A 54,968-nucleotide genomic window follows, 5' to 3' on the forward strand; every position below is an offset into this window, starting at 1 on the left:
GCGATGGCGGGATTGGTCCAACCGGCCGCGGCCAGGATGGCGACCGTCCGTTCGGTGCGGGTCAGCTCATGCCAACGGGAGATGGGTCCGTGGTTGTCCGGGCGAGAGTTCAATGGAGAGTCGACGGACATGGTTCCCAGCGCGAGTCGTTGTGTCTCGTGGTATTCGGGACGCAGGCGCCTGCCACACGCCTCCGCCGCAGCGTAGGCATGGGAGCCCAGCACTCGACGGGCTACCACAACGGCCTCGACCGATCTCGCGCTCAAAGGGCCGATTTCATTGATGGCCAAGCCGAACCGCTCGGCCATGATTGCCGTCCCGCCGGTAAGTCGGGCGATTTCGGTGGCAAGCGCCACGAGTCGAGCGCGGTCGGAGTGGTTGCTTGCCAGGAGTTCGGCGACAAGGCGTGCCAGTGTCCAGGTATGCACCTGGACGGCCCACATCCCGATCAGCCAGTCATCGACGGTGAGCTGATAGGCCAGCGATGACCGTTCGAGCTCCACGGCCTCGCCAGGATCACCATGCCGAGCCACAGCGACCGCCCAGGCGAGCTCGGCCCAGGATCTCTCCCATGGTGTTCCAGGAGAATTGACGCGATCGTAGTAGCGCTTCGTAATCGCCCGGGATTGCTCGGCCGTCCCCAGCAGACTCGCCGTGAAGGCAGCGTTCATTTCACATATCGATGCCTGACCATGATCGTGCTGGGTGAGGAACTTGTCTCGAGCCCGCAGGAATACGTCGATGGCACGAGGGTCGCTGTGGGCGATCAGCAGTTCCTGTGCCCATGCTCGTTCGACGTGGGGAGGTAGCCCGATGTCCGTTTCGGCGCTATTACGCCAGCCGGCCCTTGTCTCCGGATCGTCGATACAGCTGGCGACGCAGTCCTCGAGTATCCGCTCGGTGCCTTCCATGTCGCCTTGATGCAGGGCGAGCCCCGCTATGGCAGCCATGCCCGCGATGTGAAGTTCGGTCGTTCGGGCATTGCCGTCCCGAGCGGCGTCCAGGCAGCGTTGGGTCCAGCCGCGCATCTCTCGTATCGAACCGTTGACGTAGTTCTGCATGGTGAGCAGCCCGACGCAGATTTCCACACCGAGTGCGGCGCGGGCGGGAGTGGTGAGGCTGGTCTCGAGTGCGATGGCTGTGTTGGCCCAGGCCGTGCGAGACCATCCCAGGAGATGCTGTCCCTCCGAGGTGGGCCAGTGAGTAGCGGCGTGACAGATCGTGTCCCGGTAATAGCGGAGATGCCGCTCGGCGAGGCGGTCAGGCTCCTCGACCCCGTTGCGGCTCCGTAGGCGGAGCCGGTCTTGGGCGTATACCCGCAAGGTCTCCACCAGGGCGTAACGCACCGTGTTCGATGTTCGCAGGGTCGACACCAACGCGTGGTCGACGAGTCGTTCGAGCACGGTCTCGATCTCGTCCGGGGCCAGCGCCACCCCCACGTCACCGCTCTCGATGAGGTCGCCGTCGCCGCAGATCGCCTGGATGGCCTCCAGTTCGGTCCCCACGTCCGCCGCGGTGCCGTCGCGGTCGTCGGGGTGGGTGTCATAGCCCGCTGCGAAGACCGACAGGCGGTCGAACAACAGGCGTTCTTTGTCGGTGCACAACTCGTACGACCAGGTGATCGCGTCGCTGACCCCCCGATGACGGGGATCAGCACCGGACCTGGGGCTGCGTGACCAACGCAGACGAGCGTCGTCGGCCTGACCGGTGAGTCCCCGCAGGATCACCGCCGGTGGCTGATGGGTCAGGCGTGCGGCAGCCAACTGGATGTACAGGGGGTAATTGTGTACGCGACGACAGATGGCGGCGGCGCTGGTCTCGTCCGCGGCCGTGAGGGGATAACCGGTGAGCTCGGCCCGTTGCCGAAACAGACTCAGCGCGTGCCGACGCGGTAGCGGCGGAACCCGCACGACGCATTCGTCGACCCAGCCGATGGGTTCGCGACTGGTGGCGAGAACGGTCAACTCCGGGATGGCCTCGAGCAGGTCGACGAGCACGTCGGCCACGCCGGCGAGCACGTGTTCGCAGTTGTCGAGCACCAATACGGCGCGTGGAGGGTGACCGCTAGTGCCGGTGCGGGACAAGACGCCGACGAGAGCTTCCCAGGTCGAACGCCCGGAGAAGTCGCTGTCGATCACCGCATGAGCAATCTCCTCCGTCACCGCCGTAGCGCCGCATCGCCCGGGTAAACGAGCCAACCGTACCCAGAAAACAGCTGCTCGCCCGGCGCGCGCACGACGGTATTCGCGGACCGTCTCGGCGGCTAATCGCGTCTTGCCGATCCCTCCCGGACCGGTCAAAGTTATCAGCCGGGCCGTACCCAGCAGTGCCCGGATTTCTCGTAACTCTCGGTCCCGACCCATGAAAGCGAGGTCGGGTACAGGCGGGCCACCCATACGGCCTCGCGCTGGCGCTTCCACGAGAGTGAATGGTACGTGCACAAGCCTTCCCCGATCGACCAGCTTCGCGATCCCTCAGCAGCGCCGCTGACTCTCGAGGGCATTCGCTACACGCTGTTCGATGTGACCGGCCCGACCACGACACCGCTGACGTCCGCGAGGGCCGGAACGAATGCCCTTGCTCCGGCACCTTTCCTAGGTCACACGGTGGCCTCCTCGGGCAGCAGGGCCAGCAATTGCCGGGTGTGGGTGGGGATTTCGATGTCGGCCAGCCCCTCGAACAACCCGCGCAGCGGCACGACCGTGTCGGTGAGCAGAGCACCTGCGGAGAGCGCGAAGAGCGGGACGGGGCTGTCGAGTTCGGGATCGGACAGGGCGGGTCCGCCGAAGCCGCAGAGGATCTCGGCCTGGCGGTGCAGGCGCTCGCGCAGACCGGAGAATCCGCCCGCCTGTTCGGCCACGCGGTCGATGGTCCAGCCGTCGAGGGCATGGCGATTGTCGTAGGTGGTGTGTTCGCCCGCCGCGACCGCCGCCACCGCGGCGATGGTGCCCGCGGTGACGAGGCAGACGTGGGCCAGGATCCGATCGGCATTCCACTCACCCGGCGGGGGCGTCCGAAGGTGGGCCGAATCGGCCACGGCGGCAGCGGCTTCCAAGAGCGCGTCGTAGGCATCGCGCAATGCGGTGGTGTCCAACATCAGGCGTGCACCGCCGAGTCCATCTCCCACGGGGCCTGCGGGAGGACCTTGCCGGTTTCCAGCAGGGATTTGAGGTTGGCGATCACCGACGGCCAGCCGCGCGAGATACCTCGGCGCATTTGTTCGTTCGGCAGGTTCTCGTGGGTGACGGTGAGTCGGACGATATCCCGGTAGGACTCGATCAGGAAGGTGACCACGGACGGCGAGCGGTCCTCCTCGGGAGAATCCTCGAAGGTGACGGCCAGCTTGGTGGGCGGTTCGGCCTCGAGCACCTTGCCGACGACGTCGATAGTGCCGGAGCCGTCGGCGCGGCGGTGCTCCCAGGGCGAGCCGGGCTGCCAGTCGGACACATTCTCGTGGAACCAGTACTGGGCGGTCAGGTCGGAGTCGGTCAGCGCCTTCCACACCTGCTCGGCGCTGGCGTGAATATAGGTGACGTAGACGTAGCTTGGCACGGTGGTGGTCATGGCGTATTCCTCTGCCTGGTTCTTGATGGCGCGCAGGGCATCCAGTCGGGGACGATCGAAGCCGGAGATCCAGCGCTGTTCGATGTCGTGAATCGGTGTGGGATTGATGTAGTGCACTCGCTCACGACCGCGCCGCAGCACGGTCACCAGCCCGGCCCGCTCGAGAATGTCGAGATGCTGGGTCAATGACTGCCGGGCCATATCGACCCGCTCGCACAGCTCGCGCAGCGTCTGGCCGTTGCGCTCCCGCAGCCGGTCCAGCAGCAGTCGACGGGTGCCGTCGGCCAGCGCCTTGAACACCGTGTCCATGTCGGGGTCGGATCGCACGCCGAAATTATGCAGGTATTTGCCTGCATATGTCAACACGTCGCAGTGCCGACCCGTGGATCGGCTCCAGTCATTGGCTCTGCGGTGGCGAGGACAGCTTCAGTACTGCTTCCCAGCACTCGAGTCGCCGCGCGGCCTCGGGCGGTGAGGCAGGCCAACTTGGCGCGGCCGTCGCCGGGGTCGTCGATGCGGGTGACATAACCGGCACGCTCGAGCGTTCCGATGACCTGCGCTGAGGGGATGTCAGCGGTGTGCTTGCCCCTATTCGTGGGCTTCACCCATACGCCACGTTCACACCAGCGTCTGCGACCGGGTAGATCCCGTCATCATCGGCAATGTCGTCACTCACCTACGATGCGAAATCTGCCCGCGGACTTTCGCCGCTTCTGTGTAATCTTTGTCCGATCTATCGCCCTTGAACTACCCCGGAGTGTCGGGAAGCTTCAACCTCTATGAAGGAGATCCTGGCTGCGGAGCCACGCCGAGATCAAGACCGCAGCCTCGCCTGGCTCCGGATCGGCTTTGATCATCGAGCTCCAACGCTGAGCTTCGGCGGTAGTCGGCAGAAATCCGACCAGCAACGCAGGAAGGAGCAGGCGCCGGGCAAGCAGTTCCTGAGCAGACGTTGTCTGTGGTCGGCGCACCACCGAGACATTGACTCGAACGGCATGCTCGTTCCCGGGCGGAGCACCTGGGCGATCAGTCTCAACCGCGGCGTAGCGAAACCCATGAGCGATATTGCACGACGATGATGCCATCGACGAGGGCGCGACATCGGTTACAGTCAGGCGCTCCGCCATATTCGAAGCCGTTACATTCCTCGCACTCAACCAATGTGGCACCGACAGCGGGGCGCATGCCAATGGGTCACATCACTACCGGTGCCAGCGAATCGATCTTCTTCGGGGACCAACAGGGTATTCCCGAATCACCTGGGCAGTTCAGGCGATAATTTCCGGACAGCGGTCCGCAGCTCCGCCAAGCCTGCGCGATAGAAGCGGGGGCCATAGGAGACTCGTGCTACGCCCAGGTCGCGAAGGCCGTCCAGGCTCAGGAGCTCACCAGTATTGGCGTTGACCGGAGCAGCGGATTCCGCGACGACGGCGGCAATCTCCTGCGGGTGGCGGGCTCCGATCGGGTAGACACAGTCCGCGCCAGCTTCCAGGTACAGGCGAGCCCGGCGGATGGCTTCGGGCAGGCGGTCCGGCTCCGGAATTCCCGAGGTGGGCAGGAAAGTGTCGATGCGGGCATTGATAACAATCGGCACACCCGCGTCATCGGCGGCGGCTCGGATGGCGGCGAGCCGCCTAGCCTGAATGGGCGCCTCGGCCAGACCGCCTGCCCGGTGGTCGGTGTCCTCCAGGTTGCAGCCGACGATGCCGATCGCGAGTAGGCGGTCCACGAATTCGCGTGGCGGCATTCCGTATCCGGCTTCGGCGTCCATGGAGACCGGGATCGATACCGCGCGGGCGATCCTTCCGGCGGCCGCGAACATCTCCGGCCAGGGTGCGCCCTCGCCGTCGCGATAGCCCAGCATCGCCGCGATAGCGGCGCTGGTGGTGGCGATCGCGGGAAATCCCGCCTCGGCCACAGTAATCGCGCTGGCCGCGTCCCACACATTGGGCAGCACGAGCATGTCACCGTGATGGAGGTCGCGGAGCGTGTCGGCGCGGGTCTTCAGTACGTTCGGCTGGATGGACATCGGTCTCCTCTGATCAACAGGCTCGAGTTCGGTGGCCGAGCGCGACCGGGCTGTCGCCGAGGTCAGAGCCGTCCCGTTATCCGGCCCGGGGGCATACCGGGGCCGATCACCGCTTTGACCTGGCTCGGGTCATCTACTCGGCCACAGTGGACGCACACTGTCTGCGCGGTGATTCCGGCTCCGCACACGGAATGGGTATAGAGAATCGGCGGCTCGCCATCGGCCGCCCACCGATCCCCCCACTCGGTCAGCGCGATCAGCGCAGGAGCGAGGGCGCGCCCCTTGTCGGTCAGCAGGTACTCGTACAGATCGGGATGCTCGGAGTACTTGTGGCGGCGCATGATTCCGGTCTCGACGAAGCTGTCGAGCCGGACCTTGAGCACGTTGGTTGCGATACCGAGCCTGCGTTGAAAATCGCTGTACCGCGTCGCTCCCACGAAGAGAGCGTCGCGAACGATCAGCAGGCTCCAGCGTTCGCCGATCACTTCGAGCGCTCGCGCGATCGAGCACACCTGCGATTCGTACGCCTTTCCCAGCATGTCAGCCAATTTACCAGATGACTTGCATCATGCAAGCTGCGACGGCTACATTTCTTGCATGATGCAAGCTGCACGGACACCCGCCCGGCAACCGCATCACTCGGAAAGACGATCACCTGGAGGACCGATATGAGCGGATCACTGCTGGACGGTAAGAGCGCGGTCATCTATGGCGGCGGCGGCGCGATCGGCGGCGCGATCGCTCGAACATTCGCCAGGGAAGGCGCGCGGATCTTCCTCGCCGGACGGACACGGGCGAAGCTCGAGGCCGTGGCATACGAGATCACCGACGCAGGCGGAAGCGTCGAGATCGCGCAGCTCGACGTTCTCGATCAACACGCCGTTGAGAAGCATGCCGAAGAGGTCGCAGCGACAGCTGGCGGTATCGACGTCGCCATCAACGCGGTCAGCGTCATGCACGACCAAGGAACCCCGCTGGCGCACCTGTCACTGGAGGACTTCATGCGACCGATCGACGGCTTCTTGCGGACGCTTTTCATAACGAGCAAAGCCGTAGCACCGCACATGGGCCACCGCCGCCCCGGTGTCATCCTGACCTTGTCGGAACCCGGTTCCAAACTAGCGGTCGGCGGCATCCTGGGACACAGCGTGAGCGCCGCCGGCAAAGAGGCTTTCACTCGCGTCCTGGCGGCAGAGTTGGCGCCCAACAACATTCGAGTCATCGGCATCCGCCCACACGCGATCGTCGACGCACCAGCGGCGGGGTCCTACACCAAGGACCTCTTCCGACCCGGCGCGGAAGCCGCCGGGCAGTCGATTCGGAAATTCCTTGAGGACGGCGGCATGGTGCAGGGCACACTGCTGAAACGCCTGCCGACGCTGTCGGAAGTCGCCGAGACGGCCGCGTTCCTGGCGTCGGACCGCACCCGAACCATGACCGGAACAATCGCCAACCTGTCGGCTGGCGCACTCGTCGACTGAACTGCCGGGCGTATCGCACCGCCCGGCCTGCGGTCGCGGTATGAGCGAAGGAGCTGGCGCACGACCGAGTTGCCAGCGGTCGCCCTCATTGTGGACTCCTCAGCCCCGCGTCGCCCAATGTCCAACACGGAAACCAGAAACTGGGTCGCGCCCCGAACGAAAATCCAGGGCAGACCACGGTCGGAAACCAACCGGTGGGGCACCGGTTGACATGGCACGCGATCGTTCAGCAGTCCCCTGTGGACGTGACAAGATCCCGAGGACCGGTTCGAACAGAGGTGAACAACCCACTCGCTCGGCTGCTCACCACGATCGCCCACGGCCTGGCCGAGAGTATCCAGGAGCTGTCCAAGGGCTACCACAGCTTGGGATTCGCTCGAACAACCGAGCACGCCGCCCGGAGGCTTGCCGACGTCGACAGGATCGGACTTCCGCATTTCGAGCCGAGCCCGACGGAAGTCGCGGCACGAAGGCTCGATGGTGACGTGAAACCACTCGGGGGAGGAGTCAGCGCAACCTTCCTCGGGCGTTCGGCGGGTGGAGCCCGCAGTGTCTACAAATCGGGTCACCTCGAGACGCTACCGGGCGTGTTCCCCGATCTTCCGCTGCGCTTCGGCATTCCGCGCGGGGCCGGACACCTCGCCTCCCAGATCTGGGCGTATTCCACCCCGAGCCACCCCAAGGCCGCTCAGCTGCGGCTGCCACGCGAGGACTGGTGGAAGAAGAAGACCATGGACGAGTTGCGGCGTCTGAACGACCGCTACCCGAAGATCCAACGCGAGCAGATGGCGGTCCTGGACTACGTCATCGGCAACACCGATCGTCACTGGGGCAACTACCGCACCGGCCGCGACGGCGCCATCGTGGCCATCGACCACGGCCTGTCGTTTCCGGAAGCACCCGATTCGCGTTCCGGCATTCGCTCCGACTTCGTCAAGGAGTTCCGCAACATCGCCCTGAGCGAGGAAATGATGACGAAGGTCGAAGCGGTCGACCTAGCTAGTGGGGTCTGCCAGCTCCAGCCGTAGGCAGCAGCGATACCTCTTTGAGCCTGTCGAAGATGCGGGAACGGCGGCCGAACACGGTCTTGATCCTGGCCTGAGTCCAGCGCTGGACGGGACAGCCGTGCACGAGCGCACCCTTGGCCAACTCCTCTTCGAGCAACCGCGAACTGCTCGATGGACAGCCACGGAAGCGGGGCGGCCCCACGGACCGCAACGCCGTGGGACCACCGGCGTCGAAGTCACGCTGCCAACCCGATCGCCCTCGCGTACTGCACTCTCCTGGCGTACCGCACCACACCCCGACCAGTTCCGAGCCTCGCGATACAGCGACTTCGATCTCGAGTATGCCGAATGATTCCATTCACTGAGGACGGGGCTCTGCGGCACACCGGACTTTGCAGCCAACTAGGTAGGTGGCCCGTATAGGTAGGCGCGTAGGTAGAGGTTGCACAGGCACGGATGCGAGCCGTTTCTGATTACCCAATGATTACTGCTCGTCAGCTAACGGAGAGCGATCGACCATCTCGTTGATCTGCCCAACGCTGATCAATAGGGTCTCCACGAAACCCGGGTAGAACAATAGCTATACCAGTGCACCAGCATCGATTCTTCACAGCATTGACAGGCGACCATGAATGATTACTCGCAACCTATTTTGAATGGCTTCGGCGACACGGATTATGCGCGATATATGCGGACTGGTGAGCTGCTGGCATTGCAGCGTGGCCCCGACGATGTCGTGCACCACGACGAGATCATGTTTCAGACGGTTCATCAGGTCACCGAGCTGTGGCTGAAGCTCGCCGACATCGAGCTTCGCCGTGCGATGACCGCGATCGATGACCGTGATCTGCGCTACGCGCACGCGTTGTTGCGGCGTGCGGTCACGGCGGTCGGCTTCGTGACCGCCGAACTGAGCATGCTACAGCACCTCGATCCCTGGACATTTCAGCAGATTCGGGTGGCGTTGGGCCATGGGTCGGGCTTCGAATCCCCCGGCTGGGCCGCGGTGCGGCGAACATCGCAGGAACTCGCACGATGCGTCGATGCGCTGATCCGTGACGACGGTATCGACCTCGTCACCGTGTACAAAGAAGACGCGCGCTCCGATGTCTACGAGCTGATGGAGGCATTGATCGACTGGGACGAGGCGCTGGGGCTCTGGCGGGCGCGGCATTTCAAACTCACCGTTCGAATTATCGGCCATACCGCGGTGGGCACCAAGGGAACCCCTGTCGAGTCGCTGGCCGCTTTGCTGAATCGTCAATATTTTCCGGAGCTGTGGCGAATACGAAGCCTGCTGACCGAACAGGGCCCGTTGGCATCGGACCGTTCGCGTAGCGGAACCCAGCGGCAAGACTGATAGTCGCCGTGGAAACCAGTCGCGAGTTTCGGGAGCACTTTCCGTCGATCCACGAGTCCGCGTACTTCGCTACCTGCAGCCTGGGCGCGTACTCCATCGGTCTCGAAGAAGCCATCGGCCAGATGCTGGCCGAGATGAGGGAGCCAGCTCTGGCATGGGGTGCGTTCGAGCGCGGTGTTTCGGCTCTTCGCCGGTCCGTCGGCTCCTTTCTTGGCACGGATGCCGATCGGGTGGCGATCGTTCCCAATGCCACGATCGGTGCCTACCAGGTCGCGACATCGATCGACTGGCGGAAGCGGCCGAAAATCGTCACCTGCGCGGCGGAGTTCCCTTCCATCACCAGGATCTGGCGTGCCCAGGCCGTACGCGGGGCCATTACCTCGGTTATCCCCGACGACACGTCGATAGAGATGCTGACCGCCAACTACCTGGCGTCGATCGACCAGTACACGGGTCTTGTCTCCATCCCGGCCTGCGGCTATCTGTACGGGCAGCGCTTTCCGGTGCGTGAGATAGCCGAGGCTGCGCATCGCGCCGGTTCGCAGGTATTCGTCGATGCATTCCAATTGGTCGGCGCGGAGCCCATGGCACCGATTACCGCCGTCGCTGACCACATGGTCTTCGGGTTCTCGAAGTACCTGCTCGGCCTGCCGGGGGCGGCGGTGCTGTACTCCGCTGATCCGGAACCTGAAGGGCCCGCCCCGGTGCTCACCGGCTGGATGGGCGCGCCCGACCCGTTCGGGCGCGATGCCGCATTGTTGACCTATAGCGACACCGCCCGCCGATACGAGACGGGGACACCCGCGATACCCGCTGTCTACGCCGCCATTTCCGGCCTGCGACTGCTGGAGCGGATACCAGCGACAGCGATCCGCGACCATATCCGAACACTGACCGAGGCCGCCGCCTCATCCCTGTATGGCGCTGGGTACCAGGTGTGTTCGCCTCGGTCGCCACATCAGCGTGGACCGATGATCGCGGTGCGGCACCCGAATGCGCACGCGCTGGCCGAAGCTCTGCAGCAGCAGCGAATCGTGACCAGCCCGCGGGCCGACACGGTGCGGTTCGCCTTCCACTATTACAACACCAGCGATGACATCGATCGACTCGCTGCCGCACTTCAGGACTGAAACAATGGATCTCCGCGCTGCGTATCAAGACCCGAATGCGTTCCCCTACGACGACGTCGTCGCCCAATATCGGACGGTAGGAAAACACTTCGTCCCCGAATCGCTACTGCACGAGCTACACCAGCTGCGCATGCTGCTACGCGCCGTACGCGGACCGTCGACGGCCGAATTGCGACGTTTCCTGGATGTCGTCTTGGACAAATGGGATTCCCGCTACGACTACACGACCTATCTGGCACTGCCCATACTGCCCTTGCCGGACCCCGAGGCCGTCGATCCGAGCCCAGGCGACCTGGCTCGAGTACACGCCGGCCAAAACCGGCTGCTGCTCCTCCTTCTCGCGGACCTCATTGCGTTCGAACTGGATGCCGCCGCAGGACGCACGATGCTGCTTCCAGGACTTCGACCGCCGACAGCGCTGGTTGCCAAGCGATGTCGGCTGGCCCTGCGCGCCGCGCTACCCGCGCTGCGACGGCGCGGGATCATCGGCGACACACACGCCGTCGAACCCGCCGACCTGCCGAGGTTGACCTCGCTGATCACCGACGAGGCCGACCGCCGCATGCTCGCCACGACCATGCTCCCGGTCTACACACTCCACGACGAATACCTGTTCATCCGGGTACTGCAATCATATGAATCCGCGTTCGCCGTCATCGCCGCGTACCTGCGCGCGGCGATCTTCGCCACGGCGACCAATCGTCTGCTCGACGCCGCCACCTGTGTCACTATGGCCGGACAGGTTCTGATCGACTCACGCGCTCTCTTTTCATTGTTGGGCACGATGCAGCCACAGGCATTCCTCGAGTTTCGGAAGTTCACCGAGGGGGCCAGTGCGATCCAGTCCCAGAACTACAAAATCGTCGAGTCACTGTGCCGCGCACCCGATCCCGACCGTCTGCGATCGACCGCGTACGAGTCGGTGCCCGAGGTCAAACGGCTCGTCCATGATGGACAGCTCAGCCTCGAACAAGCGTTGCGTACCGCGCGCGAGCAGTTTTCCGTCGCTTCCGGTTCGGAGCAGGAATTGGTCGACAGCATGGCCGCCCTGTCCAGGCAGGTACGGAGTTGGCGCAGAACCCATCACAGCCTTGCCGTGCGAATGCTGGGAACGAAAACGGGAACCGGTTACACCGAGGGAACCCCCTATCTCGCCCATGCCCAAACCATTCCACTGTTCAAACTTGCAGGTGACGAACACACACAAACGAATTGACGACATGCCGCCGCAGAAGGGAAGACAACATGCAGAAGACATTTCCGGGCGGAACCGGACCGGTAGATTATGACGTCGTTGTCGTCGGGGGTGGACCTGCGGGCTCTACGACGGCGACTCTCGTCGCCCAGGACGGGCACCGCGTCCTGCTGCTGGAAAAGGAACAGTTTCCGCGGTACCAGATCGGGGAATCATTGCTCCCCGCGACGATTCACGGCATCTGTCGCCTCCTCGGCGTATCCGAGGAGCTGGCCGAAGCCGGGTTCACCACCAAGCGGGGCGGAAGCTTCCGCTGGGGTCGAAATCCCAACGTCTGGACATTCGCGTTCTCTGTGTCACCGCAACTCGCGGGTCCCGCCGACTACGCATTTCAAGTCGAGCGGATGAAATTCGACAAGATCCTACTCGACAACGCGTCCCGCTGTGGCGTGACCGTACGATATCGATGCCAGGCGGTGGAGGTCCTACGCGAAGGCGACCGTGTCACCGGTGTTCTGTACACCGACGATACCGGCGTGGAACGCGTAACCACCAGCAAGTGGCTCATCGACGCATCCGGCAACACCAGCCGTCTGCGCGACAGCGTGGGAGGCCACCGGTCGATGTCGCCGGATTTCCGCAGTGTCGCACTGTTCGGATACTTCGCCGGCGGCAAGCGCCTACCGGCACCCAACTCGGGCAACATCCTGTCCGCGTCCTTCCCCAGCGGCTGGATCTGGTACATCCCCCTGGCACGCGATCTCACCAGTGTGGGAGTCGTCGTCCGCAGTGACCACGTCCATCGCCTCCATGGTGACAAACGAGCCGCCTACCACCAAATGATCGCTGAGTGTCCGATCGTGCACGACTACCTGAAGGGAGTTCCGCCCGCCACGACACCTCCCTACGACCGCCTGCGCACGCGCAGAGACTACTCGTATCACCATACGACGTTGTGGTCACCGGGGATGGCCTTGGTCGGCGACGCCGCAATGTTCGTCGACCCGGTCATATCAACCGGCGTACACCTCGCGACCTACGGCGGCCTGCTCGCCGCGCGGGCCGTCAATACGGCGCTGGCCGGCGACATCGAAGAAGCGGCATGCTTCGCCGAATACGAGGCGCGTATGCGCCGCGAGTACCGCAAAATCTACGATTTCCTCGTCGCGTTCTATGAAACACACGACGAGCAAGCCTATTTCCGTGCAGCGCAGCACGTCACAGGCAGGACAGGCGACCCGCTCGAGGCATTCGTCGACCTCGTCGGCGGCATCGCCTCCCATGACAAGGCGCTACCCGACGGCTCGCCGCTGTCGGCCGACGCGAAGGACATCGACGCCATAATCGGCCGCACCCACGACGACGGCGACGTCATCGGTTTACACCATGTGCCCGTGATAGCCGAGGCGCTCGGCGAGACCATCGCCATGCGGCAACTACGTCCCGGAAAGCCGGAGCACGACGGCAACCCACTGCTCGACCGTGGACTCGGTGTCTCCGCCGACGGACGCCGATGGACGATCCCGGCACGGGCTGTCGACACGCCCCCTACCTGAGCACCGGGGTTCTTCTCCCACGGTCGATCAGTACAGCACTCGCCGTCTAATCGAATATCCTCCGACCTCTCGGCGGTGCGAGTGTTCCAATTGAGGCTCGTTGAAGAAAGCACAGTTGATGCTGCTCGAGCTGCTCGAGCGAACGGCAAATGCAGTCACCCACATCGCTCAGATCAGTAACAGAACCCTATCGGATGCCGCTCATAGCACGGGCCATGCAGCCAGAGCATTGATACGCGGTGACCGCGATGCGTCGCAATCTTTTCCGGAGAAGGCGACCGATACGTCAGGTGACCATGCCGAACCGTTCGTTACGGACTCGCCTCGAGGTGACCTTGACCACGACCCACCCGATTCGGATCCTGAACTGACCGCCCGATTTCGCCACGACTTCGGAATCAGCGCCGGTGCGGGTCATCCCAGCGAACTACCTGTGATGCTGCGCGGATTCGCGGCATTGCAGCAATTGAGGGATCGCTACGGCGATGCTATTACATTCCATGGCTCTCACTTGAGTTTGACCAGGTTAGAGCCGCGGCAAGCGACCTGGGGACTGGATCCACCGGTTCCCGACGGCGCTCCTGCAATCTGTGTGGACAAGGGATATGAGATTCCCGTGTTCATGAGTCTGTTCAAACGCTTGGGCGACCAGAACGTGAGGCTCGCGTATTTTACCGACGACGTCGGCGAAGTCCACTACTACGTTGAAGGTATCCGTAGCGGCGCTATCGATACGGATTCCTTGATCGGTTTCGTTCATGTCTTGCCCAGAAAGGCCTTCACCGAAATAACGCTCCCCATCCCCGAGGGGTTCGACGGTCCTGGGAAGGACCACCAGCGGAACCCCGAGCTGCGCGCATTCGAACCCCTGAAGCCACTGGCCATCGTTGAAGTCAGATTCTCAGATTTCCCCAGGCCTATCGAGTCTGATCCTCCGTGAGCTGTGGCGCGTGGTGAGGGCAAGTCGCCATACCCTGGTCGACGAAGGCATCGGCCAGGTTCGCACTATTCGGCTGAGCGATGCCGAATCAGTGGAGCCGCTGCTGCGGAGCTACATTTCCGACTCCTCGAAAGGGTCCTTAATGATGTATTCGAAGAAGTCCCACCGTGCCGTACCGGCGATCGCGACCTACAGCCTCCAGCTGACGAAACTGGATTCGGTGCCATCAGTGAACTACATGCCCCGGAGGCAAGCGAGCACAAGGACAAGTGCCCTTCGCTGCATCTACACGGCCCGATCACCTGGACGTGGCTCGGACAGGATTTCGCGTGAACACCGGTAGGGCACTCAGCGATGCATGGCGTAAATTTCGCGATCGTCTGTCGGCAGAGATCAGCAGAGGAGGTAAGGCTGCATCAGACATATCCCGAGCAGCCAGCAGCACCCCGACACGCGCCGCCGCTAATACACTCGAATCCAAAGACGATAAAATCGGAAAGTTGATCGCTGCGTCCGGGGAAGAGGGGAATAATCAGCTTGCCGCAGCGCCTGCCAGAAAGTCTCACTATCGACTCGGCGATGACGGACCGGCCCCCAACCTATCGGGTTCGTCACACTCAGACCGTAAGGCGAATAAGAAAATTCAGAAACAACTTATGGCTATAAAATCAACCACTGTATACGGTTTCGACGGCAGGGGCATTGACACGCGCACAGTTAAAGAAATAGCAAAAGCCTTCGAGGCATTTCATGAAAAGTATCCATACGCAACAATTCATAGCCTTGGCATAGACAATCCGCAGGGCCGCCGCGGCTTTGCGAGTTCACGTGAGTTATTTATACCCAAAGGTCTCGTGGTCAAAAAGGATATACACGGTACCGCGATAAGAGTCAACAGGAACTACGCTGTCGACCGGGAATCCCTATTCGATAGGTACAGAAGGGATGTACAGGAGGGGCAAACATCTCCGGGAGCCGAACGTGACCCGGTTTCACACGCTCTGTGGCATGAATTCGGTCACGCGATGAACAATGAAGGCTTCCGAGCGGCAGAAGATAAAGCACAAACCGCGTTGGTTGAGTACTACCAGGATATATATGGTAAAGGTGACGCCCCGACCGAAACGATGAAGGGTTTCCAGGAATGGCGCGCACAGTTGAGCGGGTACAGCTTCTGGAGGGAGGGGGAGTTCAGGTCGGGAGAGGCTGTGGCCGATGCGTTTGCCGATGTCGAGTTACTAGGGTCGGCTGCCAGCGAGCCGGCGCACGTACTGCATAGACTAGCGGTCGACGAAGCAAGGTCGAGGTGGCAGGCGAGAGGATTGATATGAACGTCATGCCTCTAAATTGCGGAACCGATCAGCCTCGCCGGTCGCTTCAATCGTGCATAGTGTCGGCTGCGGTAACCGGGATCGGTTCTCGATACCGGGCTATGACCTACAACCAGTGGGAACTACTGGCCTTACTGCTGCCGAAATCCGACGGGCACGTTGTCAACTCCGGTTGAATCGTGGATCTGGCACACTTTCCGTGACTCCGGTTGGTCGGATTACTCAGCCTGGGTCCACCGGTGAATGTGGCCGGGTGTCCGTTTGAAATGAAGGAAGTGCCCTCCGAACGGGGAAGATGCGAGTTGTCGAGGCTCGTACAGTCCCACCGGAAAGGCATTTCGCAAGTGCGATTGTTGCATGCGCAGACCAGGTCGGCGGTCAGGTTCGACGACCCGAATCTCGTGTCGTGCGCTGGCTGATGGTGCGCGAACGGCCTTGTCGCGGCCGCGTCGACCCCGGTATCGGCACCCGTGGCGATCGCGGCCCGCCTGCGTGGCGGTTCCGCCGGGTCGGCACGCGGTTCGCACGTGCTGCTGGCCGAAGCAATCAACACCGTCCGCGCCACCACCACGACCGGCGAGATCGTCGTGCGCGGGCGCGCTGCCCACCGTCCTGGTGTTCGGCTGGCGGGCGCTGCTGCGGCTCAAACACATTCCCAGCCAGGCATTCGATGTCACCATGTTCCCGGTGATCCTGCTGGTCATGTTCACCTACCTGTTCGGCGGAGCCCTCACCGGCTCGACCCGGGTGTACCTGCAGTCGGTACTGCCCGGCCTGCTCGTGATGACGATCGTGATGACGACGCAGTCGACCGGGGTGGCACTCAATTCCGATATCACCAAGGGGATCTTCGACCGGTTCCGGTCGCTGCCGATCTGGCAGCCAGCCGCACTGGCCGGAGCGCTGCTCGCCGACCTCGGCCGTTACGCGATCAGCGCCACCGTCATCGTGGGTGTCGGCACGCTGCTGGGGTTCCGGACCGGCATCGGCCTGGTGATCAGCGCACCCGAGTCGATGATGTTCCTCGGCATGATGGTCACGTTCCCGCTGACCTTCGTCAGCAATGTCTTCATCGACCCCGCCACCCTGCCCGGTTGGCTGGAAGGCTTCGTGAACGTCAACCCGATCACCCATCTGGTGACGGCGGTACGCGGGCTCATGCACGGGGACCCAGTGGGAACCGAGGTGGGTTGGGTGCTGCTGACCTGCGCCGTGCTCGTCGGGGTATGCGCGCCCGTCGCCATGCGGCTCTACCGCCGGGAGAGGTGACACCGCCGGTCGCGGCCGTGTGAACGCCGGGCGGGGGCCGGGCAGCGCCCGGCCCCCGCTGGGTATCGGGCTACACGGTGATGACGGTCTTGCCCCGCGCGTGCCCGGCCCCCTGAGAGGCCAGTGCGTCGGCAGCCTCCGCGAGTGGGACAACGCGGTCTACGACGGGTGTGACCCGGCCGTCCTCGATGAGCCTGGTCAGGGTCGAGAGGTCGGCGGCGGTGGGCCTCGCCACCAGCACACGCATCGCCGGACCGCCGCGCAGGGACGCGAGCAGGACCCGCAGCAGGTAGGGCAGCGGCCCGAACACCGGACCACCCGGCATCCCCGTGGCGCACACGTACACCCCGTCGGGCTCCAGGACCCGCCGGTACCCGGACATGGTGTGATTGCCGATCAGATCGAAGACGAGGTGGTAACGCCGCGGACCGCGGGTGAAGTCGACGCGGGTGTAGTCGATCACCTCATCGGCCCCGATGGACCGCACCAGGTCGAGATTGCGTGCCGAGCACACGCCCGTGACATGCGCGTCCAGGGATTTGGCGATCTGGATCGCGAACGTGCCGACCCCACCCGACGCGCCGTTGACCAGCACCCGCTGCCCGGCGCGCACCGCACCGCGATCGTGAATCCCCTGCAGCGCCGTGATACCCGCCAGGGGAACGGCCGCCGCCGCCGCGAAATCGAGATTCGCCGGTTTGATCGCCACCGCATCCGCCGCGGCCACCGCGAACTCGCCGTAGGCCCCGCCCGGCAGTTCGCCGTACACCGCGTCACCGCGCTGGAACCGGGTGACATTCGGGCCTACCGCCTCGACGATTCCCGCGACATCCTTGCCCGGGACGCGATGTTTCGGCCGCACGAAGCCAAATCCGGGCCTGGCCACGTACGGGCGGCCGCGCAAGGTCAGCCAGTCCGCCGGATTCACCGACGAAGCGCGCACGCGCACCAGTACCTCGCCGATGCCCGGGGTCGGCCGTTCGATCTCGCGCAGTTCCAGAACCTCACTCGGACTGCCGTATTCGCGCTGAAATAGTGCCTGCACACCGCACCGCCTCACTGCACTTACAAAGTAAATATGTACGCCGTAAGTTACGCTGTGGACCAGTAGCCGTCAACAAGGGGAAGGTGCCCGCCGGTGCCGAAGGCGCACAACGTGCGAACCGAACGTCGCACACCGCTCAACCGTGCTCGCGTACTCGACGCCGGTATCGCCCTGGCCGACACCGAGGGCGTCGATGCCCTGACCATGCGTCGCCTGGGCGGCACGCTCGGCGTGGAAGCCATGGCACTGTACAACCATGTCGCCAACAAGGAAGACCTGTTCGACGGCATGCTCGACAGGGTCGCCGAGGAGATCACGCTGCCCGACGTCGACCTCCCGTGGCGGGACTACGCGCGAGCGCGAGCGGTCTCCGCGCACACCACGTTGATGCGCCACCGCTGGGCGGCGGCCATGTGGACCGCACGGATCAGCTTGGGGCCGGCCCGAATGCGCTATATGGACGGGGCACTGCGCAGCCTGCGCGAGGCGGGATTCCCCGCCGGTCTGCTCGATCTCACCTACCACGCCATCGAGAACCACATCGTCGGACATGCGTTGCAGGCGCAGGGGTTCCCGCTGGAGGCCGCCGAGATGACGGCGATGGGCGAAGGATTCCTGCGCACCTTCCCGACCGACCGCTACCCGGACCTCGCCGCGCACATCCGTCATCACCTCGACCATCCGACCGGCGACGACTTCGAGTTCGGGCTGGACCTGATACTCGACGGGTTGGAACGGATGCGCGCGGTGACCTGACCGAGTCCCCGAACCCGCACTGATGCCCACCCGGGCGACCGGCGTGATCGCGAAATCCGCCTCCACGCGGTCACGCACCGCTGGCGTTCACGACGATCGTTGTCGCGACCAGTGCGGCTTCTCGGCGGTGACCAGGGCGTAGCCGAGGCGGCCGTCGGTGACGGCGTCGCGCGCGACGCGCAGATACCGACTGATCGCGGACCGGCTGATCCCCTGTTCGGCGAGGAGTGCGGGCGCGGTGATGCGGAGCAGGAACAGCCGCGCCTCGATGTGGTCGAGCATGGTGGAGATCGCGTGATCGTGGTCCTCGGTCGCCGTGATTCGCAGTCCGGCTCGGGTGAGCAGGTCGGCGTAGGCGGCTTCCGATCGGACGTCGGCGACACAGGCGATATGGGAGACGAGGTCGGTCAGCTCCGATGGCAGCCCGGGTGCTCACACCGTGACATCGGTGACGCCCACCCGGCCGCCGGTCCGCAGGACTCGGGCGAATTCCGTTGCGGCACGAGCCTTGTCAGGGAACAGGCACAACGCGCATTCGCACACGACAGCGTCGAATGCCGCGGCCGGGAAGGGGATCGCTTCCGCGTCGCCGCGCTGGAAACGCACCCGTTCCCCGAGGTCGGCGGCATCGGCGGCGGTCTCGGCTCTGGCCACGGCGGCTTCGGAGAGATCGATGCCGTCGATGGTCACCGCATAGGTAGCGGCCAGCAGCCGGGCGGTGGCGCCCGGCCCGCTGGCGACATCCAACACCCGATCCGCCGAGTGCAAGCCCAGCCGGTCCGCGAGTTTTCGGGTCAGTGCCGTGCCGCCTGGGTGGTAGGAGTCGCCGAGCAGCAGTGCCACCGCATCGCGCGAAGAGGCATCGACACAGCAGGTTTTGAACTCCGCGTCCGAGAGCGGTCCGAGCCAGGGATACGGCGGGGTGGTCATAGCCGCTCGTCACGCGGCACGGCGCGGGTGCCGACGTTCGTGTCGTCCGGTGTCCTGCACCACGATCATGAACGCCCGATCGGCCAGCTCCCGAGCGGCCCGCGGCAGGTCGATGCCGCAGCCGCCCGGGCCACAGACGAGTTCGGAGGCGGCGCGGACGAGCTTCTCGTCGGTGCTCGGCGTTCCCACCGAAGCCGAAGCACTCCACAGCTTCTCGAGCGCTTCCCGGATCTCGTAATCGGGCACGACACGATTGGACACATAGTCGAGGTAATCCTCCACCGCCAGCAACCGCGGGAGCGGGACCACGGTGTAGTCGAAATCCCCCGGTGTGCCGTCGGTGATCAGGTAGGTGATCGACCGACACGTGGGAAAACAGCACGGCACCGGGAAGAAATCGGCCGGAGTGAACCACCGCGGCAACTGCTCCGCGATCGCGTTCACCACGTCCGGGTTCGTCATCCGCTGCAGCGGATCGAATTCGATGTGCCGCCCGGCGTGGGTGACCGGCTGGAAGGCGACCGCGCGCACCGCCGGATGCGCCAATCCGAACTCCACGATCGCGCCGATCTCGTGCTCGTTGAGACCGCGTTCGATCGCGGCGGCCAGGGTGACGGTCAATCCGGCCGCGGCGCAATTGTCCAGGGCGCGTTGCTTGATCGCCCGCAGGTCCCGGCCCCGGATGCGCCGGTGCGTCTGCTCGTCGAAGCCGTCGAACTGCAGATAGATATTCACGACCTTGCCGCCGCGGCCATTGCGTTCGGCGAGCGCGGCCACGAAATCGCGGTCGGAGGCGAGCCGGATGCCATTGGTGTTGATGGTCACCGTGCGGATCGGGCTGGCCTGGGCCATATCGACGAATTCGAGCAGCCGCTTGTGAATGGTGGGTTCGCCGCCGGAGAACATGACGACCTCGGGTTCGCCCTCGGCGGCGACGAAGACGTCGATCATGCGCTGACACTGCTCGACGGTGATGGAATACCCGTCGGGCTGGTGACCGGAGTCGGCGAAACAGATCGGGCAGTCCAGATTGCACCCGGTATTGACCTCGATCAAGCCCAGACAGGCGTGCTGCTTGTGATCCGGACACAGCCCGCAGTCCGACGGGCAGCCGTCTCGGATCTCGGTCTGAAACTCCAGCGGCAGCGTGCCCGGCTTGTTGAACCGGCTTCTGGGCCTGGGTGCTGGGCGCTCTGATCAGCACCGCGCCGCAACGCGCGTCTTCACCCGAATGAGGTGATCCCCGTCCCCGGGACGCGAAATAGCGTGGCGGACTACATCGAGAAGACCGCGGGAACCAATCCGGCCGCCCAGATCGCCGACGCCAAACAGCTGCTGGCTGACGGCACCATCACCCAACGGGAATTCGAACAGTTGAAGGCGAAAGCGCTGTCCTGAACGGCTATTCGGCCGATGCGGATGCCGATGCGCGGCCGCCGCGCCCGCCCGGCTGAGCGTCACCCGTCCGGTGTGGTCTCGGGGAGCAGCACCTCGGCGGCGGTCTTGTCCGAACGCAGACCCTTCCAGCTCGGCATGCGCAGGCGGTCGGTGAATTCGCGGTACTCGACGTCGCCGACGAGTACGGGCCGTACCCAGTGCCAGCGCCCGGACAGCGGCGGCACGGCGGCGAAAGGGCTTGCGGACAGCTCGATGTCGTCGAGGGCGGCGCGCAGCACGCGGCGTACCGCCTGGGTGAAGCCGGTGCCGACATTGCCGATGTAGACCAGGGTGCCGGTGGCGTCGTGAGCGCCGAGGACCAGTGAGCCGAAGGTGTGCTGGTGTCCGCCGCTGCCCGGGGTCCAGCCGCAGACGATCACCTCGGTGCTGCGGCGCAGCGGTGTCTTGATCCAGGCGGGCGAGCGACGGCCCGGCAGATAGGGGGAGTCGACGCGTTTGGAGACGATGCCCTCCAGCCGGTGGTCCCGCGCGACCGCGAGCAGTTTGCCCGCTCCCACCCCGAGCCAGTGCGGTGGTGCGGAAAGTGGTGCGGTGAGGTGTAATTCGGCCAACAGTCGGCGGCGCTCCAGATAGGGCAGCGCGGTGACGTCGCGGGCGGCGACGGCGAGGACGTCGAAGGCGAACAGCTGGACCGGCACCTCCGCCACCAGTTGCTCCCCCGGCCGGGCGACGTGCATACGGCGTTGCAGGCGGCCGAAGGAGGGCGCGCCGTCGGCGTCGGCGGCGATCACCTCGGCGTCGAGTACCAGGGCCCGGTCCCCCGCCAGGGCGCGCAGCGCGGCCACGAGTTCCGGGTACGACCCGCCGACATCCCTGCCGTTGCGGCTGTACAGCCGGCACTCCCCCGCCGCGCACACCGCCATGATGCGAGCGCCGTCCCATTTCATCTCCACCGCCCACCCCTCCGCATCCGGCGGCGGTCCCGCCACCGCCAGCATGGGCGCGGGCACCTGCCGGAATGGTGCGGCCACCGAGTGCCGCTACCCGGGTAGGAAACCAGGCGAAGGGGACATGCCTCGGAGTTTGCCCTAAGATTGCCAGCCTGCCGACGAGGCTCGCCGAGAGCGTCGCCGCCCGTAGCCAGGCGCACGTCCGCCGCCGGGCATTCGACAGGTCACCGACGCCGTGCGGACTCAGCGCGCCGAGATGCCGTTCTCCCGGATCACCTCGAGCACCTCGTCGTAGCCGAGGTCGGCGGTCACCACGATGGACTCGGAAGCGTTGTCCCGGTTCACCGAATGCACCGAGTTCATCCCGAGCAGCGCGTCTTCGGCGATATCCACTTCGCGCGCGTAATCGGGGAGCTGGTAGGTGTAGGCCATGGCGGCCACCCCTCTCGAATACAGGACAGTGTCGCCGGTCGGGTAGCCGCCCGTACACGCACCAAACCGCCTCGCGCGTCAAGGAACACGCGCGGCGTGTCGCGAAAACCGCCGCTCATACCCCGTTTGAGTGGCGGCGTAGCGGGAATAGCCGCGGTATGTTGACCATCATCGGGCTCATCGCCCTCCTCGGCGCCGTGGCCGTGGGCGTTGCCGGTGTCCGGGAGAACAGCGGCGAAAACAACACGCTCTCCAACAGTTTCACGGTTTTCGGCCAGAACTACGACCTGTCCTCCGGGGCGGTGTTCGGCTACGGCATGCTCGTCGGCGCCATCGGCGCGTGCGGGCTCATCCTGCTCCTGACGGCGGTGTGGACGGCATCGCGGCGCGGCAGCGCCGCACGGCGCGAACTCCGCGAGTCGAAGCGCGAAATCGCGGCTGACCGTAAGGAATCGACCGCTCCACCGGGCGCGACCGCGTCGGCTCCCGCCGCGCGCTCCGCCCCGGATTCCACCCCCACCTGGTCGTTCAATCGGTTCCTGCACCGCCCGACGACCGGCAAACCGACCTCGCCCGTATCGAAATAGGACCCGATCATGATCATTCTCGGCATCATTCTCGCCGTCATCGGCGTGGTGCTCGCACTCCTCGGCTCCGCCGGCCGCGCCATCGGCGGCCGCAGGCACTACTACTAGCCGCAGGCACTACAGCTAGGCGCGCGGTGCGCATGGCCGCCGTCCGCACCCGCGGGCGGCGGCCTCGCCGTATCGGTAGCGCCCGCGCGCCGCCGCACCGGGCAGCGCGCCGAGCGGCCGTACTACCGTGGCGCTCATGGCGACGACTGTGTTGATTCCCGACGATGACGGGCTGGCCGCGGTGTCGGCGCTCGACGGGGTGCGGGCGGTGCGCTACCGGCCCGGCGATCCGGTACCCCCGGGCGGTGCGGACGCCGAGATTCTGGTGCCCGGCTTCCTCGCCGGATCGGCCGCCGCCGCCATGGCCTGGGAGCTGCCGAAACTGCGTCTGATCCAACTGCTCACCGCCGGAGCCGAAGCATGGGTCGGGCGGATCCCGGAAGGTGTGCTGCTGTCCACCGCGCGCGGCGCGCACGGAGCCAGCACCGCCGAGTGGGCGCTCACCGGACTGCTCAGCGTCTACCGCGAGTTCACCGAGTTCGCGGTGGCGCAGCGCGAGCATCGGTGGACCCAGCATCGCACCGACACCCTGCACGGCAAGCGCGTGCTGATCGTCGGAGCGGGCGATCTCTCGGCCGAGATGCGCCGCAAACTCGCCCCGTTCGACACCTCGGTGACCGTGGTGGGCACCCGCGCCCGCGACGGTGTGCACGCCGTGGACGAATTGCCCGACCTGCTCCCACACGCCGACGCGGTGATCCTCACCGTCCCCGTCACCAGCCGCACCGTCGGCATGGTGGACGCGGAGTTCCTGGCCCGCATGCCCGACGGCGCGATCCTGGTCAATGCCGCGCGGGGTCCGGTGGTGCGCACCGACGCGCTGCTCGCCGAACTGACCGCGCGGCGGCTGCGCGCCGTTCTGGACGTCACCGACCCGGAGCCGCTGCCCGCCGGCCATCCGCTCTGGGACGCACCCGGACTGCTGCTCACCCCGCATGTGGGCGGCAGCAGCCGCGGCAATGTCGAGCGCGCCTACGCGGTGGCGGTGGGCGAGATCCGGCGGTATCTGGCCGGCGAGCCGCTGCGCAATCTGGTCGACGGCGAGTACTGAGTCGGCGAGCGGCGAACCGGATCCGGGCCTGCGAGGTGCGCGCGGCCCGGAGCACTCCGAATTCGCCAGCACCTCACAGGGTGTCGCGCCCGATCGAATGGTTCATGGTGCGCCACTCGTGATCCCAGCGCGCATTGCGGCGCGCGGTGAGCACGGTGTGCGTCACCCACACCAGCGCCGCTGCCGCACACCAGGTTTCGACCAGAACAGCCAGGCCGGTGCCGACCCCCTCGGCGGCGGCCGATCCGGGTTTGGCCGGCGGCGCGGTGGGGGTGCCGTCGGCGCCGAGCCAGACCTCGGTCTCGGCTCCGGTGACGGCGGGCGTGGACAGCTGGACGTCGGCCTCGCCGGTGCGGCCGTCGGCGTCCCAGCGCACGGTGGCCGGGAAGCGTTCCACCCGCACCACGCCGCGCTCGCGGGTCACATCGTCGGGTATGCCGACCACGGTGGCGGTGACGCGGGTCTTGTCGGCGTCCTCCGCGGCGATGCGCGCCGCCGCCCCGGTATAGGCCGAGGTGCCGATCGCCCCCGCGACGGGCACCGCCACCAGGGCCGCGAGCACCGCGACGAGCCAGATCAGCGCCTCCCACCGATCCGATGCGCGCATGAGCGGATTCGGGTTCCACGGTTGCACCCGCCACAGCCGCACCGGCGCATTCGCCGACACCCGGACCACCTTCTTCCACGGCGTCGCTGACACCGATTACATCGGTGCCGATACCCGTTGTGATACTCCCGCAAACCCGTTATGTCCAGTGACCACTACCTTCACCGTGTCGGCACGCCGAATCCCCGGATGTCGGCGGCACCGTCGCCGCGGCAGGACCGCCGGGCCGGTTCCGTTCGGCGATCCGGTGGCGACGAAGGCCGCCGGATCCACGCTGCCGCTGCGCATTCGCGCGGTCCGGCGCCGATCGTCGGCGCGGTCCAGCGGCTCCCGATCACAGGTCGGTGAATTGCCCGCGAGACGGCGGTGTAGGGCGTAGATTCCACGCCGAGCGTCCAGAGGAGATCGAGCATGTCCCACCCGCCGCAACCGCGGATACGCACGGATATCCCGCATTCGGCCCGGATCTGGAACTTCTGGATGGGCGGTCGCGACTACTACGAGGTCGACCGGATCGCGGGCGAGGCGGGCATCGATGCCTACCCCGGCATCCGCACCATGGCCGTCGAGTCGCGGCGCTTCCTCATCCGCACGGTGAGCTATCTGACCGCGGAGGCCGGGATCCGCCAATTCCTCGATGTCGGAACCGGTTTGCCCACCATGCAGAACACCCACGAGGTGGCCCAGGGCATCGCGCCCGAGGCGAAGGTCGTCTACGTGGACAACGACCCCATGGTGCTCGCGCACGCCCGCGCCCTGCTCACCAGCACCACCGACGAGGGCGTCACCACCTACATCGACGCGGACTTCAATCACCCCGAGGACATCATCACCGCCGCGCGGCAGGTCCTGAACTTCAGCAAACCGATCGCCGTCATGTTCCACGGCGTGCTCGGCCATGCGCCCACCTACCGGGACGTGCGACGCATCGTGGACAACTTCATGGCCGCCGTGCCCTCCGGCAGCTACCTGGTGCTCAACGACGGCACCACCGACGATCCGGCCTACGTCAGGCTGTGCGAGAACTACGCGCAGACCGGCGGCGTCCCCTACCATCCCCGCACCCCGGCCGAGATCGAAGGCGCCTTCGAGGGGCTGGAACCGGTGCCGCCCGGCGTCGTTCCCATCGATCGCTGGCGGGTCGACGAGCCACCCACGGGCGAGAGCACCTCGGTACGCGGCGGCATCGGGCGCAAGCCCTGATGCCCGGGTAGGGTGCGGCGGTGCAGATCGCCGAATTCGTCGAACGCGGGAACTCGATCGTCGACCGCCTCACCGGTACGCAGACGCCTCCGCCGTGGTGGCTGGTGCTGGGCACCGGAATCGCTGCCCTGCTGATCGTGCTCTACCGGCCCGCCTGGCGGCTGACCCGCAATGTGGTCACCATCGCGCACGAAGGCGGTCACGCCTTCGTCGCGCTGCTCACCGGACGGCGGCTCAACAGCATCCGGCTGCATTCGGACACCTCCGGGCTCACGGTATCCAGCGGCAAGCCCTACGGCTTCGGGATGGTGCTCACCACCATGGCCGGATATCCCGCCCCGGCGCTGCTCGGCCTCGGCTACGCGGCGCTGCTCGGCGCGCATCGGATCACGCTCATGCTGTGGGCCACCATCGCCCTGCTGGCGGCGGTGCTTCTCAAGGTGCGCAACGGTTTCGGGCTGCTGTCGGTCTTCGTCACGGGCGGCGCGGTATTCGCGGTCTCCTGGTTCGGCACCGACGACCTGCAGGCCGGGTTCGCCTACTTCGCCGCGTGGTTCCTGCTGCTGGCGGCCGCGCGACCGGTGGTCGAACTCCAGCGCAACCGCGCGCACGAACCCGATTCGGACGCCGACCAGCTGGCGCGGCTCACCCGGGTTCCGGGCATCGTATGGGTGCTGTTCTTCGGGGCCGTGGCGCTGGCGGCGCTGGTGCTCGGCGGACGGCTGCTGCTCGAGGACATCACCGGCGTCTGCCTGCCCCTCGTCACCGACAGCACCTGCCCGGCCCCGGCCGGCCCCTGACTCGGCCGATGAGAAACATGTCGCTGCAATAGTTCTCGAGCACGCGGGCTACCATTCGCAGAGCACGGCCCGGGTGATCATGGACACGGAGCATCCGGCAGCGGACCCGCCCGCCCGCGGCGTGGTCCGAGATCGTTGGTTCGCAGGAGGGTTTCGAATGAACAGACCGGCGTGGGCCCCGGAGGGCGTGGATATGACCCAGGCCAGTCCGGCACGCATGTACGACGCGTTGCTGGGCGGCTCGCACAACTTCGAGGTCGACCGGCAGGCCGCCGAAATGGGCAAGCAGCTCGTCCCGGACCTACCCCGGCTGGCGCTCAGCAACCGGGCGTTCCTGCGGCGGGCGGTGCGGTTCCTGATGGACGCGGGGGTACGGCAGTTCTTCGACGTCGGCTCCGGCATTCCGACCGCGGGCAATGTGCACGAGGTGGCGCAGGAGATCGATCCCGCCGCACGGGTGCTGTACGCGGATATCGACCCGGTGGCGGTGGCGCACGCCAAGGCCATTCTGAGCGGCAACGACCGCGCCGGGGCCATCGAGGCGGACCTGCGCAAGCCCGCCGAACTGCTCGAGCGCGCCCGCGAGACCGGACTCGTCGACTTCTCCCAGCCCGTCGGCGTCCTGCTGGTGGCGGTGCTGCACCTGGTGGGCGATGAGGACCGGCCCGCCGAGCTGGTGTCGCAGTTGCGGGCGGCGGTGCCGGGCGGCAGCTACGTGGCGATTTCGCACCTCACCTCGGCGCAGCGTCCCGAGGATGCCGCCAAGCTGGGCGCCAATGCCGAGAATGAGAATAAGATCGGTATTCACTTCCGGTCCCGCGAGGCGATCACCACCTTGTTCGACGGCTGGGAACTGATCGAACCCGGCGTCGTCGAGCTGCCGCTGTGGCGGCCGGAATCCGAACGCGACCAGCACGAGGCACCGGGACGCTCACTGGGTCTGGCGGGCGTGGGTCGGAAGCCCTGATTCGACGGACTCGACAGGGGGTTGCGGTGGGAGCGCGAGATGTGGCCGTGCGATGGGCCGAACTTCTCGACGGCGCGGTCGCGCCGACGCTCACCCGCGCCCAGGTGGAGGTGCTGCTCGGGCGGTACACCGGTGGTCTGCTGGCCGCGATCCGGGGGACGGGCGATCCGGCGGTCGCGGGTGAGGCCGCCGCCGCCCTGGTCGCCGCCAACTACCGCGACGCCCGCGCCGTCCATCACTCGGTGCTGCTGATCTGCGGGGAGATGTTCGACGCCGAGTACCCCGACCCCACGGCCGCCGACTACCACACGGGCAGGCTGCGGGCCGCCGCCGTGGCGGCCGCGTTCGCGGCCGCGTTCACCGACCGACTACGCCAGGCCGCGCTGGCCGAACAGGAGACCACCCTCGCCGCGGCGCTCACCGCGGCTCGGGAGGCGGAGGCGCGGCGGCAGCTGTCGGAGGCGCGGTTCGAGGCCATCTTCACCGCCGCCTCGGTCGGCATCGGCACCATCGACATCAGCACCGGCCAGGTGCTGGACGTGAACGCCGCCATGGCCGAGACGCTGGGTGTGCCCGCCGCCGACATGCCGGGCCGGTCGGTGGCCGACATTCTCGGACCGCAGAACATCGGTGACGCCTTCGACCATTTCCAGCGGCTGCTCACCGGCGAGACCGACCGCTTCCGCACCGAAACCACGCACGAGCGCCCCGACGGCTCCCGCAAGACCATCGACCTGTCCATGTCGGTGGTGCGCGACGGCGACGGGCGGCCGCGCTTCCTGGTGGGTGTCACCATCGACATCACCGAACGCAAACAGCTCGCCGACCGGCTGTGGCACGACGCCCATCACGATCCGCTCACCGGGCTGCCCAACCGGCTGCTGTTCTTCGACCGGCTCGGGGCCGCCGAGCCGCCGGTGGGCGTCTGCTATCTGGATCTGGACGGCTTCAAGGAGATCAACGACGAGTACGGCCACGCCACCGGCGACCGGGTGCTGCGCGAGGTGGCGACCCGGCTGCTCACCACCGTCTCCGCGGTGGGCGGAATGGCCGCGCGCATCGGCGGCGACGAGTTCATCGTGCTGGTCGAGCGGTGCGACGCCGATGAGCTGGCGAAGCTGGCCGAGGAGATGCTCGCCGCCCTGGGCGCGCCGTTCGCGGTGGACGGGCATCCGGTGACCTTGGGCGCGAGCATCGGCACCGCCGTCGCCGAGAGCGCGCCGACGGCGGTGGACGATCTCCTGCACACGGTGGATACGGCCATGTACCGCAACAAGTTCGAACGCGGGCCGCGGCACTCCTACGGACCGCGCGGCCGCTAGCGGCGGTCAGGCGACCACGTGCGCGTGCGAGAACACCAGCCGCACGAACTCGTCCAACAGCGGCCCGAAGTCGTCGCGGTGCCCGGCCGCCGACAGCTGCTGATAGCCGACCAGCATGGCCATGCCGAGCGAGGTGAGATGCGCCGCGACGGCCCGGTCCCCCACCACCCCGGCGATCGCCTTGCCGAGAATCCGGCGGCGGGCGTCGTCCACCCGGCGCAGCACCGTGCCGACCGAGGCGTCGTTCGCGCCCCACGCGCGGATGGCGGCCTCGGCCCGGTGATGCAGCCCCAGGGTCAGTTCGCGCAGTTTGTCCACATCGGATTCCGGTGTGCCGCTGCCGAACTCCAGCTCCCGCAACCGTCTGGCCTGCTGCCCCTCCCAATAGGACAGCAGGGCGTCCACGAAGCCCTGCCAACTGCCGAAGTGGTGGTAGAAGGATCCGCTCGTGACACCCAGCGCCCGGCACAGCACCCCGATGTTGAGCCCGGCGAAACCGGCCTGTGCCAAAACGTCGAGGCCCTGGTCGAAGTACTGTTCTTTACTCACCAGACGCGCCATGCGATTACCGTAGCCCAATCCCGCCCCTGGGGAATTCCGTGTCGGACAATTTCTCATATCACGAAGGGAATGAGAGCTTTTCGCTCGGCCGGGTAGTCGGCGAACTTCTCCCGATACCAGCGGTGTGTGGCGAAGGCGCGCGGCACCAGATTGCCCACGGTGATCAGCAGGATGACCAGGCCGGGCAGCGCCCAGGTCAGGATGGCGAATCCGGTCCAGGCGATCAGCTCGCCGAGATATGTGGGGCTGGTGACGAATCGGAAGCCGCCACCGTACGGGATCTTGTATTCCGTTGCGCCCGGATCGTTCTTGTCGCGAAGATTGCGAACAATACTCTCCGAGTGGACCAGTAGCGCGAAGCCGCACAGGTAGACCGCCAGGCCGATCAGGAAGCGCGGGTCGGTGAGCCAGTCGGTGCCGTACCGGTCCAGGTAGTCGTGGCCGAACAGGGTGCCGTTGAGGTAGCCGTGCAGCGCGGTGACGAACATGCCCATGGCCAGCACCGAGATGTTGAAACTCCCGCGCTTGCCCGGCGCCTGGCGGATGGACAGCGGGAAGAACCAGCCGCGGTTGCCGTAGTGCAGCACCCAGATGGCGGCCAGCACCAGCGCGGTGGGTTCGAATCGGTTCGGCCCGGCCAGGAAGCAGACCGCGAAAACCACGGTCGCCGGAATCTCCATGAGCCACCAGCCGAGTTTCGGATTCAGGTTGAGCCCCAGCTTCGCCGTCGCGAATCGACCGTACGGACTTTGTCCGAAAAGCCCGCCTATCAGCACGAATGCCGCGAAGGCGAAGCCGATGGCGAGCGCGGTGTCGTAGGTCGTATTCCCGGTGTACCAGTTCATCGAGATCCTTCATCGAGGTAAAACTAGAACACGTTCTACCATGCTGCGCTCCACAGTGCACCGGTAACCCTTGCCGGGCAAGGCGATTGCCCCTGCCGGTAACTTAACCGCCGGGAATCGGGAGGAGTGGAGATGGGTGAGGACAGGTGGGACGGACTGTTGCGCAGCATGCCGCACTTTCTCGAGGAGGAGGACCTCGAATCCGGCCTCGACTGGAATCCGCGTTTCCTGCAACTGCGTGACGAAAATACCGGGCGGTGCGTTCATTTCGCGCAGCAGGGCAGCGCCATCGAGGTCCTGCTACCCGTTCCCGATGACGCCGCCGCCGCCGAACACCTGCTGACCGTGCTGCGGGAACAGCCGGACGGGCTCTGGGAGCCCTGCCCACTGCCGTTGGAATCGGATGCGGCACAACCCAACCCGGAACTGCGCGCGGTGGAGCGGGTGTGGCGGCGGCCGGAGCTGGCCCGCGCCTGGCACACCGGATGGCGGCGCGGCGAGGCGGTCGAGGCGCGGCGAGCGGTGGCGGCCTCGGTGGTGGCGGTCCTGGACGCGGGCCTGGCCATGGCCCCGCGCCGACTACGGTGCGCCACCTGGAGCCTGGACGCCCCCGGCACCGACTCCTACGGCCTGCCCGCCGAACGTCCCACCGCCCGCGCCGCCGCCCCGGTATGCGACGACTGGGCCGACTTCACCGTCCGGCTGGCCTGGGCGCTGACCACACTGCCCTGGGACAGCGTGCTCGGCCTCAGCACCCCGCACCCCGGACCGGATCCGTGCTTCGTTCAGTTCCTGCACGGCCGTCGCCTGCACAACGAGGCCAGCGGCTGGGATGTGGCCGGACTCGGCCGCGCCGAATTCGACCGCCGGATGACCGCCCTCGGCTGGACCTTCGCCCCGCAGAGCGGCGCGCTCATCTGGGAGGGGCCCGAGGCTCACACCGGCTACCACCCGCGCCTGGCGGGCATCCCGCACCGCACCGTGGCCACCTTCCGCGACGTCTTCGCCGTCAACCACCCCCAGGACCTGGTCTTCCGCGCCTTCCGCAACGGCAGCCGCGACGACCCCGACCTGCGCTACCTGGACCGCGAACTCGGCGTCCCCCGCGACGTCCGCTAGCCCGACCTCGGCCGGGCCGCAGCGCACCGCTCGACCGGGCGAGAGAGGTTGGCCGCCAACCGCTCCCGCAGGTTCTTCAGCGCCCGCAGCTCCGAGACCGCCGCGGGCGCGGATGCTTCCCCCGGCACGAACTGCGGCAGATCGGCCGGACTCGAGTACAGCTCGGTCGAGACACCTCGGGTGCGACCGCCTGAACGGTCCGCCATGCGGCCTGCCAACACGACACCGGACCGATCTATTCGCCGCGCGCCCCCGACGCGACGCGCCGGGCCGTGGCGATGATGGCGTCCTTGCGCCACAGCGCGACGGTCCGGCCGATCTCGCGGACCGGACGCGGCAGCAGGCGGTTCACGGTTCGCACCAGCGCCGCCCAGCCGCGCAGCAGCGCCTCGTCGCGCGTGGTCCATTCCAGGCCGAGCAACTCGCGTGCCCGGGGCGGCAGGACGCCGGTGTTCACCCAGGCCGCGAACGGTCCGACGATGCCCCACATGATCGGCCGCCACAGCGCGGCGGGCACACCGGCCGGTGCCGGTGGGCGGCGCAGGGTGGCGAGCACGTCGTCCACGCTCGGGTGGTGTTCCAATCGCTCGGTCAGCATGCGGTCGAAGAACCGGTCGAAGTCCGGCACGTCGGCCGGGGCGTCGCGGTCGCGCAGGCCCGCGAGCAGGCTGGCCTGCCGCCAGCCCGCGTACAGTTCGGCCCGCTCGGTGCGGGACAGTCCCGCGCCGAAGCGTTCGGCCACCACCGTGCAGGCCCAGTAGGCGGTGCCGAGCACCCAGAAGTACGCCTCCGGCTCCCAGGCGTGGTAGCGGCGACCCGCGTGGTCCACGCCGGTGATGCCCTTGTGCATGGCGCGGATGTCGCGCCCGTAGGCGGCGGTGTCGTCACCGTAGAAAGCCAGGGCGATGGTCGGCCAGTAGGAGCGGTCGAAGCGGCCCAGCGGATCGGTCGTGTACACCGAGTGCTGCGCCACTCCGGAACCGATGACCGGGTGGGCGACCTGGAGCAGCAGGGCGCTCGGGGCCAGCATGATCAGTCGCCAGTCGGCGGCGTAGCGAGCCGTCGGCGAGTCCGGCGCGACTCCCCGGCGCACGGGTTCGGGGTGGTCGGTCACGTAGATTTCCGACACGGGGCCGGCCATGGCAACGCCTCCACATTGAGGAATCATTTGTGTCTAGAAAGGTAGGTTTCAGGAAACAAATGTGTCAACATTCAGCGGCAGTGACGCGGAACACCATGCCGGGGCCGCACCGATGAAGGCCGCCCGGCGCTACGGCGGGATCGCGGCCGACGAGCGGATGCGCGGGCGGCGCGAGCAGTTGGTCGACGCCGCCATCGAGGTGATGGCGCGCGAGGGCGCGGGTGCCCTGACCGTGCGACGCGTGGCCGCGGCAGCGGGCCTGTCCACCCGGTTCGTCTACGAGAGCTTCGCCGATCTGGACGAGCTCACCGGAGCGGCGTTCGACTCCGCCGCGCGCGAGCTGGCGCGGACGGTGCACGCCGCGGTGCGCGACACCCCGCCGGACCGGCACGCCCGCATCACGGCGGTGGTGGAGGCCATCACCGACTTCTTCCTCGCGCAGCCCGCCAAGGGCAAATTCCTGTCCACCAAGGCGTACGGCCATCCCGGCAGCGCCCGGCACAGGCTGGAGCGCTCGGAGGACTATGTGGCCGCCTTCGCGGCCACCCTGGCCGGACTCGTCGCGGGCGTGCGCGCCGAGGACCGCGCGGTGGTCCTCGCCTCACGCTTCCTGGTGGCCGCCTTCGGCGAAACCACGACCGCCCTGGCGTACGGCGAAACCCCTTACGCCCGAGACGAATTCGTCCGCGACAATGTGGAGTTGATGCTGGGCGCCCTCGACGGGCTGGACCGGATCGCCGCGCGGGGTCAGTCCTCGACCAGCACCAGCTCGTAATCGCGGAAGTGCGCGGCCAACTCCAGACCGGCGCGCTCGAGGGCCGCGCGCACGGTGGCGTCGTCGAATTCGAAGACGCGCAGCAAGGCGACGGTCGGGAAGCGATCCTGGATCTCGGACAGCAGCGCCACCACGAGACCGGCCAGGCGGTCGGCGGCGACGTCGGCGTAGGAGATCTGCTCGCCGGTATTGATATAGGCGATGTCGTCGATGATGGTGGCGGTGATGGTGGCGATCGGATCGGTGGCCCCCTCGCCCAGCAGCGCCACGATGAACAGATTGCCGGGCGGCTCGGTGGACTCGGCCTCGGCGTGCAGGATCCACTGATCGGCGGCGACGGCCCCGGCCCCCTCCGGCGGTTCCCAGCTGCCCAGCTCGGCGGTCCACAGCCGGGCCACCTCACCGATGACATCGGCCTCCAGCAGTGCGGCGGCCTGCCCCTCCGGACCGGTGTCGGACCCCTCCCAGCGCAGCACGCGATAGCCCGCGCCCTGGGCGTGGCCGGCGGCGGAGGCGATGAGGGTGGCGAAGACTTCGGTCTCGTCCGGCGTGGCGGGCGTGTCGTCGGTGTGTCCGAGGCGAATGGAGCGCACCAGCCGGTCGGCGTCGATGACCTGGACCCAGGCGTCGCGGGGTCCGGCGGCGCGCAGCTCCGCCCAGCCGAGCAGGCGGCCGTCCGAGCGGGCGGCAATGGTGCCGAGCAGGTCGGATGGCTGGTCGAGGGCGACGTCCTCCAGTTGGAACAGTCCCGCCGCTCCCGCTAGTTCATTCGCCAGGCGCAGGCCGGTACCTGGGTGCCGGTCCCACTCGAGTGCCATATCCATAGCCGCACAGTAGACCGACCAGTTGCTGTTGAGTAGCTACCGCGCGGTCGGTATTACATTTCGAGACCGGTGTGATCAGGCCGAACGCAGTGCCTGCGTGGGGCAGCTGTCCACCGCCAGCAGGGCCACCTCGCGGTCGGATTCCGGCACCTCGGCACACCGCACGGCCACCCGCTCGTCATCTCCCACCCGGAACAGATCGGGCGCGACGGCCTCGCACATGCCGTGCCCCGCACAGCGGGTGAGATCGGCCTCGATCCTCATGCGTCGAGCCGTTCCAGCCGCACCGGCAGACCGTCCGCGGGCAGCGGCCCGGTGCCCGCGATGAGCGGCACCCGATATGCCGGCGGCACACTCCAGCGGTACGCCAGCAGCATGCGGTGCAGCACCGCCTTCACCGTCATACCGCCGAAGTAGAGTCCGATGCACTTGTGCGCCCCACCCCCGAACGGCGCCCAGGCGAAGCGGTGCGCGGCGTCCTCGCGGTGGTCGGCGTCGAACCGCGCCGGGTCGAAGGCATCCGGATCGCGCCAGAACTCCCGCTGCCGCATCATGGTGTACGGCCCGGTCATGACCAGCGTGCCCGCCGGCACGAAATGCCCCGCGATATCGGTGTCGGCGATGGTCTCGCGGGCCTGCTGGGCCACCGGCGCGTACATCCGCAGCGCCTCCTTGAAGGCCAGGTCCAGGCCGGGCAGCCGGGCCAGGTCGCCGTAGTCCAGATCGGCCTTGCCCAGGGCGCGCGATTCGGCCCGCAGCCGCTCCTGCCAGTCGGGGTGCCGGGCCAGCTCGTAGGCCAGCATGGCGATGGAGATGGCGCTGGTGTCGTGCGCGGCCATCATCACGAAGATCATGTGCGCCACCACGTCGGCATCGGTGAGCCGGTGCTCGGGCAGGGTGGCCACCCGGGCGAGCACGCTGAACAGGTCGGCGGCCTCCCCCGCGCGCCGCCGCGGCAGCTCACGCCGGAAGTACTCCTCGAGCACCCGCCGACCGCGCAGGCCGCGACGCCACACGCCGCCGGGGACGTCGGCGCGGATCATGGCGGTGCCGCCGTGCACGGCGTCCTCGAACGCCCGCGACAGCCGGGTGCTCTCCGGACCGAGCTCCGCGCCCGCGAACACGGCGGTCGCCTGCTCCAGCAACAGCTGTTTGACCGCGTCGTAGAGCCGGAAGTCCGGCCCCGGCCGCCAGTCCGCGATGCCCCGGGCCAGCAGCGGCGAGGTCAGTTCGAGATACCCGTCGAGCCGCGGCCTGGTGAAGACCTGCTGCAGGATGCGGCGGTGGTAGAGGTGGTCGTCGAAATCGCGCAGCAGCAGACCGCCGCGGAAGAACGGGCCGATCAGGAACTCCCAGCCGCGTTGCGCCGAGAACACCCGATCCCGGTCCAGCATGACCTGCTCCAGCGCCTCCGGGCTGCCGACGGCGACGATCGGGCGCCCGAAGCCGCCCGCCCAGCTCACCGGTCCGTAGTCGCGTAACCGCCTGCGGGAGAACTCGATCGGATCGGCGAGCGAGCTGAGGATATAGCCGATCCAGGGTGGCCCGAAATCACCCATGACTGGTTTCAGGCCGCTGCCGGGCGGGGGTGTCGCCAGCGGGCGGGCCGGTGACGGATAGCGCTCCACCACCCCGCCGACGGCGCGCTGTAGCCGCTGGTTGAGCCGGGCCCGCACCTGGCGGGCATGGCCGACCGGATCCCGGAAGTCCCGGGGCACAAGGAGATTCATCGTCGGTCTCCCTTCGAGATGAATCTCACGGTACCGGAAACGATGGTTTCCGTAAACAGTCGTTTCCTGATAAGTGTGCCAAGCTGGTCGGTGTGAGGCGGGAATTCGGCGGGACCTATCGCGGAGCGACCACCGACGAACGGCGCGAGCAGCGCCGTCGCCGCCTGCTGGACGCCGCGCTCGACATCATCGGCACCCAGGGGCTGTCCGCCCTCACCGTGCGCGGAGTCTGCGAGCAGGCCCGGGTCGGCCCGCGGTTCTTCTACGAGTCCTTCCCGGACCTGGACGCGCTGGCGGGCGACCTGCTCGACGAGATCCAAGTCGCGGCACTGGATTCCGCGCGCACGGCCATCGCCGAGACCGCGGGCGGCCAGGCCGACAAGATCCGGGCCGGGGTGGCGGCGCTCATCGTCGCGCTCACCGACGATCCACGCCGCGCCAATATCGCGCTGGCGCAGGCACACGGCAGCGAGGCGCTCATGCGACGGCGCTTCGTGGGCATGCGGCGGGTCGCGGCGGTGATCATGCAGGAGGCCCGGCTGCTGCTCGACATCCCCGAGGGCGAGGACAACGCGCTCACCGCCCTGGCCCAGCTGATCACCGGCGGTGCGGCCGAACTGATGCTGGTGTGGCTGGACGGCGGGCTGAAGGTGGAGCGGCCGGTCATGATCGACGTGGTCGCCGACTACGTGGTGGACATGGTGGACCGGCTGCCCGCCCTGGCCGAGAAACTGGAGTCCTGAACGGTACTCAGCAGTGCACCCCGGTGATCGCGAAGCGCTCCACATCGGTGCCATGGCCCCCGGTGGCGACCGCCACCGTGAGCGTGCCCGGACAGGAGGCGTCGATCGGGACCGTCGCCGACCACGGCATATCCATACCACCGGCGGGAATCCGGCCGACCGTGCCCACCGGCTGCTCGCGGCCGAGCTGGCGGACCCGGATGTCCAGGCTCTCGTCCACGCCGAAGGGCCAGAGCGGTTGGTGGGCGGTTCGAGCTCCCGAGTGCGGGCACGCACGACCGGGTGCGGGTCGGCCCGATACAGGTTCGCCGCGGGTGCCGGATCGACGGGCGGCCGGATACGCTGCGCGCGTGACCGCTCTGCTCCACCGGCGCTTTCCGGAACTCGCGCACACCCTCCCGCAGCTGCCGCTAGGTTCCCGGCCGACGCCGGTGCGCAGGCTGTCCGCGCTGAGCGTCGGGGCGCAGCTGTGGGTGAAGGACGACAGCGCCTTCGGGGACGGCGGGTGGGGCGGGAACAAGGTACGCAAGCTCGAATGGCTGCTGCCGGATGCGCTGCGGCGCGGGCGGCGCACCATTGTGACCGTGGGAGGGCTCGGCACCAACTGGGGGCTGGCGACCGCACTGTACGGCCGCGAGCACGGCCTGAAAACCGTACTGGCACTGGTAGATCAGCCTGTGGACGACCATGTGCGACGGCAGTTGCAGCGGCTGCGCGCCTCCGGGGCGGAACTGCGCTTCACCCGCTCCAAGACGCGGACCGTATTGGCCGCGCCGCTGCTGCTGGCCCGGCATTTCTCGGGCGCGCGCCCGCCCTGTCTGCTTCCGGCGGGCGGCTCCTCTCCCGTGGGCGCGCTCGGCTATGTGGAGGCGGCGCTGGAGCTGGCCGAGCAGGTGCGGGCCGGGGAGCTGCCCGAGCCGACCCATATCGTCACCCCGGTGGGGTCGGGCGGGACGGTGGCCGGGCTGGCGCTGGGCCTGCGGCTGGCGGGGCTGCCCACCCGCGTGGTGGGCGTGGTCGTGAACGACACCCTGCGCCTGGACCACCGAGCCGTCACCCGCCTGGCCCAGCGCACCGCGCGCCTGCTACGCCGTCGCGGTGCGCGGCTGCCCGAGAACCTCACGCCCACCTGCAATCTGGAGATTCACACCGACTGGCTCGGCACGGGCTACGGCCACGCCACCCCCGAAGGCGAGGCAGCCCGGTGGCGTGCCGCCGGCCTCGAAAACCTCGAGCTGGAACCCGTCTACACCGCCAAGGCCCTGGCGGCCCTGCTGGAACTCGACGCGCGCGGCCACTTCGGTGCCGGACCGGTCGTCTACCTCAACACCAACGGCCCACGCTGAGCGCGACAAGGTGGACGCACCCGGCCAGCGTGGCGGTCGATCCGGACCAACGCGCTGTGCGGGCGTAACCACCTCCGGCACGGCCGCACCGCGGTCGGCACCTCGAACCGAGGTGCGGATACAGCGAGCGAACGCGACACCCGTCGGCACGGCCACGACGCCGAACGCGGGAACGCATAGACCCGATGGGCGCGCGGGGTGTGACCACCAATCCGCCGCGCAACGGCGTCGATCCGCGCGATGATGCGACGGCAAGCGGGTGCGCACGCCGCCGAGGCGGCTCGTACCCTGGACGCATGTCGGATGACGTGGCGGTTCCCGGGCTCGGTGCGCTGGTCGAGATGCTGGCGGGACGGCGGGTGGCGGTGCTGACCGGGGCGGGCATCTCCACCGACAGCGGCATTCCGGACTACCGGAGTCCGGACGCGCCGCCCCGCAATCCCATGACCTATCAGCAGTTCGTCGGCGATCCGGTCTTCCGGCAGCGCTATTGGGCGCGCAACCACGTCGGCTGGCGGCGCATGGACGCCGCGCGCCCCAATGCCGGGCATCGCGCACTGGCGCGCCTGGAGCGCGCGGGCGTGGTCACCGGGCTGATCACCCAGAACGTGGACCTGCTGCACACCAAGGCCGGCAGTCGCGCCGTCATCGACCTGCACGGCACCTACCTGCGCGTGCGCTGCCTGAGCTGCCAGGGCCTCATCTCCCGCCTGACCCTGGCCGACCGTCTCGAGGCGGCCAATCCGGGGTTCGCCGACACCATCACCCTCGACGGCCTCGAGGTGGCGCCCGACGCCGACGCCGTGCTCGACGACACCTCCGCCTTCCGCATGGTCGACTGCCACCGCTGCTCCGGCATGCTCAAACCCGATATCGTCTACTTCGGTGAATCGGTTCCCAAGGACCGTGTGGCAGCGGCGTTCTCGATGGTCGACGCCGCCGACGCCCTCCTCGTCGCGGGTTCCTCGCTCACCGTCATGTCCGGCCTGCGCTTCGTCCGCCACGCCGCCGGAACCCACCGCCCGGTGGTGATCGTCAACCGCGGCCCCACCCGAGGTGACGAGCTGGCGACCCTACGCGTCGACGCCGGATGCGCACCGACACTCACCGCACTCGCGAACGCACTCGGCACCGCACCCATTTCGGCGTAGCACCCGTTCCGGCGGGTGGGGCGGCGGCATCGGCCCTGCGCATGCCGACCACGGTGCCGCAACAGGATCGGGGCAGTGCCCTCGGTTTCGACGCCGCGGCGCGCTGGCGCGCCTGGGCACCGGATGTGCGGCACCAGACGGTGGGCTGCGGGCATTTCATGGCCGAGGAAGCGCCCACCACGGTCATCGCGGCACTGCGGGAACTGTTGCGGCGTTAGGCCGCGGGGCCGCCGAGCTCGAGGCGACGCACCAGGGTCACGAGGGCTGCGCGCTGGGCGGCCGGGTCGTCGGCGTCCGCGCCGAGAATCATGCGCACCACCTGCGGGGCCGCGAACCACCAGGCCGCCAGGGCCGCCACCGCGTAGAGCAGGTAGCCGGGGGCGACGTCGGTGGGCAGGGCTCCGGCGCGCTGGGCGGCGGCCAGCGCCGCCACCTTCTCGGCGTAGTGGGCCGCGCGCGCGGATTCGGCGGTCGGCCGACCGGATTGCAACCCCTCCCAGTGCAGCAGGCGCAGGAATTGGGGGTGGGTGCGGTGGTAGTCGAAGACGTGCCCGGCGTAGTCGGCCAGTTGCCCGGCGTCGGCTGCCGACAGGGGGCTGGCCGCGGCCAGCTGCTCGAGCTGATCGGTGAGTACCGCGTCGAAGAGGCCCTGTTTGTCGCCGAAGTACTGGTAGATCCGCTCCTTGTTGATACCGGCGCGGGTGGCGATGGCGGCCACCCGCGCCCCGGCCGGTCCGCGCTCGGCGAACTCCTGCACGGCCGCCTCGAGTAGTCGCCGCTTGGTGCCCTCGGTATCCCACGCCATGGTCCCATCCTAGTAATTCCAACCAGACGGTTGCAGTTACGCCGAGGCCGTGCCAAACTCCAACCAAACGGTTGTAGATAGCTCGGGAGGTCGCGAGATGCCGGAACTGCGGTCACGCACGGTCACACACGGCCGGAATATGGCCGGCGCGCGGGCGCTCATGCGGGCCAGCGGCGTGCCGTCGGCGGACATCGGCCGCAAACCGGTGGTCGCGGTGGCGAACAGCTTCACCGAATTCGTACCGGGCCACACTCACCTCCAGCCGGTCGGGCGGATCGTCGCCGACGCCATCCGCGCGGCCGGCGGTATCGCCCGCGAGTTCAACACCATCGCGGTGGACGACGGCATCGCCATGGGCCACGGCGGCATGCTCTACTCGCTGCCCTCGCGCGACCTCATCGCCGATTCCATCGAGTACATGGTGAACGCGCACTGCGCCGACGCCCTGGTGTGCGTCTCCAACTGCGACAAGATCACTCCCGGCATGCTCATGGCCGCACTGCGCCTCGACATCCCGACGGTGTTCGTCTCCGGCGGCCCCATGGAGGGCGGCACCGCGGTGCTGGTGGACGGCACCGTGCGCAGCCGCCTGGACCTCATCGTCACCATGGCCGAGGCCGTCTCCCCGCTGGTGTCCGACGCCGATATGGAACGCATCGAGGAGAACGCCTGCCCCACCTGCGGATCCTGCGCGGGCATGTTCACCGCCAACTCCATGAACTGCCTGACCGAGGCGCTGGGGCTGGCCCTGCCCGGCAACGGCACCACCCTCGCCACCCACACCGCGCGGCGGGCGCTGTACGAGGCGGCGGGCCGCACGGTCATGGATCTGACCCGCCGCTGGTACGACGACGGCGACGCCGGGGTGCTGCCCCGCAACGTCGCCTCCCGCAAGGCTTTCGACAACGCCATGGCCATGGATATCGCCATGGGCGGATCCACCAACACCATCCTGCACCTGCTGGCCGCCGCCCACGAGGCCGAGCTCGACTACACCCTGGCCGATATCGAGGCCATGTCCCGGCGGGTGCCCTGCCTGTGCAAGGTGGCCCCGAACGGCTCCTACCTCATCGAGGATGTGCACCGCGCGGGCGGCATCCCGGCCCTGCTCGGCGAATTGGACCGGGCCGGGCTGCTGCACCGCGATGTGCGCGCGGTGCACGCGAATTCCCTGCGGGACTGGCTGGACGTCTGGGACGTGCGCGGCGACAACCCGACTCCGGAGGCGGTGGAGCTGTTCCACGCGGCTCCGGGCGGAGAACGCTCGGCGACGGCGTTCTCCCAGTCGCGGCGCTGGCAGTCCCTGGATCTCGATGCGGCACAGGGCTGTATCCGCGATATCGGCCACGCCTTCACCGCGGACGGCGGCCTGGCGGTGTTGCGCGGCAACCTCTCCCCCGCCGGCGCGGTGGTGAAATCGGCGGGTGTGCCCGCCGCCCTGCACACCTTCACCGGCCCGGCCGTGGTGGTGGAATCACAGGAGGAGGCCGTCGCGGCGATCCTCGCCGACCGGGTGCGCCCCGGCGATGTGCTCGTGGTGCGCTACGAGGGACCGCGCGGCGGGCCGGGGATGCAGGAAATGCTCTATCCCACCGCCTATTTGAAGGGGCGCGGCCTCGCCGACAGCTGTGCCCTGGTCACCGACGGCCGCTTCTCCGGCGGTTCGTCGGGCCTGTCCGTCGGCCACGTCTCCCCCGAGGCGGCGGCGGGCGGCCCCATCGCCCTGGTCCGCGACGGCGACACCGTGACCGTCGACATCCCCACCCGCGCACTCACTCTGCACGTCGACGACGGCGAACTCGCCGCCCGCCGCGCCGCCCTGATCGACGGTCCCGGGTATCACCCCCGCGACCGTCGACGCCCGGTATCGTCGGCCCTGCGCACCTATGCGCTGCTGGCCACCTCCGCGGACCGGGGCGCGGTGCGCGATACCGCCGCACTGGACGCTTTGACGCACGACCACGCCCGAGCGATCGGGTAGCCACCGTGCCGGAGCGATCGAGCGCCCGCCACGCCCGAGCAGCCACCACGCCCGAGCGGCCACCACGCCCGAGCAGCCACCACACACCCGAGAGGCCGGGCAGTCGCCACGGACGCGGTCGCTCCCGCCGCGAGGGCGGACCCGCGCTTCCAACCCTGCGGCGTCGGCGGTGCGGCCACCTGATATCTCCGGTGCGAGCGGGCCTGCGGATTTGTAGGCTGCGCGAGTGTGCGAGCAGACGGTGGAACCGATCGTGATCGATATGGCGCGCGGTACGAAGGGGCGGGCGCTGGCCGGGGTGCTGGTAGCGGGCGGTTTCGGCCTGGTGGCCGTGATCAGCGCGAGTACCGGAGGGGTGTCGGGTGGGCGCGTCGCCGAGGTGTTCGCCCTCATCATCGGAGCCGTGCTGCTGCTGATCGCCGTAGTCGGCCTGCTGGGCTGGCGGCTGCTCACCCGGCCGCGTCAGCTGATCCTCGACCGCAACGGCATGCGCTGGCACGACCCGCAGGGCGCGCCGTGGGCGGTCGGCTGGGCCGAGCTGTCCGCGATCGCGGTGTCGCGCACGGTGAATCGACGTCCGGCCGCGAGAAGGATGGCGATGGTCCGGCTCGACCTGTTTCCCGCGGATCCCGAGTTCCGGAACCGGCATCCGGAAATGGACCACCTGTGGGAGTTCCACCGGGTGCGCGACGGCTACCGGCTGCCGTTCGGTTCGGCGGACGAGCTGGTCGCCCCGCTCGACGCGGCCCTGCGGCACTGCGCGGGACCGCGCTACCTCGGCGTCCGGGACGAAGGATTCACCGTCGGACTGTTCTGATGCCCCGCCATCTCCTGGCGGAGCCCGTCCGACCCGTCGGTGTGCAGGTTCGCGCGGCTGTGGCAGCACATAACCGCCGACGACCGATGAGGCTTCCGCTCACTCCGGTATGTGTCCGCGCGTCGGCGGAGCGGATAGGGGGGTGGCCCACGGTCCGGAATCACAATCCTGCCGTGGGGTTCACCTGCACCACAACTGAATTGGCTTACCTGTCCACCTGCCCCGCGAACCGGGGACCATGGCGATCGGGCACTGAACACCCGACCACGTCGGTGGTCAGCGGTTGCGGCGGAAGTACACGACGTGCTCGCCGTAATCGGTGAGCGGACCGGCCTCGGCGGCTTGGCGGATGCCGCTGGCGGGCAGCCGCGTGAGCTTGGCGAACATCGGGGTGTTGCCGAAGGCCGCGCGCACCTGTGTCTCGGAGGCGTAGTCCGCGCCGTATTCCGCCAGGGCGGCGAAGTTCACGGGGGCCAAGGGCGTGTCGAGGGTCGCGGGACCGGCCGGACGGCCGAGCGCGGCGTACTGGGTGGCCGCGCCGTCTTCGTACCAGCACAGTTCGTAGGCGAGGTTCTCGGTCGTGGTCACGCTCACCACGGGCCAGTGCTTCGACAGGCGCAGCGCCAGCGGATGCCGACCGACCGGCGCGATCTCCCACTTCAGGCTCTTGACCGAGATCCAGTGCTCGGAACTGCGTTCCAGTAGCACCACATCGTCACCCAGGGTCTCCTCCGGGTTCGACCGCGGCTCGGGAACGCTCCAGTGCTGCTGGCTGACGCCGAGGAAGGCGGTGGAGTCGACGACGCCGGCCCCGTCGGCGATGTAGGCGGCCAGCACCGCGGCCCGCACCTGTTCCAGCGCGTCGCTGTCCGAGCAGCGCACGCTCAGCGCGCCGAAGGAGTCGGCGATCTCCACCGGTTTCGATGGCAGGTCCGGAAGGGCGCCGGGGGCAAGGGGTTTGAGCCCCACCAGGGCCAGCTTCCAGTTGATCTCCTCGATGGTGGCGAGGTCACCGGAGGTCTGGTAAAGGATCTGCTGCTGGGTGAGGTAGCCCGCGCGGTCCAGGGTGAGCGCGTCCAGTTTGGTCAGAGCCGTGACGGTCTTGCTGGTGAAACCGATTTCCTCGATCCGCATCTCGCGCAGCCGGGCGGTCATGGCCGGAGAGGTGACCGCGGTGTAGAGCTCGCGGTACATGGCCAGCGCCGGTTTGCGCTGCCGTCCGACCATATAGGTGCGCAGCACCATGTCCAGACTGGCGAGATACCGACCGGCCTGCTCGGAATCCTGGGCGAACAGCGCCGCCCGAATCCGCACCGCGTCGGATCCGGCGGCCACGGCGGCGTCCGGATCGAGCCGGCACAGCCAGACACCGCATTTGGACAGCGAGTCCGCGCACGCCGCCGCCGCGTTCGGATAGGTCTGCGCCACATAGCGATACGCATTGCAGGCATCGCGAATGGTGTGCGTGGCCAGCTGCCGGTGCCCGATGGTGCGCGCGGCCTGTTCGAACAGCCGCAGCGCGTCCTGCACCTTGCCCGCGAAGCGCGCGTCGACCCGTCCGGCGGTGAGCCAGCGCAGCCGGATGTGCACCGCCTCCTGCGCCGGTTCCAGCGCACCGGGTGAACGATCCCGCACCGCGTCGTCGTTCTTCGTGGCGAGCAGCGCCGTGGCGAGTTCGTACAGCGAGTCCGCCAGTCGCAGTTCGGCTTCCGCCGATCGGTCCGCGGCCTCCCGCCGATCCGCTGCCACCCGACGCTCGATGGCGCTCAGATCCATCGCGATCCCAACTCCCGCATCACCTCCGCGTCCGGCCGACCCGCGACCGGGCGCGCATCTGTCGCCCGAGTCTGCCACAGGTGACGCCCGCACCGCGCCGGACCGAGGCAATCACCCGTTCCGACCAGCATCGCGCCAGCGACCGGGCCGGACGGCTAACCCAGCAGCAGCGCCACCGCCAGTCCCGTCATCACCAGCACGATCACCGAATCCAGAACGCGCCAGGCGGTTTCGCGGGCGAACAGCGGGGCCAGGTACCGCGCGCCGAAGCCGAGCGCGAAGAACCACAGCAGACTGCCCAGCATCGCCCCCGCGGCAAGGAACCAGCGATCGGGAGTGGCGAAATGACTGGCGTAGGAACCGAGCAGCACCACGGTGTCGAGGTAGGCGTGCGGATTGAGCCAGGTGACGGCGAGACAGGTGGCCACCGCCGCGCCGAGCGCCATGGAATTGCCGGTGGCGTCGCCGACCAGCGCACCGCCGGTCAGAGCGCGCCGCGCGGCGAGAGCCGCGTACCCGAGTAGGAAGATCGCCCCCGCGTAGCGCAGCACGGTCAGCACCCCGGGCGCGGACTGCACCAGCGCGCCCACCCCGCCGACACCCGCGGCGATCAGCACGATATCCGACAGCGCGGCCACCGACACCACCACGAGCACATGCTCCCGGCGAATGCCCTGTCGGAGGATGAACGCGTTCTGCGCGCCGATCGCCACGATGAGCGACAGCCCGAAGCCGAAACCCGAGAGTGCGGCCACCGCCGCCGATGAAGCGTTCATATTCCACGACGGTAGACAGCCAGCAATCAACAGGCCAGCTAAGTATTCTTGCGTATCATTAAAATCTCTAATCATGGATCTGCAACTGGACCAGCTGCGCGCACTCGACGCGGCGGTCACCGAGGGCACCTTCGAGGCCGCCGCCCGCCGCCTGCACGTCACCCCGTCGGCGGTGAGCCAGCGCATCAAGGCGCTGGAGGACGCGGCCGGGCGCATCCTGCTGCGGCGCACGAAACCGGTGCAGCCCACCGAATCCGGACTCGCCATGCTGCGCCTGGCCCGCCAGATCGAACTGCTCGCGGGTGACACCGCGCGCGAACTCGGCGACGCGACGCGGGAACCCGGTGACACCGCGCATCCCGCCCCGCCGCCCATCCGGATACCCATCGCGGTCAACGCCGATTCGCTGCAAACCTGGGTGATGCCCGCCCTGGGCCGGGTGCGCGCGGGCGTCTACCTCGAGGTCCACCGCGAGGACGAGGAGCACACCACCCGGCTGCTGCGCGACGGCACCGTCATGGCCGCCGTCACCGCCACCGCCACCCCGGTGCAGGGCTGTATCGCGCACCCCCTCGGAGCCATGCGGTACCGGCCCGTGGCCAGCCCGGATTTCGTCGCCACCTGGTTCGCCGACGGCCCCACCGCGAAGGCGTTCGCGGCGGCCCCGGTGGTGCAGTTCGACCGCAAGGACGACCTGCAGTACAAGCTCATCCGCCGGCACAGCCGCAAACCACTGGATCCGCCCTGCCACTACATCCCCTCCTCGACGGGTTTCGGCGCGGCCATCCGCCTGGGCCTGGGCTGGGGCATGATGCCCGATATCCAGGCCGCCGACGATCTGGCGGCGGGCCGCCTGATCGCCTTCGACCCGCACGGTGTGATCGACGTGCCGCTCTACTGGCAGCAGTGGCGGCTCGACTCCCCCACCCTGCGCGCCATCGCCGACAGCATCGCCGAGGCCGCCGCCGTGGCCCTGCGGTGAGCGCACCCAGGCGTGATGTGCACCGCTCCGCGCGGAGTCCGCCTCGCGCCACCGCCGATTCCGACCGGTCTCGTGCCAAACTCGACAGCATGAGCGAGCGACCGGACCATCCCGCGACGACCGCGCCCGCCCCGCTTGCGCACCCCGATCATTCCGGACGACCGGGGGCACATCAGAAGGTAGGGCGGCATGAGTGAGCGCGGCGAGCCAACCGAAGACGCCACCGCGCGCGGCGAGCGATCGGACGACATCACAGACCGCATCGCCGACGAGCGACCGACTCCTCCGGTGCGGATGCCGGATCGCGGCGAGGTGATCGGCCGGGGCCTGCTGTGGCTGGCCAAGTGGTCGCTGTGCCTCGTCGCCATCGCCGCGGGCGCGTGGGTGCTGGGCTGGATCACCGCCAGGATGTGGGTGGCCGTGCTGCCGATGGCGTTGGCCGTGGTGGTCGCCACCGTGCTGTGGCCGCCGACGCGCTGGCTCACCCGGCGGGGCTTCCCTCCGGCCGCCGCCGCCTCGCTCACGGTGTTCGGACTGCTCGGCGCGCTGGCGGGCATCATCGCGCTCATCGTGCCGTCGGTGGCCGACCAGGCCCCGGCCCTGGCCGATCAGGCCACCGAGGGCGTCAACAAGGTGCGCGACTGGCTGCGCGGTCCACCGCTGAACATCCAAGAGGAGCAGATGAATTCGGCGGTGGACGCGATCGTGTCCCGGCTGCAGTCCAGCGCCGAGCGCATTGCCACCGGCGTCTTCACCGGCGTCAGCACCGCCACCTCCGCCATCGTCACGCTGTTCCTGACGCTCGTCCTGGCGTTCTTCTTCGTCAAGGACGGCCCCCGGCTGATGCCGTGGCTGCACGGGCTCGCCGGCAGCCGCAGCGGCCGCCACATCGAGGCGGTGCTGATCCGGATCTGGGACACCCTCGGCGGCTTCATCCGCACCCAGGCGCTGGTCAGCCTGATCGACGCGGTGCTCATCGGCGCGGGCCTGGTGATCCTCGGGATTCCGCTGGCGCTGGTGCTGACCGTGCTCACCTTCCTGGGCGGCTTCATCCCGATCGTGGGCGCGTTCGTCGCGGGCGCGCTGGCGGTGCTGGTGGCCCTGGTCGCCAAGGGGGTGCCCACCGCGCTCATCGTGCTCGCCATCATCATCGTGGTGCAGCAGTTGGAAGGCAATGTGCTGCAACCGGTGTTGCAGAGCCGCAGTATGCAGATGCACGCGGTGGTGGTGCTACTGGCGATCACGGTGGGCGGCTCGCTGTGGGGCATCGTCGGCGCGTTCCTGGCGGTTCCGGTGGCCGCGGTCCTGACCGTGCTGCTGCGCTACATCAGCGAGCAGATCGACGCCGCCACCGCCGTCCCGGAACCGGTTCCGGAGGAAAGTACCGACCAGGCATGACAATTCGTGCCATGCGGCCGGATCGGCGATCAGGCACGCGCAGGGACTCATGCGAGTATGCGAAGGTGTGAGTCGTATCAGGTGACAGGAAGGGATACTCCGTGGCCCAGACCGTGCGCGGCGTGATCGCACGCTCGCAGAACGCTCCCGTGGAAGTCGCCGAGATCGTGGTGCCGGACCCGGGCCCCGGTGAGGCCGTGGTCCGGGTGCAGGCCTGCGGGGTGTGCCACACCGATCTGCACTACCGCGAAGGCGGCATCAACGACGAATTCCCCTTCCTGCTCGGACACGAGGCCGCGGGCATCGTGGAATCGGTGGGCGCGGACGTCACCGAGGTGGAGCCCGGTGATTTCGTCATCCTCAACTGGCGCGCGGTGTGCGGCACCTGCCGCGCCTGCCGCAAGGGCAAGCCGTGGTACTGCTTCTCCACCTTCAACGCCGCCCAACCCATGACGCTCACCGACGGCACCCCGCTCACCCCGGCCCTGGGCATCGGCGCGTTCGCGGAGAAGACGCTCGTGCACAGCGGCCAGTGCACCAAGGTGGACCCGACGGCGTCCCCGGCCGCGGCCGGACTGCTCGGCTGCGGTGTGATGGCCGGACTCGGCGCGGCGGTGAACACCGGCGCGGTGGGACGCGGCGACAGCGTGGCCGTGATCGGCTGCGGCGGGGTGGGCAACGCCGCCATCGCGGGGGCGCGGCTGGCGGGGGCCACCACCGTCATCGCGGTCGATATCGACGAGCGGAAGCTGAAGTGGGCCACCGGTTTCGGCGCGACCCACACGGTGGACGCGACCGCCGAGGACGCCGTGGAACGGATCCGGGAGCTGACCGACGGGTTCGGCGCGGATGTGGTGATCGACGCCGTGGGCCGCCCCGAGACCTGGAAGCAGGCATTCTACGCCCGCGATCTGGCGGGGACCGTGGTGCTGGTCGGCGTGCCCACCCCCGACATGACGCTGGAGATGCCGCTCATCGACTTCTTCTCCCGCGGTGGGTCGTTGAAGTCGTCCTGGTATGGCGACTGCCTGCCCTCGCGCGACTTCCCGTATCTGATCGAGCTGTACAAGCAGGGGCGCTTCGATCTGGACGCCTTTGTCTCGGAGACGATTTCCCTCGACGACGTGGAGGCGGCGTTCACCAGAATGCACCGCGGCGACGTGCTGCGCTCGGTGGTGATGCTGTAGTGGCCCGTATCGACCACACCGTCACCTCGGGCACCTTCAGCCTCGACGGGCAGACCTTCGATGTCGACAACAATGTCTGGGTCGTCGGCGACGACCACGAATGCGTCGTCATCGACGCGCCGCACGACGTGGCGGCCATCCTGGCGTTGGTCGGCGACCGCCGCGTGACGGCCGTCCTGGCCACCCACGCTCACGACGACCACGTTCGGGTCGCGCCCGAGTTGGCCCGGGCGACAGGCGCTCCCATCCTGCTGCACCCCGACGACCTGGTGCTGTGGCGGCTCACGCACCCCGACCGGATGCCCGACGGCGAACTCGTCGACGGACAGGTGATCGAGGTGGCGGACACCGCGCTGCGGGTGCTGCACACCCCCGGCCACGCACCGGGCGCGTGCTGCTTCCACGCGCCCGATCTCGGCGCGGTCTTCACCGGCGACACGCTCTTCCACGGCGGTCCCGGTGCCACGGGCCGCTCCTACTCGGATTTCTCCACCATCGTCACCTCCATCGCCGACCGGCTGCTCATCCTGCCGGACGACACCGTGGTGCACACCGGCCACGGGGAATCCACCACCATCGGGGACGAGGCGCCGCACCTGCGTGACTGGTTGCGCCGCGGACAGTGAAATCGCCTGTGCGCGATCTCATATCAGAGATACCGTGGAAGATATGACCGAAGGCATCGAGCTACTCGGATCCGGGCAGACGGCGCTGCGGCGCATGTCCGACGACCGCCGCCGTCTACTCACCGACCTGGTGGCCGCGCGGCGGGCGGCGCGACTGTCGCAGACCGAGATCGCCGCCCGCATGCGCACCTCGCAATCCGCGGTGGCGCGCTTGGAGGCCGGGCAGGTGGATGTGCGCATCTCCACCCTGGAGCGCTACGCGGCCGCCATCGGCAGCCGCATCACCTGGGAACTCGGCCCCGGGGAGGGATGACCGGGCAGGGTGGGATCCGCTGCCGCGCGGGACTTCTCGTCAGCGGCACGTGTACAGGGTGGCCTCGGCGAGTACGTCCAGGACATCACCGAGGTCGCCGCGCACGCGCAGGGCCGCGCGCTGACGACGCGCCCCGTTGCCCCGATCCAGCAGGGCGGCAATGGATTCGTCGACGAAGTCACGGTCGCCGAGTGCGTCGAGCGCGGGCTGGAGGTGATCGACGAAGCCGCGCAACAGCTCCCGCACCGGAACCGGGCGGCCGTCCACCGGATGGATGCCGTCCCCGTCCAGGCCGGAGTGGGCGGCCCGCCAATAGGCCGCGCGCAGCACGTCGTCGGGGACCGCGGGCGCGCACCGCCCGGCCTCGAGTTCGCGGTGGGCCGTCATGACGGCGGCCCGGATCAGGGTCGCCAGCAGGGCGGTCTCCTCGACGGTGGCGGGCACGTCGCTGACGCGGATCTCGACGGTGGGGAAGGAGGCCGAGGGCCGGATATCCCAGTAGACCATCTTGCGGTCCAGGATCACCCCGAGCGACAGCATCCGCTCCACGGCGGCGTCGTAGTCGGCTGCCGAGGCGAAGCGCGGTGGCGCGCCCGCGCTGGGCCAGCGCCGCCACAGCACGCTGCGCCAACTCGCGTACCCGGTGTCGCGGCCGTGGTAGACGGACGAATTGGCGGTGAGCGCCAGCAGCAGCGGCAGCCACGGCCGCAGGTGGTCGCTCACCCGCAGGGCGGCCTCGCGATCGGGGACCGCCACATGGACGTGGCAGCCACACAGCCCCTGCTCGTGGGCGAGCATGCCGAACTCCGCCTCGATGCGCCGGTACCGCGGCGTGGCGGTGACCGGCTCGTCCGGCGGCAGGGTCGGCGGCACGGCCGCGGCCAGCACGAGCGCGTCGTTCTTCTCCGCGCATGCCGACACCCCGCGCCGCAGCTCGCGCAGCTCCCGCAGCAGCTCGGCGGTGGACGAGTGCACGCGGGTGCTGATCTCCACCTGGCAGCGGGTGAGTTCCAGTTGCAGATCGATCCCGAGATCCGCGGCGGTCCGGGCGACGTCGGCGTTCTTGCCGACGGGAGCGCCCGTGCGCGGATCCACCAGCAGCAATTCCTCTTCGACGCCTACCGTCGGCGGGGTTTCCACAGTGACCGAGTACCCCCTGATCACGTCCCATGACACCAATGCCGCAGGACTCGGACCGATTCAGCATGACGGGTGGGATCCACCGGCCACAAGGTGCGACCGGTCGGCACCGGAACCCTCGATCACCGGGCAAACCGCGAGCCCGCCGCCCCGCGCCGCGAAGCTGTCGGCGCCTCGGGCCACAATGCGGTATGGCGTATGACGAGGTACTCGCGGAACGGATACGGGATGCCCTCGGCCCCGACCTACCGGAGGTGACCGAGCGGAAGATGTTCGGCGGGCTGTGCTTCATGGTCGGCGGGAACATGGCGGTCGCCGCCAGCGGTCGGGGCGGGCTGCTGGCGCGGGTGGACCCCGCCGACACAGCGGAGCTGCTGCGCCGCGACTCCGTCGCGACCATGGTGATGGGCGGGCGGGAGATGCGGAACTGGCTGCACGTCGAGGCCGCCGCCGTGGCGGACGATGCGGCGCTGCAGGAATGGCTCGGACGCTCGGTGGCGTACGCGCGCACCCTGCCACCCAAGTAGCACGCCCGGCCCGCCCCGGCCGGTGGAAGCCGTTGCCCGGGACACGCACCCGCCACGCCGCGCACCATTCCGGACCGCCAGGCGACCGGGGACCACCCAGGCCACCTCGGACCACCACGTCACCGGGGACCGCCGAGCCACTTCCGACCACCATGTCGCGTCGGACCACCAGGCCATCGGGGACCAGCACGCCGCCTCGGACCATCACGTCACCGCCGTGAGTCGCGCGGCGGCCCGGAGGGCACCTCAGTCCGCCGGGCCGAAGATCCGGTCCAGCAGGCGGTCGAGCAGGACCACCGCCTCCTCCCGATTCGGGTACCCCCCGGCCAGGCCCTGGCTGAGGCCGCCGACGGCCATGACGATCACCGCCGCGTCGGTCTCCGGGTCGACGGGCAGGCCGGGGTCGAGCCGGAGTGCGCGCTCCAGTTGGGTGGCGACCAGATTGACCAGATACTTCGGCGCGCCCATCAGATCGCCCAGGGCGATGTCCCGCCCCGACATCATGGCCTGGTTGAACGCTCCGAGCACCACGGTGTCCTCGCGCCGCTGCGCGTCCATGGGCAGCAGCGACAGCAGGATCGCCCGGGTCGCCGCGCGCGGTGACGCCCCCTCCGCCAGCTGTTCCAGCGCCGCCGCGAACCGCTTGCCCCCGTCCTCGACCACGGCCCGGTGGGTGGCGAGCAGAAACTCCTTCTTGGTGCCGAAGTAGTACTGCACCAAGCGCACCGAGATCCCGGCCTCGGCCGCCACCGACTGGAAGGTCGCCGCCTCCAGCCCGCGCCCGGCGATCACCCGCCGCACGGCGTCGGTGATCTCCCGCCGCCGCTGCTCATGGTCGACCAACCGAGGCATGTCCGCTACCACCCGTTCTTCGTCCGCGCCGGAAGGCTTCATGATACGCCCATATCATTTTTATGGTACGTTCATATCATCAAAGTAGATGAAGGGGTGGCGATGGCCAAGATCGGACGATTCAAGAACGACCGGGCGCGCGCGGCGTATCTGGAGGTGTACGACGAGATGGCGGCGAAGTCACCGATCCCGTTCACCGAACAGCGGGTAGAGACCTCCTTCGGGACCACCCATGTCAGCCGGTTCGGATCCGGCGACGCCACGCCGCTGGTCCTGCTGCACCCCCTCGGCGGCAACGGCGCGGGCTGGTCCCCGGTGATCGAAGGGTTGAGCGCCGGGCGGGTCGTCTACGCCCCGGACACCATCGGCACCCCGGGCAAGAGCGTCCAGACCGCGCCCATCACCACCCCGGCCGACTTCGGCACCTGGCTCGACGAGACGCTCGCCGGACTCGGCGTGGACCGGGCGCACCTGCTCGGCTATTCCGACGGCGGCTGGCAGGCGGCCGTGGCGGGCCTGCGCAAAGCCGGGCGACTCGCCAGCGTCACCATGGTGGAGAGCGGTGGCGTACTGAAGATCCGCTGGAGCGTGCTGCTGCGGATCATGCGCTTCGCCGTCGCGCCGACCGAGAAGAACATGCGGCGGCTGAACCGGTGGCTGATGCCGGGGGTGGAGGTCTCCGAACTCGATGTGCGCGCGGCGCGCGCGTCGGTCGGCTATCGGCGGCACCTGCCCTGGGGGACGGTGCTCACCGACGCCGAACTCCGGTCGTTCACGGTGCCCACCCTGTGGGTCTTCGGGAGCGAGTCGGTGCTCGTCCATCCGGCCGAGGCCGCCGCGCGCCGGGTGCGCGAGCAGGTGCCCGCCGCCGAGGTCGAGGTGTTCGACGGCCTGGGGCACGGACTGTTCTTCGCGAATGCCGACATCGTGGTGCCTCGCATCACCGACTTCCTGCGCCGACACGACGCCCAGCGCGCCGAATTCGACCGTCACCGCGTGTTTTCCCCGCATATCCCGGGTCGCTCAGGCAAGAATGACCCCTACACCTCCAGGTGGTAATGCTCGACGAGATGGTCCCAGCACTCCGCCCGGTGTCGGTCGGGGTGCTGGGGCACGGGTAGAGAGGTCACGGACTTCATGAGCAGTAACCGCAGTATCGGTCAGGCCACGCGATGCGCCGTCTATCTCGGCATCGCTTCCGCCGGACTCGCCCTGGCGGCGCCCGCGCACGCGGAGCCGCTGTGGCCCGGTGGGCCTGACGTCCCGGGCGTCCCCGCGATCGTGCCGCAGGCGGAGATCACCGCCCCGTGCACCATTCCCGAGGCCCGCGCCTGCGTTCGGCTCTCCACGAACGAGGCATGGCTGATCGACAATCGCAAGGTGACCTTCGGTCCGACCCCGATCTCCCACGGTATGGCGGGCTACCGGACGCCGCCGGGCGCGACGCGCGTCTTCATCAAGAAGGAGTTCCACTGGAGCACAATGCATCACGCTCCCATGCACTACGCGATCTTCTACAACGGCGATATCGCCTTCCACGTGGGGCCGATCGAGCGGGAGTCGCACGGCTGCATCCGCATGACCTGGGACGGGGCCCGCGCGTTCTACGACTACCTGAATGTCGGGGATCTGGTCGAGGTGGTGCCGTAACCGATCGGCCGAAGACACACCGGGGCGGGTTCGCGGCGCGGCGGACCCGCCCCAGCAGTGTCGGCGCCCGGGGCAACCGATGCGATCGGCACGGATGCGCGCCGCCCGGCGTCAGCGCCCGGATGGCGCGCCGATGTGCTCACGGTGACCGCGCCGGCATCGGTGTGGAGCCACCGCGATACGCTGGCCGCGACACCGCCGCACTGGCATGCTGACCGCGTGGACACCCCCGGGATAACCATCGACTTCGCGCCGGAACTGGGGCCGTTCCTGCCCGCCCGCCGCCGCGGCGCGCCCACCACGGCACGCGTGGACGGCGTCTCCACACTGGGTCACCTGGTGGAATCGCTCGGCGTGCCGCTGACCGAGGTGGGTGAGCTGCTGGTCGACGGGAAACCGGCCTCCGCCGCCCATATTCCGGCCACCGGTCAGAGCGTGGCGGTACGGGCGGTGACCCGCCCGCAGCCGGTGCCCGGCTCGCGCTTCCTGCTCGATATCCATCTCGGCACCCTGGCCCGCCGCCTCCGCCTGCTCGGTGTTGACGCCGCCTACGAGAAGCCCGATATCGGCGACGCGGCCCTGGCCGCCCGTTCGGCCGCCGAGCGGCGCATCCTGCTCTCCCGCGACCGCGGCCTGCTGCGCCGCCGCGAGATCTTCGCGGGCGCTTACATATACAGCCACCGCCCCGCCGAACAGCTCGACGACGTGCTGTCCCGCTTCGCTCCCCCGCTGCGGCCCTGGACCCGCTGCACCGCCTGCAACGGCGCACTGCGCGAAACGGATCGGGAATCGGTGCGCGCCCTGCTGCCCGCCCACACCGACCATTCCTACGACTCCTTCGCCCAGTGCGAGGACTGCGGTCAGCCCTACTGGAAAGGCGCGCAC

The 54,968-nt window shown here is 68.2% G+C and carries 63 protein-coding genes (2 of these 63 cut by a window edge); 36 read left to right on the forward strand and 27 right to left on the reverse strand.

The genetic code is table 11. The features are described 5' to 3' along the window. The 4 genes from QMO76_RS19480 to QMO76_RS35380 all read right to left on the reverse strand — a co-directional run. Positions 1–2,396 carry the 5' portion of an AAA family ATPase gene (locus QMO76_RS19480; protein WP_306362950.1) on the reverse strand. It extends 169 nt beyond the left edge of the window, so only the first 2,396 of its 2,565 coding nucleotides appear in the window; it begins with the start codon at positions 2,394–2,396; its stop codon lies off the left edge, out of view. Between the two features lie 203 nt (positions 2,397–2,599). Next, the gene (locus QMO76_RS19485; RefSeq protein ID WP_306362747.1) at positions 2,600–3,097 is read right to left on the reverse strand and encodes a hypothetical protein; all 498 of its coding nucleotides are present in this window, start codon (positions 3,095–3,097) and stop codon (positions 2,600–2,602) included. Continuing rightward, complete coding sequence (locus QMO76_RS19490; RefSeq protein WP_306362951.1) at positions 3,097–3,873, reverse strand: metalloregulator ArsR/SmtB family transcription factor; 777 nt, start codon at positions 3,871–3,873, stop codon at positions 3,097–3,099. The genes QMO76_RS19485 and QMO76_RS19490 overlap by 1 nt, the downstream gene beginning before the upstream one ends. A 50-nt stretch (positions 3,874–3,923) precedes the next feature. Further along, positions 3,924–4,169 (reverse strand): winged helix DNA-binding protein, encoded by a 246-nt coding sequence (locus QMO76_RS35380; RefSeq protein ID WP_372342020.1) that lies wholly within the window; start codon positions 4,167–4,169, stop codon positions 3,924–3,926. Positions 4,170–4,343: 174 nt separating this feature from the next. Here QMO76_RS35380 and QMO76_RS19495 point away from each other — a divergent pair, with 174 nt between their 5' ends. Beyond that, positions 4,344–4,643, forward strand: a complete 300-nt coding sequence (locus tag QMO76_RS19495) for a hypothetical protein (RefSeq protein ID WP_306362748.1) — start codon at positions 4,344–4,346, stop codon at positions 4,641–4,643. 176 nt (positions 4,644–4,819) lie between these two features. Here the strand turns inward: QMO76_RS19495 and QMO76_RS19500 are convergent, their stop codons facing one another. Further along, the gene (locus QMO76_RS19500; RefSeq protein WP_306362749.1) at positions 4,820–5,593 is read right to left on the reverse strand and encodes an isocitrate lyase/phosphoenolpyruvate mutase family protein; all 774 of its coding nucleotides are present in this window, start codon (positions 5,591–5,593) and stop codon (positions 4,820–4,822) included. A gap of 62 nt (positions 5,594–5,655) precedes the next feature. Continuing rightward, entirely contained in the window at positions 5,656–6,132 is a 477-nt protein-coding gene (locus QMO76_RS19505; RefSeq protein WP_306362750.1) for a helix-turn-helix domain-containing protein, read from the reverse strand. A 129-nt stretch (positions 6,133–6,261) separates the two neighbouring features. On the opposite strand from QMO76_RS19505, the gene QMO76_RS19510 reads away from it, so the two are divergent. From QMO76_RS19510 to QMO76_RS19550, 9 genes are all read left to right on the forward strand, one after another. Then, complete coding sequence (locus QMO76_RS19510; protein WP_306362751.1) at positions 6,262–7,074, forward strand: SDR family NAD(P)-dependent oxidoreductase; 813 nt, start codon at positions 6,262–6,264, stop codon at positions 7,072–7,074. Between the two features lie 278 nt (positions 7,075–7,352). Beyond that, positions 7,353–8,102 (forward strand): hypothetical protein, encoded by a 750-nt coding sequence (locus QMO76_RS19515; RefSeq protein WP_306362752.1) that lies wholly within the window; start codon positions 7,353–7,355, stop codon positions 8,100–8,102. 607 nt (positions 8,103–8,709) lie between these two features. Beyond that, positions 8,710–9,441, forward strand: a complete 732-nt coding sequence (locus QMO76_RS19520) for a tryptophan 2,3-dioxygenase family protein (RefSeq protein ID WP_306362753.1) — start codon at positions 8,710–8,712, stop codon at positions 9,439–9,441. Positions 9,442–9,449: 8 nt separating this feature from the next. Continuing rightward, positions 9,450–10,571: an aminotransferase class V-fold PLP-dependent enzyme gene (locus QMO76_RS19525; RefSeq protein WP_306362754.1), complete on the forward strand. Its 1,122-nt coding sequence runs from the start codon at positions 9,450–9,452 to the stop codon at positions 10,569–10,571. Next, complete coding sequence (locus QMO76_RS19530; RefSeq protein WP_306362755.1) at positions 10,534–11,787, forward strand: tryptophan 2,3-dioxygenase; 1,254 nt, start codon at positions 10,534–10,536, stop codon at positions 11,785–11,787. The genes QMO76_RS19525 and QMO76_RS19530 overlap by 38 nt, the downstream gene beginning before the upstream one ends. Before the next feature lie 29 nt (positions 11,788–11,816). Beyond that, entirely contained in the window at positions 11,817–13,322 is a 1,506-nt protein-coding gene (locus QMO76_RS19535) for a tryptophan 7-halogenase (RefSeq protein ID WP_306362756.1), read from the forward strand. A 100-nt stretch (positions 13,323–13,422) separates the two neighbouring features. After that, positions 13,423–14,262 carry a hypothetical protein gene (locus tag QMO76_RS19540; protein WP_306362757.1) on the forward strand — a complete coding sequence of 280 codons (840 nt, stop codon included), beginning with the start codon at positions 13,423–13,425 and terminating at the stop codon, positions 14,260–14,262. Positions 14,263–14,591: 329 nt separating this feature from the next. Next, positions 14,592–15,593, forward strand: coding sequence for a hypothetical protein (locus tag QMO76_RS19545; RefSeq protein WP_306362758.1), 1,002 nt, complete (start codon positions 14,592–14,594; stop codon positions 15,591–15,593). 615 nt (positions 15,594–16,208) lie between these two features. After that, positions 16,209–16,862: an ABC transporter permease gene (locus tag QMO76_RS19550; protein WP_306362759.1), complete on the forward strand. Its 654-nt coding sequence runs from the start codon at positions 16,209–16,211 to the stop codon at positions 16,860–16,862. Positions 16,863–16,932: 70 nt separating this feature from the next. On the opposite strand, the gene QMO76_RS19555 is transcribed toward QMO76_RS19550, so the two are convergent. Next, positions 16,933–17,907 (reverse strand): NAD(P)-dependent alcohol dehydrogenase, encoded by a 975-nt coding sequence (locus QMO76_RS19555; RefSeq protein ID WP_306362760.1) that lies wholly within the window; start codon positions 17,905–17,907, stop codon positions 16,933–16,935. Positions 17,908–18,018: 111 nt separating this feature from the next. Between QMO76_RS19555 and QMO76_RS19560 the strand changes: the two genes are divergently transcribed. Next, positions 18,019–18,663 (forward strand): TetR/AcrR family transcriptional regulator C-terminal domain-containing protein, encoded by a 645-nt coding sequence (locus QMO76_RS19560; protein WP_306362761.1) that lies wholly within the window; start codon positions 18,019–18,021, stop codon positions 18,661–18,663. Positions 18,664–18,750: 87 nt separating this feature from the next. Here QMO76_RS19560 and QMO76_RS19565 read toward each other — a convergent pair whose 3' ends face one another. The 3 genes from QMO76_RS19565 to QMO76_RS19575 form a co-directional block, all read right to left on the reverse strand. Then, positions 18,751–18,945: a hypothetical protein gene (locus QMO76_RS19565; RefSeq protein WP_306362762.1), complete on the reverse strand. Its 195-nt coding sequence runs from the start codon at positions 18,943–18,945 to the stop codon at positions 18,751–18,753. 150 nt (positions 18,946–19,095) lie between these two features. Beyond that, positions 19,096–19,593: a class I SAM-dependent methyltransferase gene (locus QMO76_RS19570; RefSeq protein ID WP_306362763.1), complete on the reverse strand. Its 498-nt coding sequence runs from the start codon at positions 19,591–19,593 to the stop codon at positions 19,096–19,098. A gap of 9 nt (positions 19,594–19,602) precedes the next feature. Next, entirely contained in the window at positions 19,603–20,649 is a 1,047-nt protein-coding gene (locus tag QMO76_RS19575) for a radical SAM protein (RefSeq protein ID WP_306362764.1), read from the reverse strand. A 210-nt stretch (positions 20,650–20,859) separates the two neighbouring features. On the opposite strand from QMO76_RS19575, the gene QMO76_RS19580 reads away from it, so the two are divergent. Next, on the forward strand, positions 20,860–20,991 hold the full coding sequence (locus tag QMO76_RS19580) for an SHOCT domain-containing protein (RefSeq protein ID WP_372342021.1): 132 nt from the start codon (positions 20,860–20,862) through the stop codon (positions 20,989–20,991). Between the two features lie 59 nt (positions 20,992–21,050). Here QMO76_RS19580 and ligD read toward each other — a convergent pair whose 3' ends face one another. Further along, the gene (gene ligD, locus QMO76_RS19585) at positions 21,051–21,989 is read right to left on the reverse strand and encodes a non-homologous end-joining DNA ligase (RefSeq protein WP_306362952.1); all 939 of its coding nucleotides are present in this window, start codon (positions 21,987–21,989) and stop codon (positions 21,051–21,053) included. Positions 21,990–22,184: 195 nt separating this feature from the next. After that, positions 22,185–22,373 carry a hypothetical protein gene (locus tag QMO76_RS19590; RefSeq protein WP_306362765.1) on the reverse strand — a complete coding sequence of 63 codons (189 nt, stop codon included), beginning with the start codon at positions 22,371–22,373 and terminating at the stop codon, positions 22,185–22,187. A 161-nt stretch (positions 22,374–22,534) separates the two neighbouring features. On the opposite strand from QMO76_RS19590, the gene QMO76_RS19595 reads away from it, so the two are divergent. Continuing rightward, complete coding sequence (locus QMO76_RS19595; protein ID WP_306362766.1) at positions 22,535–22,960, forward strand: hypothetical protein; 426 nt, start codon at positions 22,535–22,537, stop codon at positions 22,958–22,960. A 9-nt stretch (positions 22,961–22,969) separates the two neighbouring features. After that, a complete protein-coding gene (locus QMO76_RS19600; protein WP_306362767.1) occupies positions 22,970–23,068 on the forward strand; it encodes a DUF6131 family protein in 99 nt (32 codons plus the stop codon). Between the two features lie 15 nt (positions 23,069–23,083). Here the strand turns inward: QMO76_RS19600 and QMO76_RS19605 are convergent, their stop codons facing one another. Further along, positions 23,084–23,206 (reverse strand): hypothetical protein, encoded by a 123-nt coding sequence (locus QMO76_RS19605; RefSeq protein ID WP_306362768.1) that lies wholly within the window; start codon positions 23,204–23,206, stop codon positions 23,084–23,086. Here QMO76_RS19605 and QMO76_RS19610 point away from each other — a divergent pair. Then, entirely contained in the window at positions 23,205–24,119 is a 915-nt protein-coding gene (locus QMO76_RS19610; RefSeq protein WP_306362769.1) for a 2-hydroxyacid dehydrogenase, read from the forward strand. The two genes, QMO76_RS19605 and QMO76_RS19610, sit on opposite strands and share 2 nt — an antisense overlap. Positions 24,120–24,192: 73 nt before the next feature. On the opposite strand, the gene QMO76_RS19615 is transcribed toward QMO76_RS19610, so the two are convergent. Beyond that, a complete protein-coding gene (locus tag QMO76_RS19615) occupies positions 24,193–24,786 on the reverse strand; it encodes a hypothetical protein (RefSeq protein WP_306362770.1) in 594 nt (197 codons plus the stop codon). Between the two features lie 351 nt (positions 24,787–25,137). On the opposite strand from QMO76_RS19615, the gene QMO76_RS19620 reads away from it, so the two are divergent. The 4 genes from QMO76_RS19620 to QMO76_RS19635 all read left to right on the forward strand — a co-directional run bounded on the left by QMO76_RS19620 (position 25,138) and on the right by QMO76_RS19635 (position 29,018). After that, the gene (locus tag QMO76_RS19620; RefSeq protein WP_306362771.1) at positions 25,138–25,929 is read left to right on the forward strand and encodes an SAM-dependent methyltransferase; all 792 of its coding nucleotides are present in this window, start codon (positions 25,138–25,140) and stop codon (positions 25,927–25,929) included. Between the two features lie 20 nt (positions 25,930–25,949). Next, complete coding sequence (locus QMO76_RS19625) at positions 25,950–26,729, forward strand: M50 family metallopeptidase (protein ID WP_306362772.1); 780 nt, start codon at positions 25,950–25,952, stop codon at positions 26,727–26,729. Positions 26,730–26,886: 157 nt separating this feature from the next. Continuing rightward, entirely contained in the window at positions 26,887–27,696 is an 810-nt protein-coding gene (locus QMO76_RS19630; protein ID WP_306362773.1) for an SAM-dependent methyltransferase, read from the forward strand. A gap of 41 nt (positions 27,697–27,737) precedes the next feature. Continuing rightward, complete coding sequence (locus QMO76_RS19635) at positions 27,738–29,018, forward strand: sensor domain-containing diguanylate cyclase (protein ID WP_306362774.1); 1,281 nt, start codon at positions 27,738–27,740, stop codon at positions 29,016–29,018. A 6-nt stretch (positions 29,019–29,024) separates the two neighbouring features. On the opposite strand, the gene QMO76_RS19640 is transcribed toward QMO76_RS19635, so the two are convergent. Both QMO76_RS19640 and QMO76_RS19645 read right to left on the reverse strand, forming a co-directional pair. Next, positions 29,025–29,579: a TetR/AcrR family transcriptional regulator gene (locus tag QMO76_RS19640; protein ID WP_306362775.1), complete on the reverse strand. Its 555-nt coding sequence runs from the start codon at positions 29,577–29,579 to the stop codon at positions 29,025–29,027. A gap of 53 nt (positions 29,580–29,632) precedes the next feature. Next, positions 29,633–30,424, reverse strand: a complete 792-nt coding sequence (locus QMO76_RS19645; RefSeq protein WP_306362776.1) for a 3-oxo-5-alpha-steroid 4-dehydrogenase — start codon at positions 30,422–30,424, stop codon at positions 29,633–29,635. A gap of 132 nt (positions 30,425–30,556) precedes the next feature. On the opposite strand from QMO76_RS19645, the gene QMO76_RS19650 reads away from it, so the two are divergent. Then, a complete protein-coding gene (locus QMO76_RS19650; RefSeq protein ID WP_306362777.1) occupies positions 30,557–31,543 on the forward strand; it encodes a hypothetical protein in 987 nt (328 codons plus the stop codon). Here QMO76_RS19650 and QMO76_RS19655 read toward each other — a convergent pair. Then, positions 31,540–31,749, reverse strand: coding sequence for a hypothetical protein (locus QMO76_RS19655; RefSeq protein WP_306362778.1), 210 nt, complete (start codon positions 31,747–31,749; stop codon positions 31,540–31,542). The genes QMO76_RS19650 and QMO76_RS19655 overlap by 4 nt on opposite strands. 29 nt (positions 31,750–31,778) lie before the next feature. Next, on the reverse strand, positions 31,779–32,684 hold the full coding sequence (locus tag QMO76_RS19660; protein ID WP_306362779.1) for an oxygenase MpaB family protein: 906 nt from the start codon (positions 32,682–32,684) through the stop codon (positions 31,779–31,781). Between the two features lie 61 nt (positions 32,685–32,745). Between QMO76_RS19660 and QMO76_RS19665 the strand changes: the two genes are divergently transcribed. Beyond that, positions 32,746–33,459 carry a TetR/AcrR family transcriptional regulator gene (locus tag QMO76_RS19665; RefSeq protein ID WP_306362780.1) on the forward strand — a complete coding sequence of 238 codons (714 nt, stop codon included), beginning with the start codon at positions 32,746–32,748 and terminating at the stop codon, positions 33,457–33,459. On the opposite strand, the gene QMO76_RS19670 is transcribed toward QMO76_RS19665, so the two are convergent. The 3 genes from QMO76_RS19670 to QMO76_RS19680 form a co-directional block, all read right to left on the reverse strand. Next, entirely contained in the window at positions 33,432–34,283 is an 852-nt protein-coding gene (locus QMO76_RS19670) for a hypothetical protein (RefSeq protein WP_306362781.1), read from the reverse strand. The two genes, QMO76_RS19665 and QMO76_RS19670, sit on opposite strands and share 28 nt — an antisense overlap. Positions 34,284–34,358: 75 nt before the next feature. Then, positions 34,359–34,547: a ferredoxin gene (locus QMO76_RS19675; protein WP_306362782.1), complete on the reverse strand. Its 189-nt coding sequence runs from the start codon at positions 34,545–34,547 to the stop codon at positions 34,359–34,361. After that, the gene (locus QMO76_RS19680) at positions 34,544–36,013 is read right to left on the reverse strand and encodes a cytochrome P450 (RefSeq protein ID WP_306362783.1); all 1,470 of its coding nucleotides are present in this window, start codon (positions 36,011–36,013) and stop codon (positions 34,544–34,546) included. Before QMO76_RS19680 ends, QMO76_RS19675 begins: the two co-directional genes overlap by 4 nt. 92 nt (positions 36,014–36,105) lie before the next feature. On the opposite strand from QMO76_RS19680, the gene QMO76_RS19685 reads away from it, so the two are divergent. Continuing rightward, positions 36,106–36,756: a TetR/AcrR family transcriptional regulator gene (locus QMO76_RS19685; protein ID WP_306362784.1), complete on the forward strand. Its 651-nt coding sequence runs from the start codon at positions 36,106–36,108 to the stop codon at positions 36,754–36,756. Positions 36,757–36,763: 7 nt separating this feature from the next. Here the strand turns inward: QMO76_RS19685 and QMO76_RS19690 are convergent, their stop codons facing one another. After that, positions 36,764–36,976: a hypothetical protein gene (locus QMO76_RS19690; protein WP_306362785.1), complete on the reverse strand. Its 213-nt coding sequence runs from the start codon at positions 36,974–36,976 to the stop codon at positions 36,764–36,766. A gap of 130 nt (positions 36,977–37,106) precedes the next feature. On the opposite strand from QMO76_RS19690, the gene QMO76_RS19695 reads away from it, so the two are divergent. The 3 genes from QMO76_RS19695 (at position 37,107) to QMO76_RS19705 (ending at position 39,471) form a co-directional block, all read left to right on the forward strand. Next, on the forward strand, positions 37,107–38,102 hold the full coding sequence (locus QMO76_RS19695) for a 1-aminocyclopropane-1-carboxylate deaminase/D-cysteine desulfhydrase (RefSeq protein WP_306362786.1): 996 nt from the start codon (positions 37,107–37,109) through the stop codon (positions 38,100–38,102). Between the two features lie 296 nt (positions 38,103–38,398). Beyond that, positions 38,399–39,253, forward strand: a complete 855-nt coding sequence (locus tag QMO76_RS19700; protein WP_306362787.1) for an NAD-dependent protein deacetylase — start codon at positions 38,399–38,401, stop codon at positions 39,251–39,253. A 41-nt stretch (positions 39,254–39,294) separates the two neighbouring features. Next, positions 39,295–39,471, forward strand: coding sequence for a hypothetical protein (locus tag QMO76_RS19705; protein ID WP_306362788.1), 177 nt, complete (start codon positions 39,295–39,297; stop codon positions 39,469–39,471). Here the strand turns inward: QMO76_RS19705 and QMO76_RS19710 are convergent. After that, positions 39,468–40,058: a TetR/AcrR family transcriptional regulator gene (locus tag QMO76_RS19710; protein ID WP_306362789.1), complete on the reverse strand. Its 591-nt coding sequence runs from the start codon at positions 40,056–40,058 to the stop codon at positions 39,468–39,470. The two genes, QMO76_RS19705 and QMO76_RS19710, sit on opposite strands and share 4 nt — an antisense overlap. Positions 40,059–40,155: 97 nt before the next feature. Here QMO76_RS19710 and ilvD point away from each other — a divergent pair, with 97 nt between their 5' ends. Both ilvD and QMO76_RS19720 read left to right on the forward strand, forming a co-directional pair. Then, positions 40,156–42,039, forward strand: a complete 1,884-nt coding sequence (gene ilvD, locus QMO76_RS19715; protein WP_306362790.1) for a dihydroxy-acid dehydratase — start codon at positions 40,156–40,158, stop codon at positions 42,037–42,039. Between the two features lie 226 nt (positions 42,040–42,265). Next, positions 42,266–42,856, forward strand: a complete 591-nt coding sequence (locus QMO76_RS19720) for a hypothetical protein (protein WP_306362791.1) — start codon at positions 42,266–42,268, stop codon at positions 42,854–42,856. 276 nt (positions 42,857–43,132) lie between these two features. Here QMO76_RS19720 and QMO76_RS19725 read toward each other — a convergent pair whose 3' ends face one another. Continuing rightward, on the reverse strand, positions 43,133–44,632 hold the full coding sequence (locus QMO76_RS19725; RefSeq protein WP_306362792.1) for a hypothetical protein: 1,500 nt from the start codon (positions 44,630–44,632) through the stop codon (positions 43,133–43,135). A gap of 155 nt (positions 44,633–44,787) precedes the next feature. Further along, positions 44,788–45,408, reverse strand: coding sequence for a LysE/ArgO family amino acid transporter (locus QMO76_RS19730; protein ID WP_306362793.1), 621 nt, complete (start codon positions 45,406–45,408; stop codon positions 44,788–44,790). Between the two features lie 73 nt (positions 45,409–45,481). On the opposite strand from QMO76_RS19730, the gene QMO76_RS19735 reads away from it, so the two are divergent. The 5 genes from QMO76_RS19735 to QMO76_RS19755 all read left to right on the forward strand — a co-directional run bounded on the left by QMO76_RS19735 (position 45,482) and on the right by QMO76_RS19755 (position 49,914). Beyond that, a complete protein-coding gene (locus tag QMO76_RS19735) occupies positions 45,482–46,390 on the forward strand; it encodes a LysR family transcriptional regulator ArgP (protein ID WP_306362794.1) in 909 nt (302 codons plus the stop codon). Between the two features lie 189 nt (positions 46,391–46,579). Then, positions 46,580–47,788, forward strand: a complete 1,209-nt coding sequence (locus QMO76_RS19740) for an AI-2E family transporter (protein ID WP_372342022.1) — start codon at positions 46,580–46,582, stop codon at positions 47,786–47,788. A 101-nt stretch (positions 47,789–47,889) separates the two neighbouring features. Beyond that, the gene (locus QMO76_RS19745; RefSeq protein ID WP_306362795.1) at positions 47,890–48,975 is read left to right on the forward strand and encodes an S-(hydroxymethyl)mycothiol dehydrogenase; all 1,086 of its coding nucleotides are present in this window, start codon (positions 47,890–47,892) and stop codon (positions 48,973–48,975) included. After that, complete coding sequence (locus QMO76_RS19750; protein ID WP_306362796.1) at positions 48,975–49,601, forward strand: MBL fold metallo-hydrolase; 627 nt, start codon at positions 48,975–48,977, stop codon at positions 49,599–49,601. Before QMO76_RS19745 ends, QMO76_RS19750 begins: the two co-directional genes overlap by 1 nt. Before the next feature lie 43 nt (positions 49,602–49,644). Further along, a complete protein-coding gene (locus QMO76_RS19755; protein WP_306362797.1) occupies positions 49,645–49,914 on the forward strand; it encodes a helix-turn-helix domain-containing protein in 270 nt (89 codons plus the stop codon). Positions 49,915–49,953: 39 nt separating this feature from the next. On the opposite strand, the gene QMO76_RS19760 is transcribed toward QMO76_RS19755, so the two are convergent. Beyond that, positions 49,954–51,054 (reverse strand): glutamate--cysteine ligase, encoded by a 1,101-nt coding sequence (locus QMO76_RS19760; protein ID WP_306362798.1) that lies wholly within the window; start codon positions 51,052–51,054, stop codon positions 49,954–49,956. A 191-nt stretch (positions 51,055–51,245) separates the two neighbouring features. On the opposite strand from QMO76_RS19760, the gene QMO76_RS19765 reads away from it, so the two are divergent. Then, positions 51,246–51,581 (forward strand): TfoX/Sxy family protein, encoded by a 336-nt coding sequence (locus QMO76_RS19765; protein WP_306362799.1) that lies wholly within the window; start codon positions 51,246–51,248, stop codon positions 51,579–51,581. Between the two features lie 246 nt (positions 51,582–51,827). Here QMO76_RS19765 and QMO76_RS19770 read toward each other — a convergent pair whose 3' ends face one another. Beyond that, positions 51,828–52,433 carry a TetR/AcrR family transcriptional regulator gene (locus tag QMO76_RS19770; RefSeq protein ID WP_306362800.1) on the reverse strand — a complete coding sequence of 202 codons (606 nt, stop codon included), beginning with the start codon at positions 52,431–52,433 and terminating at the stop codon, positions 51,828–51,830. Positions 52,434–52,535: 102 nt separating this feature from the next. Here QMO76_RS19770 and QMO76_RS19775 point away from each other — a divergent pair, with 102 nt between their 5' ends. The 3 genes from QMO76_RS19775 to QMO76_RS19785 form a co-directional block, all read left to right on the forward strand. Beyond that, positions 52,536–53,492: an alpha/beta fold hydrolase gene (locus QMO76_RS19775; RefSeq protein ID WP_306362801.1), complete on the forward strand. Its 957-nt coding sequence runs from the start codon at positions 52,536–52,538 to the stop codon at positions 53,490–53,492. Between the two features lie 78 nt (positions 53,493–53,570). After that, complete coding sequence (locus tag QMO76_RS19780; RefSeq protein ID WP_306362802.1) at positions 53,571–54,083, forward strand: L,D-transpeptidase; 513 nt, start codon at positions 53,571–53,573, stop codon at positions 54,081–54,083. Positions 54,084–54,227: 144 nt separating this feature from the next. Continuing rightward, a protein-coding gene (locus tag QMO76_RS19785) for a Mut7-C RNAse domain-containing protein (protein WP_306362803.1) crosses the window boundary here: on the forward strand, positions 54,228–54,968 show its 5' portion. 54 nt of this gene lie beyond the right edge of the window; 741 of the gene's 795 nt are visible here — the first part of the coding sequence; the start codon lies at positions 54,228–54,230; its stop codon lies off the right edge, out of view.

This window comes from Nocardia sp. CC227C, from assembly GCF_030767025.1.
Classification (GTDB): Bacteria; Actinomycetota; Actinomycetes; order Mycobacteriales; family Mycobacteriaceae; genus Nocardia.

Coding starts and splice junctions, on each gene's coding strand:
- QMO76_RS19505 (WP_306362750.1), bottom strand. CDS start 6,132: ATGCTGGGAAAGGCGTACGAATCGCAGGTGTGCTCGATCGCGCGAGCG.
- QMO76_RS19630 (WP_306362773.1), top strand. CDS start 26,887: ATGAACAGACCGGCGTGGGCCCCGGAGGGCGTGGATATGACCCAGGCC.
- QMO76_RS19610 (WP_306362769.1), top strand. CDS start 23,205: ATGGCGACGACTGTGTTGATTCCCGACGATGACGGGCTGGCCGCGGTG.
- QMO76_RS19675 (WP_306362782.1), bottom strand. CDS start 34,547: ATGAGGATCGAGGCCGATCTCACCCGCTGTGCGGGGCACGGCATGTGC.
- QMO76_RS19655 (WP_306362778.1), bottom strand. CDS start 31,749: ATGGCGGACCGTTCAGGCGGTCGCACCCGAGGTGTCTCGACCGAGCTG.
- QMO76_RS19700 (WP_306362787.1), top strand. CDS start 38,399: ATGTCGGATGACGTGGCGGTTCCCGGGCTCGGTGCGCTGGTCGAGATG.
- QMO76_RS19565 (WP_306362762.1), bottom strand. CDS start 18,945: ATGCTCGACCACATCGAGGCGCGGCTGTTCCTGCTCCGCATCACCGCG.
- QMO76_RS19775 (WP_306362801.1), top strand. CDS start 52,536: ATGGCCAAGATCGGACGATTCAAGAACGACCGGGCGCGCGCGGCGTAT.
- QMO76_RS19645 (WP_306362776.1), bottom strand. CDS start 30,424: ATGAACTGGTACACCGGGAATACGACCTACGACACCGCGCTCGCCATC.
- QMO76_RS19740 (WP_372342022.1), top strand. CDS start 46,580: ATGAGTGAGCGCGGCGAGCCAACCGAAGACGCCACCGCGCGCGGCGAG.
- QMO76_RS19535 (WP_306362756.1), top strand. CDS start 11,817: ATGCAGAAGACATTTCCGGGCGGAACCGGACCGGTAGATTATGACGTC.
- QMO76_RS19640 (WP_306362775.1), bottom strand. CDS start 29,579: ATGGCGCGTCTGGTGAGTAAAGAACAGTACTTCGACCAGGGCCTCGAC.
- QMO76_RS19765 (WP_306362799.1), top strand. CDS start 51,246: ATGGCGTATGACGAGGTACTCGCGGAACGGATACGGGATGCCCTCGGC.
- ligD (WP_306362952.1), bottom strand. CDS start 21,989: ATGCTGGCGGTGGCGGGACCGCCGCCGGATGCGGAGGGGTGGGCGGTG.
- QMO76_RS19510 (WP_306362751.1), top strand. CDS start 6,262: ATGAGCGGATCACTGCTGGACGGTAAGAGCGCGGTCATCTATGGCGGC.
- QMO76_RS19650 (WP_306362777.1), top strand. CDS start 30,557: ATGGGTGAGGACAGGTGGGACGGACTGTTGCGCAGCATGCCGCACTTT.
- QMO76_RS19485 (WP_306362747.1), bottom strand. CDS start 3,097: ATGTTGGACACCACCGCATTGCGCGATGCCTACGACGCGCTCTTGGAA.
- QMO76_RS19725 (WP_306362792.1), bottom strand. CDS start 44,632: ATGGATCTGAGCGCCATCGAGCGTCGGGTGGCAGCGGATCGGCGGGAG.
- QMO76_RS19605 (WP_306362768.1), bottom strand. CDS start 23,206: ATGAGCGCCACGGTAGTACGGCCGCTCGGCGCGCTGCCCGGTGCGGCG.
- QMO76_RS19600 (WP_306362767.1), top strand. CDS start 22,970: ATGATCATTCTCGGCATCATTCTCGCCGTCATCGGCGTGGTGCTCGCA.
- QMO76_RS19705 (WP_306362788.1), top strand. CDS start 39,295: ATGCCGACCACGGTGCCGCAACAGGATCGGGGCAGTGCCCTCGGTTTC.
- QMO76_RS19670 (WP_306362781.1), bottom strand. CDS start 34,283: ATGGATATGGCACTCGAGTGGGACCGGCACCCAGGTACCGGCCTGCGC.
- QMO76_RS19780 (WP_306362802.1), top strand. CDS start 53,571: ATGAGCAGTAACCGCAGTATCGGTCAGGCCACGCGATGCGCCGTCTAT.
- QMO76_RS19680 (WP_306362783.1), bottom strand. CDS start 36,013: ATGAATCTCCTTGTGCCCCGGGACTTCCGGGATCCGGTCGGCCATGCC.
- QMO76_RS19495 (WP_306362748.1), top strand. CDS start 4,344: ATGAAGGAGATCCTGGCTGCGGAGCCACGCCGAGATCAAGACCGCAGC.
- ilvD (WP_306362790.1), top strand. CDS start 40,156: ATGCCGGAACTGCGGTCACGCACGGTCACACACGGCCGGAATATGGCC.
- QMO76_RS19500 (WP_306362749.1), bottom strand. CDS start 5,593: ATGTCCATCCAGCCGAACGTACTGAAGACCCGCGCCGACACGCTCCGC.
- QMO76_RS19755 (WP_306362797.1), top strand. CDS start 49,645: ATGACCGAAGGCATCGAGCTACTCGGATCCGGGCAGACGGCGCTGCGG.
- QMO76_RS19570 (WP_306362763.1), bottom strand. CDS start 19,593: ATGACCACCCCGCCGTATCCCTGGCTCGGACCGCTCTCGGACGCGGAG.
- QMO76_RS19770 (WP_306362800.1), bottom strand. CDS start 52,433: ATGCCTCGGTTGGTCGACCATGAGCAGCGGCGGCGGGAGATCACCGAC.
- QMO76_RS19590 (WP_306362765.1), bottom strand. CDS start 22,373: ATGGCCTACACCTACCAGCTCCCCGATTACGCGCGCGAAGTGGATATC.
- QMO76_RS19530 (WP_306362755.1), top strand. CDS start 10,534: ATGACATCGATCGACTCGCTGCCGCACTTCAGGACTGAAACAATGGAT.
- QMO76_RS19735 (WP_306362794.1), top strand. CDS start 45,482: ATGGATCTGCAACTGGACCAGCTGCGCGCACTCGACGCGGCGGTCACC.
- QMO76_RS19520 (WP_306362753.1), top strand. CDS start 8,710: ATGAATGATTACTCGCAACCTATTTTGAATGGCTTCGGCGACACGGAT.
- QMO76_RS19660 (WP_306362779.1), bottom strand. CDS start 32,684: ATGGCCGGCCCCGTGTCGGAAATCTACGTGACCGACCACCCCGAACCC.
- QMO76_RS19490 (WP_306362951.1), bottom strand. CDS start 3,873: ATGGACACGGTGTTCAAGGCGCTGGCCGACGGCACCCGTCGACTGCTG.
- QMO76_RS19620 (WP_306362771.1), top strand. CDS start 25,138: ATGTCCCACCCGCCGCAACCGCGGATACGCACGGATATCCCGCATTCG.
- QMO76_RS19710 (WP_306362789.1), bottom strand. CDS start 40,058: ATGGCGTGGGATACCGAGGGCACCAAGCGGCGACTACTCGAGGCGGCC.
- QMO76_RS19730 (WP_306362793.1), bottom strand. CDS start 45,408: ATGAACGCTTCATCGGCGGCGGTGGCCGCACTCTCGGGTTTCGGCTTC.